The organism is Pinisolibacter sp., from assembly GCF_036782435.1.
In the GTDB taxonomy this organism is placed as follows: domain Bacteria; phylum Pseudomonadota; class Alphaproteobacteria; order Rhizobiales; family Ancalomicrobiaceae; genus CALBKH01.
In genome coordinates, this window is record NZ_DAIPZB010000044.1 from 1 (window position 1) to 40,847 (window position 40,847).

The following is a 40,847-nucleotide window of genomic DNA, read 5'->3' on the forward strand; positions in this document are numbered from 1 at the left end:
GGCAATCTCCTCAGGCGAAACGCTCATCCGTGATTTTCAAAACGGACTCTCAGAGCGCGAGCAGCCGATAGGTCGTCTCGTGGCCGTAGGCCTCGCCCGGGCGCAGGATCACCGAGGGGAAGTTGCGGTGGTTGGGGGCGTCGACGAAGCCCTGTGCCTCCAGGCAGAAGCCGGCATGGGGTCCGTGCGCCAATCCGTACGCGGCGAAGGGCGAGTGCGACAGGAAGCCGGCGGTGTAGAGCTGCAGCGACGGCTGATCGGTCACCACTTCGAGCGCCAGCCGCCCGTCCGGTGCCGTCGCCCGCGCCGCCACCATTCGTTCGCCCGGCACGCCGGCGAGGGCAAAGGCGATGTCGTAGTCGCCGCCGATCCGCCGCGCGGTGCGGAAGTCGAAGACCGTTCCGGCCACCGGCAGCATCGCCCCGGTCGGGATCAGCGCCGCGTCGACGGGCGTGTAGAGATCGGCGGCGATCTCCAGCATGTGCTCGCGGCAGTCGCCGGCCTCGTTCAGCGTCAGATAGGCGTGATTGGCGAGATTGACCGGCGTCGGGGCATCGCAGGTCGCCGTCGCCGAGATGTCGAGCGTGCCGGCTCCGCTCAGCCGGTAGGTGAGCCGCACCACCACCCGGCCCGGAAAGCCCTGATCGCCGTCGGCGGACTCGAGCTCCAGGGTGACCCGATCCGCGCTCGCCTCGACGACCGACCAGACCCGCCGGGTGAAGCCCATCGGCCCGCCGTGCAGCGTGTTGCGTCCGCTCTCGTTGACCAGCACCCGGTGCTCGACGCCGTCGAGGCGGAACCGGCCGCCGGCGATGCGGTTGGCGCAGCGTCCGACCATGACGCCGACATGCGCGCCGTTGTCGCGATAGCCCTCGACCGAGTCGAAGCCGAGCGCCACCTGCCGCCGCCCGCCGCGGATCGGCACTTCGAGGCCGCGGATCGCCGCGCCGATGGTCAGGATCGACGCCGTCGCACCGCCGTTCGAGGTGAGTACGATCTCCTCGACGCCTACGCCGTCGATCTCGCCGAAGCTCCGGATCCGCGCCATCGTTCTCTCCTCTCGGCCCGCGGCGGGGCGTCGTCGCAATATGCGCCCCGAGGTCCCCACCTCATCCTTCATAGCGCGCCGTCGTCGCGGCGGGGAGGGGAGGCCGGCGCGTCGTCGCTCCGATGCGATCGAGGCGATTCGGCGCAGGCCGCCACGCGCCCGGGAAACCAACCCCTCCGCCGCGCATCGATCGGCGACGGGCTCGCATGTCGCGACGGGCCTTGTGTCGACGGCGCGATCCGCTATCTCGAGGTACGCAAGGCAATTCGACCGCCGTCTCGTTTCGATCGACGGCGGAATATTGGAGACGAGAACGATGAAGACCCGCCGTTTCGGCCGCACCGGCCGGCAAGTATCCGAGATCGGTTTCGGCGCCTGGCAGATCGGCGGCTCGTGGGGCGATGTCGACGAGGCCGACGGCCGTGCCGCCCTCCATGCCGCCCTCGACGCCGGCATGACCTTCGTCGATACCGCCGACGTCTACGGCGACGGGCGCTCCGAGCGGATCATCGCCGAGGTGCTGAAGGAGCGGGGCGGGGATCGCCCCTTCGTCGCCACCAAGGCCGGCCGCCGCCTGTCGCCCCATGTCGACGCCGGCTATACCGCCGAGAACCTCGAGGCCTTCGTCGATCGCTCGCTGAAGAACATCGCCGTCGATCGCCTCGACCTCGTCCAGCTCCACTGCCCGCCGACCGAGACGCTCTATCGTCCCGAGGTCGCCGAGGCGATGGAGGGCCTGAAGCGCAAGGGCAAGGTGCGCGACTGGGGCGTCAGCGTCGAGAAGGTCGAAGAAGGCCTGAAGGCGATCGAATACCCCGGGGTCGTCTCGGTGCAGATCATCTACAACCTGTTCCGCCAGCGCCCGGCCGAACTGTTCTTCCGTGAGGCGGCGAGGCGTGATGTGGCGATCATCGCCCGCGTGCCGCTGGCGAGCGGCCTTCTCTCCGGCAAGATCACCGCCGCGACCACCTTCGCCGCCGACGACCACCGCGCCTTCAACCGCCACGGCGAGGCCTTCGACGTCGGCGAGACCTTCGCCGGCGTGCCCTTCGAGGTCGGTCTCGCGGCGGTCGAGGAGATCCGCCGTCTGGTCCCCGCGGGCGTGCCGATGGCCGCCTTCGCCCTGCGCTGGATCCTCATGGCCGATGCGGTCGGCGTCGTCATCCCCGGTGCCCGCAACGCCGACCAGGCCCGCGCCAACGCCGCCGCTGCAGATCTGCCGCCGCTGTCGACCGAGATCATGGCGGCGGCGCGCGACATCTATACCCGGCTGGTCGCCCCGCACGTCCATCAGCGCTGGTGAGCGTGCCCCGCCGTCCCGGGTCGCTCGAAGCATCTCGGCATCGGGCGACACGGGCCGACGGCGAATCTGTCACCATCGGCGGATCACTCGGAGGCGCCCCATGTCCGCATCCGTCGTCCCCGCCGCCCGCCCGATACTCGTCGTCCTCGCCGCCCTCGTCGGCGGCCTCGGGCCGATCACGGCTGCGCCGGCCTGCGCCGAAGGCCCGCCGATCGGCCACACCTACGTGGTGATGATGACCCGGTCGCAGATCGCCGCCGGCCTGCCGCGTCATCTCCTGCCGCCGCTCACCGATGCCCTCGATCGCGCCGGCCTGAAGAACGCCAGGGGCCCGACCGCCGAATGGGTGGTGACGGTCGAGACCTCCGCCGACCGGGGCGACTGGCTCGGGGTGGGGGAATCACGCCGCTGGCGCCACAATTCGACGGTGTCGGTCGGTTTCGCCCGCAACGAGGGCTTCCCGCGCAAGCCGGGCACCCCGACCTTCACCGTCGACGCCCGCGTCGTCACGGCGAACCCCGATCGCCACGACGAATACCGCTGCCTCGTCGACCTCGCGGTGAAGACGGCGATGAAACGTTGGCAGCCGCAGGGCCGGATCGCGGTGCACGGCATCGAGTGCGAACACGGCGAGTGAGGTCTCGACGAGAATTCGTCGGCGACCGGCATTTTTTCGTGAACCGAAAGGAGAGGACGAACGACGGACCGGTGGTGGCCGAGTTCATCGCCGCCCGAGATTGCCTGGAGGCGATGATGTTCTCGTCCGTTCGTGCAGCCGCCGTGATCGCCGCTCTCACCTTTCTGACCGTCACCGTCCTCACCTCTCTCGCCGACGACCGCCCCGCCCGTCCGGACGAGACGCTGCGCCCGCGCACCCAGTCCGGCGAGACCCGGGCCGGGTCGCCGATGTCGGCGGTGTTCCGGTGAGTGACGATCTCCGCCAGGTCCTCCCCGGCCGGGGGACGACCAACGTGTCGGCTGCGGTCCGATCCCGCAGAGCGTCCACAATCGCCGATCTCGGCTCGGGCGCGAGGATGAACTCGGCCCGAACGATCTCCTCGTTCTCGAACAGACCCTGAAACTGTCGAGGGCGTCACGAGGGGCGCCGAACCACTGCGGACGGAAAAGCTCCCGGTGGTCGCCGCGATGGATCCCGCCCCTCCCTCGACGCCGCGCAGTATGGATCGTCTCATACCGAGTTCACGAAATTCGGACTCGTCCGAATTTCGTGAGTTGCGGCCTGACCGGCCGACGCCCGTTCGGGCTTGCCTTCGCGGATGACGTTCCGAACAGGTCAGAACTTCATCCGCTCGGTATCACCCACTCCGCCAGCGCGGATGCGACCCGAAGGCGACCACCTCATGATGCCGGCATTCGCCTTCCGGGTTCTGGTCGGGTGTGCGTTGGCACTTTCGACCTGCGACGGTGCCGCTCACGCGGACCGGGCATGACCACACCGGTCTGTCATACCGGTGTCGACGGCATTCGCCGCGTGACGCGGATCAGAATGGCATCGACGAACCCGGCCCGGTTCATTTCGACGCCAAGCTCGCCATGGTCGCTGCATTCGGGCAGATCTCGGCGAGTTGATCGACCGGCGCTCCCTCGTCCATCAGGTGGCGACAGCGCTTCACCTCCCGGCAGTTGTTGCAGACCCGTTCGAGGTCGCGGAACAGCAGGCCGAGTTCGCGCCGCACCTCCTCGGCCTCGATACCGTTGAGCGCCAACATCGCCGGCAACAACCGCGCGACGTGTTCGCCGCCGTCGGCCGCGGCGGCGAGATCGTGATGGGTCATCCCGACCTCGCTCAACATACGGTCGAGTTCTTCCGGCACGGTCCGGTCGAGTTCCCAGCGGTCGCGCCAGCGACGGATGACGTCGAGGATTCCGGTCATGGTCCGCTCTCCATTCAGATCCGATGCGACTCGAGCGTGGTGGGATGGAAAAGCTCCTCCGGCGCGAGGCGTCGGATCGAAAGACCCTGGGCGTGGTGAGCCGTCAGGAACGCGTCGAGTGTACGGCGATTGGCCTCGAAACCATAGGACCAGTAATCCTCTCCGAGGAGAGCCCGGGCCTCTTGCAGCCGTTCTTCGACAAAGGGCAGCGTCACCTTGGTCGCCGAGGTGTCGCCGAGGCGGGCGAGGCCGACCGCCTTGGCCCGGCCGAAGGCTTTGGCGACCGCCGCCGGCAGCCAGCCGTGACGCTCGACGAGATCGCGGCGGACACCGACCAGATGCATGATCGGGAAATGGCGGTGACGGCGGTACCAGTCGGACGCCGCGGCGACCGGGTCGGCCCACAGCCGCCCGACGTGCGGGTGGCCGGCCTCGAAACACGACGGCGCCCGCGGGCCGATCACCGCGTCGATCTCGCCGGCGGCGAGGAGGCCCGAGAGCGTCGTCCCTTCCGGGATCGACTCCAGCCGCACGTCCGGCGGCAGGTCGAGAGCGATCTTCTCCACCCGGCCCGGTTCGTCGTAGCCGCCGCGCAGCCAGTGCACGTCCCGGGGCTCGACACCGTGATCCGCGAGAATCATGCGGGCCCAGACGTTGGCGGTGAGCTGGTACTCCGGCACGCCGACGCGGCGGCCCTTCAGATCGGCCGGTTCGCGGATACCGCGGTCCGTCCGGACGTAGATCGACGTGTGGCGGAAGGCCCGCGACGGGAACACCGGCACGCCGACATAGGGGCTGTCGCCGCGTGCGGTCTTCACCGTGTAGCTCGACAGCGACAGTTCGCAGATGTCGAACTCGGCGTGGCGGAAGGCGCGGAAGAAGATCTCCTCCGGCTCCAACAGCATGAACACCGGATCGACGCCGTCGATACGGACGGTGCCGTCGACGAGCGGTCGGGTGCGGTCGTAGTCGCCGACCGCGACGGAGAGGGAGAGGTTCGCATACATTCGATCAGGTTCCGGCGGCATCAGAGGAGTTGGCGAAGGCGCTCGGTCGTGGCGCGTTCCGCGGCGGAGGAACCGGCGACGGCGGCGCCGGCTCCGAGGTAGCGTTCGGCGATCTCCGACGAGCCGAGGAGATCCGCCGCCGATCCCGACAGCGCGACCCGTCCGTTCTCGAGAACGTAGCCGCGGTCGGCGACGGCGAGAGCGGAGCGGGCGTTCTGCTCGGCGAGCAGGATCGACAGGCCGCGATCGCGCAAGCTGCAGATCAGCCGGAAGATCTCCGAGACCAGCAACGGCGAGAGGCCCAGCGACGGTTCGTCGAGCATCAGCAGACGAGGTCCCGACATCAGGCCGCGACCGATCGCCAGCATCTGCTGCTGGCCGCCCGAGAAGTTGCCGGCCGGGCTGTCGAGCCGTTGCGCCAGGACGGGGAAGAGGTCGAGCACCTCGTCGAGCCGACGCCGGCGCTCGGCCGCGTCGATCGAGCCGTGGACGGCATGGGTCCCGAGCGCCAGGTTCTCGCGCACCGTGAGGCCGGCGAAGACCTGCCGCCCCTCGGGGACCAGCGCGAGGCCGAGGCGCAGACGCTCGGCCGGGCTCGACCTGACGATCGAACGCCCCTCGTAGACGACGTCGCCGGCGGTCGGTCGCATCAGCCCGGCGATGGTGCGGACCATGGTCGATTTGCCGGCGCCGTTGGCGCCGACCAGGGTGACGATCTCCCCCTGCGCGACGTCGAGATCGATGCCGGTCAACACGGGGTTCGAGTCGTAGCCGACGGTGAGGCCGGAGAGAGACAGGATCACGACCGTCCTCCATGTGTGTCGGTTTCGGCGCCGAGGTAGGCGCGGATCACCCGCGGATCGGCTCGAACCTCGTCCGGGCCGCCGCAGGCGATCACCGCTCCGGCCTCCAGCACCACCACCTGCTGGGCGACCGACATGACCAGCGCCATGTTGTGTTCGACGACGAGGACGGTGACCCCGCAGTCGCGGATCGCCCGCAGCAGTGCGGCGAGATCGGCGGTCTCGCTGTCGTTGAGGCCGGCGGCCGGCTCGTCGAGCAGCAGCATGCGCGGCGCCGCCATCAACGCCCTGACCACCTCGAGCAGCTTCTGCGACCCCATCGGCAGCTCCACCGCATGGGTGTCGCGGACCCGGCTCAGGCCGACGATGTCGAGCATCGCTTCGGCCCGCTCCCTGAGCGCCCGTTCTTCGCGGCGCGCCGAGGGGAGGGAGATCATGTGGGCGAAGGGCGACGTCCGCACCCGGCGATGGCCGCCGACCATGGCGTTCTCCAGCACCGTCAGTCCGGGAAAGACGCGGGCGGTCTGGAAGGTGCGGATCAGTCCGAGCGACGCGATCTTCCCGGCCGAGACGCCGGTGATCCTTTCGCCGTCGAAGAACACCTCGCCGCTCTGCGGGCGGACGATGCCGGTGACGAGGTTGAAGAGCGTGGTCTTGCCCGCTCCGTTGGGGCCGACGAGCGCCGTCACCGTGCCGAAGGGCACCGAGAAGGAGACATCGGCGGTGGCCTGGAGGCCGCCGAAGGATCGGCAGAGGTTGCGCACCTCGAGGCCCGGGCGCGACGCGGCATGGGGGAGGGGAGCCGTCATCGCGCGCCCTCCTCGCTCGGCGCGCCGGAACGGGCGGCCCCGCCGATCCGGCGGAAGATCCGGTTGAGGCCGTCGACCAGCAGGCCGTAGAGACCGTGCGGCAACCACAGGAAGCAGCCGACCAGCAACAGGCCGGAGACCAGCGTCTTGGCCGAGGCGAGCGGCGCGAAGACGGTCGGCAGGAGGGTGAGCAGGAGGCCGCCGAGCAGCGGACCGATCAGGGTCCCCTCGCCACCGATCACCAGCATGGCGACCAACTCCAGCGACCGCGTCGCATCGACCATGTCGGGCGACAGGAAGTGGAAGTTGAAGGCATAGAGGCTGCCGGAGAGCGAGGCCAGCATGGCGCTGACGGCGAACACCACCAGCTTGGTGCGCAGCACGTTCACCCCGAGCGCCGCCGCCGCCATCTGATCGGTGCGGATCGCCTGGATCGCCCGGCCGAAGGAGGAGCGCATCACACCCTGGGAGATCACGATCAGCGCCACGTCGAGGACGAGCACGAGGTGATACATCGACTCGGTCGTGTCGAAGGCGTAGCCGGCGATCTCGAGCGACGGGATGCCGACCATACCGGAGGGACCACCGGTGAGTTCGGTCAGGCCGACCGCGAAGGACGTGACCAGGAGACCGAAGGACAGGGTGGCGAGCGCCAGATAGAGACCGCGCAGCCGTAGCGTCACCACCGAGAGGATCAGCGCGCAGACGAGCGACAGCATCATGCCGGCGAGGATGCCGACGACCGGCGACACCTGGTATTCGATCGCCAGCCCCGCCGCGGTATAGCCGCCGATCGCCATGAAGCCGGCCTGCCCGAGCGCCACCTGTCCGCACCAGCCCATCAGCAGATCGAGCCCGATCAGCGCGATGAACAGGATGCCGACGATCACCAGACTGCTCAGGATCGCCTCGGACGCCATCCCGTGGGGCAGCGCGATCGCGCCGATCAGTGCGGCGACGGCGGCGAAGCGCCGGGCCTCCGGCGTCAGCCGGTGTACCCGCTTCCACACCCGCGCCTCGTCGCGCACGTCCTGGCGCCGAGCGGGACCGCCGGCCATCAGGCCGCTCGGTCGCCACACCAGCACCATGAGCAACAGCCCGAGGGCGATGGCGCTGGAATAGAGCGAGGAGAGATAGGCGGTCGCCAGCGAATTGACGACACCGAGCACCAGCCCGCCGACGATCGCGCCGGGCAGCGAGGCGATGCCGCCGATCACCGCGGCGATGAAGCCGGAGACGGTGAAGAGCCGGCCGCTGTCGAACTGCAGCGACGTCGCCGGAGCGATCACCACGCCGGCGATCGCCGCGATCAGAGCCGAGAGGCAGAAGCTGAAGAGCGTCATCCGCGGGACGCTGACGCCCATCAGGCGCGCCGCCGTGGGGTTCTCGGAACAGGCGCGCAGGGCCTGTCCGAGCCGGGTGCGGGTGAGCAGAGCCCAGAGCGCGAGGACCAGCACGCCGGTGATCCCGAGCATCCACAGCCCCTGGGTGGGAATGGTGATGCCGGCGAAGGCGAGCGGCTCCTGCCCCGAGAAGGGCTCCAACGCATAGGGCTGGCTGCCCCAGACGAGTTGCATGGCGCCTTCGAAGACGGTGAGGAGACCCGCCGTCAACATCAGCATGTTGGCGTTCGACAGCCGGGTCAGGCCGGGGACGAAGCTGGTCGCGCCGACCACCGCCCCGACCGTCACCGCCACCGCCACCGCGCCGATGCAGGAGGCGAGGATCGACCAGCCGAACTGTGTCTCGAAGCTGGCGCAGGCGAGTGCCGCGAGGATGCAGAATGCCCCCTGCGCCAGATTGACCACGCCGGTCACCCTGAAGATGAGCGAGAAGCCCAGGGCGATCAGCGCGTAGATGCATCCGGTGAGGACGCCGCCGATCAGAAGTTGGATGAAATTCGTCATGCTCCGCGTTCCTCCCGATCGGCGGACATTCGGCGAACCGAGGATCGATCAGTCGAGCGGCAGGCCGCGCGGTCGGCTGATCACGTCCCAGCTCTGCTTCGTCGGCTCCCAACGGGTCACGACGACGGAGGTGTCGTCGAGACCGCGCTGCGGCACCTTGCGGAAGTCGTAGATGCCGCTGGTGAGCGCATGGCCCTGAAGGTCGGCGAGGAAGGCGCGGATCTGCTCGGCGCCGGCACCGTCGGGCAGCGAGCGCAGGGCGTGGACGACCAGCATCGCCGGATCCCAGGAGAGGGCGGCCGCGATGTCGGGTTTGATCCCGGCGGCGTCGAAGGCCGCGAAGAAGGTCTTCTGCGCCTCTTCGACGCCTTCGGGCAGCTTCACCCCGGCATGACGCGGCCAAAGGGGCGAGGGGATGTAGAGTTGCTTCGGCAGGATCGAGGCATATTGCGTCATCTGCTCGTAGGTCATGTTGCCGTCGGTCGTCGCCACCGGCAGATCGAGCCCGGCGTCGACGATACCCTTGAACACCGTGCCGATCGCCGCGCCGGTCGACCAGGCGATGACCGCCTGCGGCTCGGCCGCGGCGATGCGCTGGATCTGCGCCGAGACGCTGACGTCTCCGGGGTTGAAGGTCACTTCCGCCGCCAATTTGACGTCGGCGTTCTCGGCCTGCGCCAGCACCTCGCGGATGTTGCGCACCGCGTCCTGGCCGGAGGCGTCGGTCGAGGTGATCAGCGCCAACTTGGTGATACCGCGGGACCGCCAGTAGCGGATCAGGACGGCGGCGAGATCGGCGGTCGACGAGCTCGAGGTGAACATGAAATCGCCGGGGGCGGGCCGGACGCCCGGCGACAGGCAGTACATCACCGTGGCACGCCGCATCGTCGGCGCCATGGCGTTGCAGGTGGCGACCAACGCGGAGCCGATGATCACCGTCGGCTTGGTGGCGAGGATCTCGTTCGCCGTCTGAACCGCGACCTGCGGCTTGGTCTGATCGTCGTGGAAGACGAACTTCAACTTGCGTCCGTGGATTCCGCCGCTGTCGGCGACGGTCTTCTCGACGACTTCGAGCGCCTTCTGCTCGGCCTTGCCGAGGAACGATGCACCGCCGGTCAGCGGGAGCACCACGTGGATCGCCGTCGTCTCTTCGGCCGCGGCGGGCGCGGCGAGGGCGAGCGCCGCCGCCGCCAGGAATCCGGCCACCGTTTCACGGATGTGTCGCATGTGTCTTCCCTCCCTGTGTTGTTCTTCGGCGGGCGGCCCGTCCGCCGCCCGCTTCTTCTTTTCATTCCGCGGCGGGTTGAGCCGTCGCGGCCAGTTCCTCGGCGGAAACGCCGAGCGTGCGCCAGTCGGTGCCCTTCGGCACGACGCCTTCGAACGACTTGAGGTGGATCTGGGGGACCACGTCGCTACCACGGCCGACCACCGCGCCCGTAGCGGCGAAGGCCTGCGCCGCATCGAGCATGCGGCGACGGAACTCGACGATCGCCAGATCGGAGGCGCCGAGGCGATCACGCGAACGATCGGCGATCGGACCCATGGTCTCCCACATGGCGATGTCCTGGTTGGGGATGCCCTTGATGCCGGTGAAGTTGCCGAGCTTCATCAGGGTGCGGTCCTGAAGGTAGTTGTTGTCCCGATTGCGGATCTTGCGGAAGTGCCGATCCACGTCGGTGCCGACCTCGGCGCCGAGGAACTTGCGCCACGTGGCCACTTCCGGAACCTCGTCGTCGCCGTGACCCCAGCCGATGAAGTGGAAAGCGGTGTGGGTGTCGTCGATCGGGATATGCAGGATCGCCACGTTGTAGCGGTCGTTGCGCGGGATCTGCACGGTATAGGGCGCGATGAACAGCGTCGTGCGCACGTAGTCGTGGGTGTCGCCGTTGAAGGTCGGGCGACGGATCGCGGCGTAGCGGAAGCCGAAGGGCGTGCGCTGAACGACGAGGCGCGGCGACTTGTCGGTCGACGGCCGCAGCCAGTTCGTGTCGGTCGCCATGGCGCGGGAGACCCGCGACGGCACCATGTCGGAGGAATGCAGGCTCGACGAATGGGCCGAGTCGATCGCGCCCTCCAGAATCTGCGCCCAGTTGCAGTCGATGATGATCTTGGCGATCGAGAACTGAGTGTCTTCGGTCGGCACGTAGACCGGCATCCGGAACTCGGGCTTCTCCGCCGCCGGCCCCATGTAGACCCAGACGAAGCCGGCGGCCTCGTGGGTCGGATAGGCCTTGTGCTTCACTTTCTCGACCAGCCCCGACTCCTTCGGCTCCGACGACATCTCGACGGCGTTGCCGTCCACGTCGAATTTCCAACCGTGATAGAGGCAGCGCAGGCCGCATTCCTCGTTGCGCCCGAAGGCCAGCGAGGCCCGCCGGTGGGGGCAGTATTCGTCCAGCACACCGAGGCGTCCGTCGGTATCGCGGAAGACGACGAGGTCCTCACCGAGCAATCGGATCTTGAGCGGCGCACAATCCGGCTCGGGCACTTCCTCGGAAAGACAGGCGGGAATCCAGTGGCGGCGGAAGATCTGCCCCATCGGGGCATCGCCCTCGACGCGGCAGAGCAGATCGTTTTCGTCATTCGTGAGCATGTACGGCTCCTCCCTCGATCACGAGCCATAGCCGGTCCACTCCGAGGACTAACTTAGCTCTCTAATTTGCATACGTGAAGCGTCCATGAGCTGTCCAGAGACAAAATGGAACTCTACGTTTTTTGATTTTCGCAATGCACAAATTGAATAGCCCCCGCGCGCGCTTCTACTGAATTATATTCGCTCCATCGAATGAACGGCATAGATCGACTTTCCTGTTGCATTCTCGGAAAAGCGTCTTAGATATCTAATATAACTTGCACCCGAGGCCTTGCACATGAACGCCGCCCCCGACTCCGACTTCACCCCGCTGCGCCTCGTCTCGCGTCGTCGCCTCGCCGACGACATCCACGAGTTCGTGCTCGCTCGCGACGACGGCGGTGACCTGCCGCCCTTCACGGCCGGCTCGCATCTGCGGCTGCGCGTCCCGAACGGGGAGGTCCGCTGCTATTCGCTGTGCAACGCGCCGTCGGAGCGGGACCGCTACGTGGTGGCGGTCAAGCGCGATCCCGGCGGTCGCGGCGGCTCGATGAGCCTCGTCGACGACGCGAAGGCCGGCGACGAGATCGCCGTCTCCGAACCGCACAACGCCTTTCCTTTCGAAGCGCGGCCCGGCGGCGTGCTGTTCATCGCCGGCGGCATCGGCGTCACGCCGCTCCTGTCGATGGCGCGCCATCTCATCGAGACCGACGGTGGCCCCTTCCGCTTCGTCTATCTGACGCGTTCGCCGGAAACGACAGCCTATCGCGAGGAGCTTTCGGGCGACGGCTTCCGCGGCCGGGTGACCATCCATCACGACGGCGGCGACCCGGCGCGCGCCTTCGATCTCTGGCCGTTGCTCGAGCGCCCCAAGGGTCAGGTCTATTGCTGCGGCCCGCGCTTCCTGATGGACGCGGTGCGCGACATGACCGGTCACTGGTCGACCTCCGCCGTCCACTTCGAGGACTTCGGCGGCGTCTCCGCCGCGCCGCGCCCCGACGACGTCGCCTTCGACGTCCGCCTCGCCCGCAGCGGTCGCGTCGTCCCGGTCGCCGCCGACGTCACCATCCTCGATGCGCTGCGTGCCGCCGGAATCAAAGTCTCGAGCTCCTGCGAAAGCGGCACCTGCGGCTCGTGCCGCGTCGGCGTCCTCTCCGGCGAGGTCGATCATCGCGACTTGGCGCTGAGCGACGAGGAGAAGTCGTCGGCGATCATGATCTGCGTCTCGCGCTCGCGCGGCGGCGAACTGGTGCTCGACCTATGACGAAGGGAGCCGCCAGCGTGCCTCGCCGGCCGCTCCGCCTCGGGGTGATCGGCCTCGGCCGCGCCTTCGTATTGATGCTGCCGACGTTGCGCGCCCATCCGCTGGTGCGTCTGGTCGCCGCCATGGACCCCCGTCCCGAGGCGCGTGACCACTTCGTCGCCGAGTTCGGCGGTCGCGCCCACGAGACGGTGGAGGCGCTCTGCGCCGATCCCGAGGTCGAGGCGATCTACGTCGCGTCGCCGCACGGTTTCCACCGTGAGCAGGTGATCGCGGCGCTCGAGGCGGGCCGGCATGTGCTGGTGGAGAAGCCGATGGCGCTCGATCTCGCATCCTGCGAGACGATGACCGCCGCGGCGCGAAAGGCCGGCGTCCATCTCGTGGTCGGACACAGCCACAGCTTCGACGCTCCCGTGCTCCAGGCTCGCCGCGCCATCGAAGCAGGGGAACATGGTCGCCTGCGGATGATCACCGCCATGAACTTCACCGACTTCCTCTACCGGCCGCGCCGTCCGGAGGAACTCGACACCGCGCTCGGCGGCGGCGTGGTGTGGAGCCAGGCGGCGCACCAGGTGGACATCGTTCGCCTGCTCGGCGGCGGGCTGGTGAAGAGCGTCCGCGCCACCGCCGCGGTCTGGGATCCGTCGCGACGCAGCGAGAGCGCCTACAACGCCCTCCTCACCTTCGCCGACGGCGCTTCGGCGACGATGACCTACAGCGGCGCCGGTCACTTCGACACCGACGAACTCTGTGGCTGGATCGGCGAACTCGGCCAGCGCCGCGATGCGGCCGACTACGGCGGCGCCCGGGCGCGGCTGGCCGGCCGAAGCGAGGCCGACGAGATCGCCCTCAAGGCGGCACGGACCTATGGCGCCGGCGCCGGTGGCCGCGAGATCCCGCCTGTGGCCCACAACCACTTCGGCTTCGTCGTCGCATCCTGCGACCATGCCGATCTGCGTCCGACGGCCGAAGGGGTGCTCGTCTACGCCGACCACGAACGGCGCTTCGAAGCCCTCCCGGCGCCCGAAGTGCCGCGAGCCGAGGTGATCGACGAACTCTGGGCGGCGGTGATCGAGGGCGTGCCCCCGATCCACGACGGCGCCTGGGGCATGGCGACGCTTGAAGTCTGCGGAGCGATCCTCCAGTCTGCCGCCGAAGATCGCGAGGTCGTCCTCCACCACCAGGTCGTTCCAGGGGATCGGCGATGACCGAGAAAACCTCCGACACCCGGGGAAAATCGTCCGCCGGCAAGGGGCCGGCGAAAACCAAGCCGGCGAACGAGGCGGCGACCGCCGAGGCGACGCTCAAGCACTGGCTCGAGGACGTCCCCAATGATCGCCTCGCCCATCTGATCAAGGACGCGACCCGCGGTCTGACCCGCAGCCTGCAACGACGGCTGGCCGAGCATTCGGTCTCCTTCGGTCACTGGACCTTCCTGCGCATCCTGTGGAACCGCGACGGCCTGACCCAGCGCGAGCTGGCCGAGCGCGCCGGACTGATGGAGCCGACCGCCTTCACCGCGCTCGTCGCGATGGAGAAGCTCGGTTACGTCGACCGCATCCACGCCCCCGAGGGCAGTGGCCGCAAGGTCTTCGTGCACCTGACCGACGCCGGGCGGGCCCTGAAGGACGTGCTGGTGCCGATGGCGGTCGAGGTCAACGAACTCGCCGTCGCCGGGGTCAGCGAAGACGACATCGCCACCACCCGACGCACCCTGCTCGCCATGGTGCGAAATCTCTCCGTCGACGAGATCGAAGCCGCCAAGCAGGATCGCCGCATCCTGTCGACGCGGGAGTTCGCCCGCCTCATCGATCGTGCCGAAGCCGACCGCTGATCGAAGGCGACCGCACGAGCTTTCCGCCGTCACTGCGCGTCGCCCGGTCGCCATCGCTCCGCGATCGACCCGCTCCGTACCATCATCGTTCGAACCGCTCGCACCCGAGGATCGCACCGTGATCGATCACCACGTACCGCCCCACCTTCTCGCCGCCGAACTGGCTCGCACCATCGAGGCGGCGCTCGCCGAGGACGTCGGCTCGGGCGACATCACCTCCGAGACGGTCATTCCGGCCGACCTCCGCTTCACCGGTGCGATGGTCGCCCGTCAGGACCTGGTGGTCGCGGGGCTCGCCTTCGTCGAGGACATCGTCCACCGCCTCGCGCCGACGGCCCGCGTGGTGACCGAGGCCGCCGACGGTGATCACGTCACGGCCGGCCGGGTCCTCTGCACCATCGACGGCCCGGCGCGCGGCCTGCTCACCGCCGAGCGCACCGCCCTCAACCTGTTGCAGCATCTCTCCGGTATCGCCACGGCGACCCGCACCTACGCCGATCTGATCGCCGGCACCGGCTGCGTCCTGCTCGACACCCGCAAGACCATCCCCGGGTTGCGCCACCTCGCCAAGTACGCTTCGCGGCTCGGCGGCGCGGTGAACCATCGCATCGGCCTCTATGACGCGGTGCTGATCAAGGACAACCACGTCGCGATCTGCGGCGGGGTCGGCGAGGCGGTGCGCCGCTGCCGCGCCGCCGGTCTGCCGGCGATCGAGGTCGAATGTGATCGGCTGGAGCAGGTCGCCGAGGCGGTCGAAGCGGGCCCCGACGCCATCCTCCTCGACAACATGTCCGTTCCGATCATGCGTGAGGCCGTCCGTCTGGTCGCCGGCCGCTGCGAACTCGAAGCGTCCGGCGGCGTGACGCGCGAGACGATCCGCGCCATCGCCGAGACCGGGGTCGACTACGTCTCGGTCGGCCGCATCACCCAATCGGCCCCGGCCGTCGACATCGGTCTCGACTGGCGCTGACGCGAGCAGCGCGACGCAGCCCCGGATTCGGCGGGTCCCCCTTCGAGCGCGTCTCCCTGCGCTCGCCTCGGGCGGCCGAAGCGACGACCGCTTCGGCCGCCCTTTTTCTCGCGGGATCGCGCCCTCGACGAGGAAGGTCGAGGCGCCGGGTGACCGCGAGGCGTTCGACGTCACTTCACCGGGCACGTCCTCGATGAGTTTCGTCCCCACGCGAGCCTATGCGTCGGAGAGGGGCGGCGGGGCGCACCCCGTCAGTCCGTCGCGCGTTCGATGATGACGGGAACCGGACCGGGTCGGCCGATGATCTCCAGACCGGAGGTGATCCGACCGAGCTCGACCAGCCCCGCCGAATGGCTGAAATCCTTGACGAAGATCGCCAGATTGCCCCAGGGCGCATAATAGGTGACGGCTCCCGCTTTCGGCGCGAAGCCGGGCGGGCTGCCCGCCGTGGTGAGCTTGCCCGGCAGATCGGCGATCTTTTCGGTCGCGGCATAGTCGGTGAGGACGAGCCGGAGCGGCAGCAGAGCGACGAAGGCCCGAGCGGTGGCATTGTCGTCGAGCTCGGCGACGGCGAACCGATCCCCGGTGACGATCCTGATCTTCATGTCGGGTGCCTTCTGTTGGGCATGGGCCACGGCGAGGGCGGTGATCGTCGCGACGGCGATGATCGCCGATCGGAAAGTGAGGCGGGTCGCCATCGATCGTTCCTCCGTGTTCGTACCGCGAGGAGAGCGAAGGACCCGCGGCGGGGCTCGCTCCGCCGGCCGCGTCGCCGCTCCGGGTCACTTCGGGTCGTACCGAGCGTCCGAGACGTGTTCGTTCCAGGTCACGGCCGACCCGTCGACCACTTCCTGGATGGCGATGTGGGTCATGGCGACGTCCGGTGCTGCGCCGTGCCAGTGCTTCTCACCGGCCGAGATCCACACCACGTCGCCGGGGCGGATCTCCTCGATCGGTCCGCCCTCGCGCTGCACGCGGCCGAAGCCCGCCGTGACGATCAGCGTCTGGCCCGCCGGATGCATGTGCCATGCGGTTCGAGCACCCGGCTCGAAGGTGACGGACGCCCCGGTCGCACGGCCGGGATCTTCCGCCGCGAACAGCGGATCGATCCGCACCGTTCCGGTGAACCAGTCCGCGGGGCCTTTCGCGGACGGTGCCGACCCTACGCGAGAGATCTTCATGTCGGTTCCTTTCGTCATCGCCGCCGATGGTCGGGCGACCGAGGTCCGACGCGATCGGTCGGACGTGTTTCTCGGGAATGGGCGAACCGGAATGTCCACGGTCTCACCATCCCGGAGTTCGTCGATCGCGACGGAGCCGGCGCGCGGGGAGAGAGGAGGCCCGCGCGCGACCGATCCGGCGCCGAGGTCCGGCCCTCACCAGGGTTGCTTGGCGGGGCCGACGGTGAACTCGTTGACGGTCGTGTCCTCCGGCATGTCGAGCGCGAAGGCGACGACGTCGGCGACCCGCGCCGGCGAGATGCCGAAGGCCGCATAGAGACCGGCCATGCCCTGTGCCGCGCCCTCGTCGGTGATGGTGTTCAACAGCTCGGTGTTGATGGCGGCCGGATAGAGCGTCGCGGTGCGGATGTTCGTGCCCTCCATGGCCGATTCCATGCGCAGGCATTCCATGAAGTCGCGGACGAACCACTTGGTGCCGCCGTAGACGGCGGTGCCGGGATAGGCCTTGATGCCGGCGACCGACGAGACCGCCAGAATATGACCGGACTTCTGCGCGGTGAAGATCGGCATGACGGCGGCGACCCCGTTGAGGACGCCGTTGATGTTGACGTCGACCATCTGCTTCCACTCCGCCGTCTTGAGAGCGGAGATGGGCGACACCGGCATGATGCCGGCGTTGAGCAGAATGGCGTCGACCCGGCCGAACGTGTCCTGGGCGAGCTTGACGATCGCGTCGTTGGCTTCCGGCTTGGTGACGTCGAGAACGGCGTGGGCCGCTTCGCCGCCGGCGGCTCGGATGGCGTCGGCGATCGCCTTCAGCTTGTCTTCGCGGCGGGCGCCGAGAACGACCTTCGCACCCTTGGCGGCGAGTAGGGTCGCCGTCGCCTCACCGATACCGGAGGAAGCTCCGGTGATGATCACGACCTTGTCTTCGAGCATGTCGGGCCTCTGTCTGTCTGCGGATCGACCGGAGCGTCCACGTCGGGCGTCCCGGGATCCGTCGCGTTTGATCGACCTCTGCACCATTCCATGGCTCGGTCGGGAGGCGATAGAATGATCCGATCGATTTCTTGCCCGATCCTCCATGGTCCGTGATTTTCGGCGACAGGCGCGCCGCAGCGGAGTACCCCTGCAATCGGGGAATAATCCGAGCTGTTTCGGCTCGGCCGCTCCTGCCGACCGCCGCCCGCCGGACGTTCCGACCGCATCCCGACGCGTACGGGGATTGCGAGATCGGGGACCGCGCCGCATGCACCCGAGGAGGGGGCCGATGACCGACCAGACCGAGATCGAGCCGAGGAGGGCGGCGCTTCGCGCAAGGCAAGCCGAGCTTTCGAAGCTCATCGCCGATCGGACGGTCGGAACCGAAGACCGTCGGACGGCGGTACCGAACCTCATGCTGTTTCGACGCGAGGCGGTCACCGGGCCCTGCCGGTGCCGTTTGGAGCCCAGTATCGTTCTCGTCACCCAGGGTGCGAAACAGTTGCTGATCGGCGAGAGCGCTCTGGTCTACGACAACGAGCGATTTCTTCTCGCGTCGCTCGACCTTCCGGGCAGTTCGCAGGTGCTCGAGGCGAGCCCGGAGGTCCCCTGCCTCGGCTTGGCGCTCAAACTCGACCTCCGCGTCATCGCCGAACTGATCGCGCAGATGCGCCTGCCGCGGAAGGGGAGGGCCGATGGGGCGAGCGCCGCGATCGGCACACTCACCTCGGACCTGTTGGAGCCGATCGGTCGTCTGCTGGCGCTGCTGCGCGAACCCGAGGCGATCGCGTTTCTCGCCCCCGCGATCGAGCGGGAGATCCACTATCGGCTGTTGCAGAGCGATTTGGCGCCGCGACTGTTGCAGATCGTCTCGGTGGGTAGCCCGAGCCAACGGATCGCGCGGGCGATCGACTGGCTGAAGGCCAATTACGGCCGTCGACTGCGTGTCGACGAACTCGCCGACCATGTGCAGATGAGCCCGTCGAGCCTCCATCAGCACTTTCGTCAGCTGACCGCGATGAGCCCGCTGCAATATCAGAAATGGCTGCGGCTCAACGAAGCGCGCAGGCTGATGTTGAACGAGAGCTGCGATGCCGCGAGCGCGGCCTATCGCGTCGGATACGACAGTCCTTCACAATTCAGTCGCGAATACGGCCGGCTTTTCGGCCTTCCACCCAAACGCGACGTCGACAACATGCGAAAGAACGCGCTCGGGGAGGGCCCGCGACCCGCCGACGGGCCCGCGGGATGGGACGACGCCGCGGGATCGGCGGCACTGCGAACCACCGGGGCCGGCTCGATCCATCTCGGCTGAGCGTTCGATCCGACCGGGTAGCGGCGATCGGGCGATCTGGCTCACGAAGGTCTGCGCCGTCCGGCCTCGAGCAGCACCGGGCCCGTCCCCTCGTTCGCCAGCCGGTCCGCGGGATTGCGCAGCGGGCAGACGTCCTTCGACAGACAACCGCAACCGATGCAGCCGTCGAGTTTGTCGCGCAATTCGCTCAGCCCATCGATGCGCGCCTGGATCGCCGCCTTCCAACCCGCGACCATGTCGCGCACCGCGCGCGCATCCGGAGCCGAACCGGGCGGAAACGGGGTCAGCAGCGCCGCGATCTCGGCGAGAGAAAAGCCGAGGTCCTGCGCCACGCGGATGATCGCGACGCGGCGAAGCACGTCACGCGGATATCGGCGTTGGTTTCCGGCACTCCTCGAGGAGGCGATCAATCCCTTCTCCTCGTAGAAGTGCAGCGTCGAAACGGCCACACCGGCCCGCCGCGCCACTTGCCCGACGCTCAGAAACTTCGGCGGGACTCGGGGCGCATTCGTCGTCGCGGGCATGGTCGATTCCCCATTGACCTCAACCTTACTCGAGGTTTTATAAGTACCGTCGGCTTGTTCGAGCAAGCCCCCCGGGTCCGATCGGCGGTCGGGGTGGAGGCGGCGCGACGGGCCCGATCCCGGCGCCGCGCGAGATGGAGCGGACGCGAGAATGACGGGAACCGAACAGAAGATCGCGCTGGTCAGCGGCGCCAATCGCGGCATCGGCGCCGCGGTCGCGGCAGGGCTCGCGCAAGCGGGCGTTCACGTGTTGTTGGGCAGCCGCGACCCGGCCGCGGGCGAAGCGGTCGCCGCGCCCCTGCGCGACGCGGGTGGATCGGTGACCGCGATGCAGCTCGACGTGACCGATCCGGCGAGCGTCGCCGCCCTGGCTGAAAAGCTGGAGCGCGACCTCGGCCGCATCGATATCCTGGTGAACAATGCCGGGGTCGGGCTCGACTACGTGCCCGGTCTGAGCGCGGTCGACAAGATCGAGCAGACGCTGGCGATCAACGTGGTCGGTGGCCTGCGCCTGACCGAAGCGATGTTGCCGCTGTTGGAGCAGAGCGCCGCACCGCGGATCGTCAACGTCTCCTCGGAGCTGGCCTCCTTCGGGTTGCGCCACGACCCGACTTGGGAACATGCCGACAAGGTGACACCGACCTATTCCGCCTCGAAGGCGGCGGTGAACGCTCTCACCGTGAGTTATGCCGCGGCGCTCGCCGACAAGGGCTTCAAGGTCAACGCGATCTGCCCCGGCTACACGGCGACGGCCGCGACCAATTACCTGCCGTCGCGGACCACCGAAGAAGCCGCCGTCGTGATTCTTCGGATGGCGCTGTTGGACGACGACGGTCCCAACGGTGGCTTCTTCAACGATCAGGGAACGTTGCCCTGGTGACGCCCTTGCGAGGGGGCGGCCGGTCCTACGACTGGTCGCCTCTCGCACTGCGCCTCGCGCGGCGAAAGACGGCCGTCTCGGCCGCGTCGCCGGCGTTGCGTACCCGAAGCATGCGATTTCGACGCGTTTCGACTTCTGGGGTCGGGCTTTCAAGGATCGCCGAAGCCGCGGACGATCGATCGCAACCATCGAAGGCTCGGAGAAAACTCCCGGTTCTTCGCCCAGATCATCGCCGACTCGAGCGGCGGTATTTCGAAGGGCGGTCGAAAGACGTCGATATGGAACGCCTTGGAATAGTGTTCGGCCAGTGTCTGCGGGATGAGGGCGATCAGATCGCTTCCCACGACGATCTGCGGCAACAAGGTGAAATAGGGGACTAGGATGGAATTCTTCTGGACGGCCCCGATGTTCACCAGGGCATCCTGCTCGATCGTGTTGCGTCCGTCGGTACGGCAATAGATCGCGTGCGGACGTGCGAAGTACTCCTCGAAATCGAGATCGCGTCCGGCGGACGGGTGCGCGGCGCATTGGATCGCCGACCACCGCTCTCGCTTGAACACCTCCAACTCGAAGTCGCCGTCGTCCTCGGAAATGCCGCAGGCCTGAAGGTTCGAACGCCGGTTCGGACAGATGATGAGATCGAGCGTGCCCTGGATCAGTGACTTCGCCGAGGACCCGGGTGTCGGCAGCAGCGTCAGCGAGACGTTCGGTGCGCTGGCCTGCAGCAGACGGCCGACCTGCGAGGCGATCAGCGCCGAGAGGTAATCCGCGGTTGCGATCTGAAAATTCGTGCGGGCCGTCGCGGGGTCGAAATCCTCTGCTCGCAGGAGGCGACTGGCGAGTTCGACCAGATGCTCGACTTCGGGGATCATGTCGCGAGCCCGCTCCGTCAGCTGCATCTCGCGGCCGCGCTGCACCAGAATCGGATCGCCGAGAATCTCCCTCAACTGCCGGAGCGCTCCGCTCACGGTCGATTGGGTGAGATTGAGGATCGACGCGGCATGCGTGACGTTCCGGCAGCGGAGAAGTTCGGCCAGAACCGGCAGGAGATTGAGGTTGACGGTGCGAAGGGATCGGATCGGATCGGTCATGTGCGTCGACGACCTCGCGGCATTCTTCGTCCCGAGCTCCGGAGGCCTGGAGTACCGCCTTCGGAACCGCTCACGAAGGCTGGGCCGCCACGATATGCGAGGACTCCGAGCCGCGCCACGTCGCTACGATGGAAGCGACGCCGCGCGGAGGTCTGCTCGGGTTGGCGGACCTTCCACCTCGGTGTGAGGAATTCGGCCGCCCGCCCCGGAATTGCCGCGGCTCAGGTCGCGGCCAGATATTCCCGAAGGAAGTCGATCCGATCGTTCCCCCACCACATCTGATCGTCGACGATCATCGTCGGTACGCCGAAGACACCGCGGGCCGCCGCCGCTTCGGTTTCGCGTTCATAGCGCTCGGTCGCCTCGGCACTGTCCGTGTAATCGAGAAAATCGGCCCGCGACCAACCCATCTGCGCCGCGATGGCGCCGAACAGGGACTCGTCGCCCATGTCGCGCCCTTCACCCCACACCATCCGCCAGGCGGTCGACACGAAATCCGCGCCGGCATCGCGATCGACGGCGAAGAAGAAGCCACGGTTGAGGCGGGCCGAGGCGAGCGAGGGCGGAAAGACGAGCGGCACGCCGTAGCGTTTCGCCCATCGCTGCAGATCCGCCTTCAGGTAGCGGATCTTGGGCGGGATATCGACGTTGCGTGGCCCGGTGTTGCCGGCGAGCCGTTTGAGCGTGGGAAGATCGACGACCCGGAGCCGGAGCTCCAGATCGTGGGATCTCGCCAGGGCCGGGATCTCATGATGCGCCAGATAGGCGAAGGGGCTCATGAAATCGAAGTAGAAGTCGAGAGTCTTCATGACGTCGTCCGTTCGTCTTCGGTTGCACTCTCACGCGGCGTTCGCGCCGCCCCCGGTCCCGCTCATCTCGCGATGGAGCGCCGCCCAGCGACGGCCCGATTCGCGCGCGCCTTCGAGATGGGGCTCCGGAACCAGATGATAGGGGCGCCGGCAGGGTCCCGCGACCATCCAACCGGCCGCGTCCATCCGCGCTTTTTCCAGGCCGATGTTGTAGGTCGAGAAGTCCTTGAACGATCCGTTGGGGAACAAGGTGCGGTAGGTCGAGGCGATCCGATCGGTGATCGACTTGGCGCCCGACCAGTCGCCCGAGACCCGGGCGCGTGCCACCTCGTCGCGCAGCGCCATCGCCGGCACCGGACCGCAGACGGCGCCACTGGTCCAGAACGCCGTGCAGAACTCCGGATCGAGACGGGCCGCGGCATAGTAGTCGACGTCGAGGGGGAGGAAGCGGATGCGCCGGCGGCTGAGTTCGAGATCGGCGTGAAGGGCGCCGACGCCGAGGTACTTCGCCGTCACCACCTGCGGAATCTCGGCGACCTGCGCCCAGAAGGGGCGTGGGAAGTCGAATTTGAAAGCCTCGTTGTTGGCGTAGACGCAGATCGCCGTCTGCGGCGCGGCCTCCGCCACGTCGCGATAGAATTGTACGACGGTGGCGAGATCCGGCGCACACCACATCGGCGGTCCCAACATGACGCCGTCGAGGCCGACGGCGGCCGCTTCGCGGGTCTGTCGGATCGTCTCGCGGGTGTTGAGGCTGGTCGTGCCGCCGAAGATCGGAACGCGGCCGCGACCGGCCTCCGCCGCCGTCGCCATGAAGGCCCGCTTCTCCTCCCAGGTGAGGGTGGCGCATTCGCCGAGCGTGCCGAGGGTGAGGATGCCGTTCACGCCGGCTTCGATCAGAGCGTCGACGGTTCGTGCCGTCTCGTCGAGATCGACGGTGTCGGTCGCGTCGACGTCGGATCCGTTCGGTTTCGCCGGCGTGGGCATGATCGCCCAACACCCCTGGATTTCGTCGACGGTGAGGAGAGGTCTGGCCATGGATCGAGTCTCGTTGAAGAAGAGGTCCTGTGCCCCCGCGTTTCGACGCTGTCGTCGACGTCGGGAAACGCGGGGGCGGGGTGCGTGGCCGGGACGGGGCTCACGCGGGACGTCGCGTGGTCAGGACCGAGGGGTGGCGGCAGCCCGCGTCGCCCGGACGGCGGCGGAGCGATGGACTTGCGTGGCGATCAACGCGGCGAGGACCTGGGTGGCGGCGATCGCATAGAGCGCGGTCGAGAAGTCGGGTGTCACGTTGCGGACCAGGCCGACGAGATAGGGACCGACGAAGCCACCGAGGATGCCGATGCTGTTGATCAGCGCGAGGCCGCCGGTCGCACCGCTTCCCGACAGGAACCCGGTCGGCAGCGGCCAGAACACACCCGTGGCGCTCCACAGGCCGACGGCGGCGACGGCGATCGCCACGAAGCTCGCCATCGGGTTCGTGAACCATGCGCTGGCGGCGAGGCCGACGGCGCCGACCACATAGGCGAGGACGAGATGCCACTGGCGCTCGCCGGTGCGGTCCGAATGCCGGCCGTAGAGCATCATCGCCGCCGAGGCGAAGATGAAGGGAACGGCGCTGACGAAACTCACCTGGACGGCGCTCAGACCCGACAACTGCTTCACCACCTGAGGCAGCCAGATCATCACCGAGAAGAATCCGATGCCGAGCAGGAAATAGAGGAACCCGAACACCCAGACGATCGGCGCGCGCAGCGCGGCGGCGAAGGTCGTGTAGGACTTGTCGGCCTGTGCCGCATCACCCTCGGCGAGGGCGGCGACGAGTTGATCGCGCTCGTTCGCGGGCAACCAGGTCGCATCCGCCGGACCTTCGGGGAGCGCCTTCAGTGCATAGAGTCCGAGCAGGATCGGCGGCACGCCCTCGAGGATCAGGATCCATTTCCAGCCGGAGAGACCGGCGACGCCGTCCATCTGCATGATCGCCCCGGAGAGCGGTCCGGCGACGATCACCGAGACGGCGGTCGCCATGTAGAGGGTCGAGACCACCTTGGCGCGCTCGCTCTGGGGATACCAGTTGGTCAGATACAGCAGCATCCCGGGGACGAAGCCGGATTCGGCGAGGCCCAACAGGAAGCGCATGCCGTAGAACGTCGCCTCGTTCGAGATGAGGGCGTTGCCGACCGCCACCACGCCCCAGGCGATCGCCAGAAGCGACAGCCAGACGCGACTGCCGACCTTCTTCATCACGAAGTTGCTGGGGATACCGAAGAGCACATAGCCGAGGAACAACAGTCCGGCACCGAGCCCGAACACGGCCGGGCTGAAGCCCAGTTCCTTGTTCATCTGCAGGGCCGCATAACCGATGTTGACCCGATCGATGTAGCTGAACAGGTAGAGGAGGAAGAGAAGGGGCACCAGGTGTCTGGATACGCGCCGAAGCGCGGCGGTGGCGGCGTCGTTCATGGGGATTTCCTCGGAGTTGTGAAGGTGTCGGGCGCGAATGCCCATCCGTCGTCCGCGGTCTCTAGGCCGCGGCCGGCGCGGAGGCGTCACAGCGGATAGGGCTGGCCCGCGGGCTCGATCGTGATCCACTTCAACTCGGTGAATTCGTCGATCACGGCGCGGCCGTCGAAGCGACCGTAACCGCTGTCCTTGGTGCCGCCGTAGGGCGCCTGCGCTTCGTTCTGCACCGTCGACCCGTTGACGTGGCAACTGCCCGTCGAGATCTTCAGCGCCACATCGAGGGCTCGGGTCACATCTCGACCGAAGACCCCGGCCGACAAGCCGTAGGCGGTGTCGTTGGCGATGCGGATCGCGTCCTCGGTGTCGGCGGCGCGGACCACGGTGGTGCAGGGACCGAAGGTCTCCTCGTCGTAGATGCGCATCGCCGGCGTGACCCGATCGACGATCGTCGGCGTCATCATCGCACCGTCCGCTTTGCCGCCGGTCGCGACGACGGCGCCCTTCGCCAGGGCATCGTCGATCAGGGCGTTGATGCGCGATCCGGACTCCCGCGACACCATGGGGCCGATGAAGCACGGCGCCCCGCGCGCCGGGTCGCCGCAGGGGAGTTCGGTGGCGAAACGAGAGAGCCGGGCGACGAACTCGTCGCCGACCTTGTCGTCGACGACGATGCGGCCGGTCGTCATGCAGATCTGCCCCTGATAGAGGAAGGCACCGAAGGCGGCGGCGCGAACCGCTCCGTCGAGATCGGCGTCGTCGAGAACCACCAGTGGCGACTTGCCGCCGAGTTCGAGAAGGCAGCGCTTCAAACGCCGGGCCGCCTTCTCCGCGATGATCCGGCCGACCCGGGTCGATCCGGTGAAGTTGATGCGCCGCACCGCCGGGTGGTCGATCAACGCATCGACGACCGCTTCGGCATCGGCGGGCGCATTGGTGACCATGTTGAGCACGCCCGCCGGCAGACCCGCCTCGCGCAGGGCCTCGGCGACCAGCATGTGGGTCTTCGGGCTGGTCTCGGAGGCGCGGAACACGACGGTGTTGCCGCAGACCAGCGGATAGGCGATGGCGCGCGCGGCCAGAACCACCGGACCGTTCCAGGGCACGATCGAGAGGATCACACCGACCGGCTGGCGCACCGTCATCGACAGCGTTCCCGGCTTGTCGGTGGGGATGGTTTCGCCCTGGATCTGGGTCGCCAGACCCGCGGCTTCACGGAAGAGATTGGCCGCGAGCATGACGTTGAAACCCGACCAGAGCTCCTGTGCGCCGATCTCACGCGCCATGACCTCGATGAATTCCGAAGTCTTGGCTTCGAGCCGGTCGGCGGCGGCGAGGAGAATCCGTCGCCGTTCGGTCGGGCCGGTCGTCGACCAACTCACGAACGCCCGTGCGGCGGCATCGGCGGCGGCGACCGCATCGGCGGCGGTGGCGGCGGCGGCACGAGTGACGAGACTGCCGTCCACCGGGTTGCGCCGCTCGAAGACTTCACCGTTGCTCGCGTCACGTGAAGTATTGTCGATGAACAGACCAACATCCATCGATGAGTCCTCCCTTTTCACATCGTCTGTTGTTTCGGGAGGCTTTAGCAGGAAAAGCGGAGGGCGAATGAATCGAGAATGCAGATCTCAGGCATCGATACGGCCGATGTCAGCCGCGACGAAGTCGGGGCACGACCGTGCATTCGGACCGTGTCGACGAGGGACCCGCGGTCATTGTGCCAGCGGATCGGCGACATCGGAGAGCCGGGTCGGCACGACACGGCAGATCATGTCACGCAACCATTGATTGCCGGCGTCGCGATGAAACTTCGAATGCCAGTAGAGACCGATGGAAATCTCGGGCAACGCCACGGGGTGGACCTGGAAGGCCAGATCGAACGGTTCGGAAATTCGTCGGGCGAGAACCTCGGGTACCGTGGCGATCAGGTCCGTGCTGCACAGGATGTGCCCGACCGAAACGAAATGTGGGACGCGCAGGCGAATCTTGCGCATCACACCGAGGCGATCGAACATTTCATCGACGATGCCGTGGCCGGTTCCGGCGGCGACGATGCCGATGTGGTCCGCCGCGCCGAAATCGGCCGGAGTGATCTCTCGGCCGTCGAAGGCGTGCCCCTTTCGGTAGAGGCAGACGTAACGCTGCATGAGCAGGCGGCGCTGGAAGAATCCGGCCTGGAGATGAGGCAACAGGCCGATCGCGAGATGGACGTTGCCGGCCTCCATTTCTCTCGCGAGGTCGATCGACTGATTTCGTACGGTTCCGATCGATACGCCGGGAGCGGCGATCGCCAGACGTTCCACCAGTTCGGGTAGGAAATGGATTTCGCCGATGTCCGTCATGGCGATGGTGAAGGTCTGGCGGCTCTTGGCCGGATCGAAGACGGCGGACTGATTGAGGGCGCCGTGGATGGCCCCGAGCGCATAGGCGACGGGTTCGGCCAGAGCTTCGGCGAACGGGGTCGGCCGCATCCCGGTGGCCGTGCGCACGAAGAGGTCGTCTCCCAGAGTTCGGCGCAGACGAGCGAGGGCGTTGCTGACGGCCGGTTGCGTCAGGGCGAGCCGATCGGCGACGACGTGTACGCGGCCGCTCTTGAGGAGTTCGTTGAAGACGAGGAGCAGATTGAGGTCGATGTCCCGCAGATCCATCGGTCACCATCATTCACATTGGTGATTTATATCCTTCCAAACATAAACTACCAAAAGCTTCATGGCGATGCGATCGTCCGTTCGAGAAAGCCGATACGGCTCGAAGGGAAACGCCTTGGAACTGAACGTCCGGCCGCTCGGTCGCACGCTCTCGGTCGAGCCGGGAGCCAATCTGCTCGAAGCGCTCCGGGGCGCGGACATTCCGATTTCCTACAGCTGCATGGCCGGCCGCTGCGGTGTCTGCCGATGCAAGGTGGTCCAGGGGCATGTCCTGGCCGGCAATGGCGAGTTGCGCCAACCCTTGATCGGCGAGGGGGAACAGGTGCTGGCCTGCCAGAGCACGCTCACCGGGCCGGTCTCCATCGAGATTCCGGAACCCGACGAAATCGTCGTCCATCCCGCCAAGACCCTGAAGGCGACCGTCGCGGCGATCACCGACGAGACCCACGACATCCGCCGCGTGCTCCTGAAGTGCGCCAAACCGCTCGACTTCTCGCCCGGTCAATATGCGACGTTGCAGTTCGGCCCGGACCTCGTGCGCCCCTATTCGATGGCCGGCCTGCCGGGTGACGAATTCCTCGAGTTCCATGTCCGCCTCGTCCCCGGTGGCCGTGTCAGCCCCTACGTCTTCGACACGTTGAAGGTCGGAGACACCGTGAAGGTCTCCGGTCCGCTCGGCGCGTCCTATCTCCGGCGGAAACACAGCGGGCCGATCCTCCTGGTGGCGGGCGGAACCGGGCTGGCACCGGTTCTGTCGATCCTTCGCGGTGCCCTCGCCGAGGGGATGACGAACCCGGTCCATCTCTATTTCGGCGTGCGTACCGAGCGCGATCTCTACAGCGTCGAGCGGCTGCGGGCTATCGCCGAGGCACATCCTTGGATTTCCGTCCATCTCGTCGTCTCGCACGGTCCCGTTCCCCCGGGCCTGCGCGGGGGGCTCGTGACCGATGCGATCGCCGAGGACTGGTCGAGCCTCGAAGGCTTCCGCACGTGGCTCTGCGGAGCTCCGGCGATGGTGGAGGCCGCCACGATCTCGGTGAAGCGGCTCGGCATTCCGCTCGAACACGTCTACGCCGACGCCTTCTATTCGACGGGCTACTGAGCCCGGTACGAACCTGACCGACCGATCTCGCGATCCGGTCGGCAAGATCCGAAACTACAGGGAGGAAGACATGGAAAACACGAGTGAAGTGTTTCCCTCGGATCCGACGTGGTCCGAAGAGGGATCCAGTCGCGTTCCGTTCTGGGCCTATACGCGCGAAGATCTCTACAAGCGGGAACTCGAACGGCTCTTCTACAAGGGGCACTGGTGCTACGTCGGTCTCGAGGTGGAAGTTCCAGAACCGGGCGACTTCAAGCGCACGGTGGTGGGCGAGCGCTCGGTCATCATGACCCGCTCGACCGATGGCGAGATCCACGTGGTGGAGAATGTCTGCAAGCATCGCGGTATGCGCTTCTGCCGTGAAAAGCACGGCAAGGCCAAGGAGTTGCTCTGCCCCTATCATCAGTGGAGCTACGCCCTGAACGGCGATCTCCAGGGCGTTCCCTTCCGTCGCGGCGTCAAGCGCGAGGGTAAGGTCAACGGCGGCATGCCGGCCGACTTCAACCCCGCCGATCACGGGCTGACCAAGTTGAAGGTGGCGCGGCGCAACGGCGTCGTCTTCGCCTCCTTCGATCACGACGTCGAGCCCTTCGAAGAGTTTCTCGGCCCGACGATCCTCTCCTATTTCGATCGCGTCTTCGACGGCCGCAAGCTCGTGCTGCTCGGCTATCGCCGCCAGCGCATTCCGGGCAACTGGAAGCTGATGCAGGAGAACATCAAGGATCCCTACCACCCGGGGCTCCTGCACACCTGGTTCTCGACCTTCGGTCTGTGGCGCGCCGACAATCAGTCCGAACTGAAGATGGATGCCCACAAGCGCCATGCGGCGATGATCTCGACACGCGGCCAGGGCGGCAAGGTCGAGGAGGTCGTCACCGGCCTCGACAGCTTCAAGGAGACCATGACGGTCAACGACAAGCGTCTCCTCGACATCGTCCACGAGGACTGGTGGGGCAAGCCGACCGCCGTGATGACCACGATCTTCCCGAGCGTGATCATCCAGCAGCAGGTCAACTCGGTCTCGACCCGCCACATCCAGCCCAACGGACACGGCAGTTTCGACTTCGTCTGGACCCATTTCGGCTTCGCCGACGACACGCCGGAGATGCATCAGCGTCGCCTGATCCAGGCCAATCTGTTCGGCCCGGCCGGCTTCGTCTCGGCCGACGACGGTGAAGTGATCGAGTGGTCACAGGAGGGCTTCGAGCAGAATCCGTCTCAGAAGACGCTGGTCGAGATGGGCGGTCGCGATACCGAGGACTCGCCGCACATGGTCACCGAGACGCTGATCCGCGGCATGTACGCCTATTGGCGCCGGGTGATGGGAGAGTGAGATGATGGATTTCGGTTCCTACCACGACCTGCTCGATCTCTACGCCTCCTACGCGGCCACCGTGGACTCGGCGGATTGGGAAAACTGGCCCGAATTCTTCCTGGACGACGGGACCTATCGTCTTCAGCCGCGTGAGAACCACGACCGAGGCTTGCCGCTCTGCCTGCTCGCGCTGGAGAGCAAGGCGATGATCCGTGATCGGGTCTACGGCGTGAAGGAGACGATGTACCACGACCCCTACTACCAGCGACACATCGTCGGGACGCCGCGCGTGCTGTCGGTGCGGCTCGAAGGGCGTCGGGAGATCTTCGAGGCGGAGGCCAACTATCTCGTCGTGCGCACCAAGCGCGACGGCGTGACCGAGGTCTTCAACGCCGGCTACTACCGCGACGTGATCGTGCGCACCGGCGAAGGCTTGAAGTTCAAGTCACGGCTCTGTGTCTACGACACCGAGATGATCCCCAACTCGCTGATCTATCCCATCTGAGGCACGCGCCGGCATGAGTTCGGAAAATTGGGTCGACGTGGCGTCGGTGGACGCCGTGCCCGAGGGCGACACGATCGGCGTGTCGCTGAACGGCCAGGGTATCGCTCTCTACAAGGTGGACGGCGAGGTCTTCGCGACGGCGGGTCTGTGCACGCACGGTGCCGCCCATATGTGCGACGGCTTCCTCGAAGGCCACGAGATCGAGTGCCCGCTCCATCAGGGTCGGTTCGACATCCGGACCGGCAAGGCCCTCAACGAGCCGCTGACCGAGGACATCAGGACCTTCGCGGTCCGCCTCGACGCCGGCCGCGTGATGGTTCTGGCCGATTGACGACGGAGGGGGGCGGTGACCGCCCCTCTCCATCCATTCGAAATCAACGGAAAACAGGCGGGACGCGCTTCGGACGGGGAGCGCGAACGGGAGAACCGTCTCCGAGCCGCCGCATCCGAGGGAGGACATCATGCAATCCGATCAATCGTCTCCGCCGCGCGGCGGGGTGGACGTCGTCGCGCTCATGGACAGCATGTCCGTGGGGGCGTTCCACTTACGAGTTCTGGCGATCTGTGTCGTCATCGCCATGCTCGACGGCTTCGACACTCAGGCCATCGCCTTCATCGCCCCGGTCGTCTCGGCCGCCTGGAAGGTTCCGATGTCGCAGTTCAGCGCGGCCTTCGGGGTGGGTCTCCTCGGCCTGACCGTCGGTGCGCTGGTGCTCGGCCCCGTCGCCGATCGGGTCGGGCGCAAGCTGGTGCTGATCGCCTGTACCGCCGCCTTCGGTCTCTTCGCCCTCGCCACGGCCTGGGCTCAGGATTTTCAGAGCCTGCTCTGGCTGCGCTTCCTGACCGGCGTCGGACTCGGCGGCGCCATGCCGAACATCATCGCGATGACGGCGGAATATGCCCCGCAGCGCCTTCGCGCCACCGCCGTGACGGTGATGTTCTGCGGTTTTCCTCTCGGCTCGGTTCTGGGTGGCTTCCTCGCCGCCAAGATGATTCCGGCCTGGGGGTGGGAGTCCGTGTTCATCCTCGGCGGCATCCTGCCGCTGGTGACGGTTCCCTTCCTCTTTGCGCTCCTGCCCGAGTCGGTCCGCTTCCTCGTCTCCCATCACCGCCATCCGGAACGGGTCGCGGCGATCATGGCGCATCTCACCGGCGACGCGGCCACCCATCGCGCCGACACACCCTATTTCGTGCCCGAGCAGAAGATCACCGGCTTCACCGGCCGCCAACTCTTCACCGAGCACCGCGCCGGCCTGACGCTCCTGCTGTGGGTGGCGTTCTTCTGCAATCTCCTGGTGATGTACTTCCTGGTGAACTGGCTGCCGGCGTTGCTCAAGCAGACCGGCTATCCGCTCGATGCGGCGATCTATGCGACCTCGACCCTCAACTTCGGTGGAGTCGTCGGTGGTGTGGTGTTGGGACGGCTGATCGATCGCATGGGGCCCTTCGCCATCTTGGGTGCCTGCTACGCCGCGGCTGCCGGCTTCATCGTCGTCACGGCTCATGCGGCCGGCAGTTCGGCGATCCTCTACGGCTCGCTCTTCATCGTCGGTATCGGGGTCGTCGGGGCACAGATCGGCATGAATGCCGTCGCCTCGAGCCTCTATCCCACGGGATTGCGCGCCACCGGCATCGGCTGGGCGCTCGGGATCGGTCGTCTCGGATCGATCCTCGGCCCGACCGTCGGCGGCATCCTGTTGGCCGGAGGCTGGGCGCCGAACGCCATCCTCCAGGTTTCGGCATGGCCGGCCCTGATCGCCGCGATCGCGGTCTTCATCCTCGGACGTGTCGTCGCTCGCCGGGATCGCAAGCTCGCCGAAGGAGCGACCGTCGTCGCGGGGGTGTGATCTTCACCGAGGGGCGGCGGCGACCGCCCCTCGCATCCCGCTGCCGACCGACCGCTGGAGTCTCGATATGAACACGACGCCCGAACTTTTCTTCCCCGCAGCTCCCGTCCCATCGCTCGCGATCCGGGGAACGCACGCGCGCTTTCCGGTGAACCGCATCTTCTGTGTCGGACGCAATTACGCCGAACATGCCAAGGAGATGGGGGTCGAAGTCGATCGCGAGGCACCCTTCTATTTCCTCAAGCACGCCGGTGCCATCGTGCATTCGGGAGCGACCGTCGCTTATCCGCCGGGCACCGACAACTATCACTACGAGATGGAATTCGTGGTCGCCATCGGCGCGCCCGCCTTCCGCATCTCGGTCGAGAGGGCGATGGACGCGGTGTTGGGCTATGCGTCCGGCCTCGACATGACTCGTCGCGATCTCCAATTGGCGGCGCGCGCCAAGCAGCGGCCATGGGATCTCGGCAAGGACTTCGAGGACTCCGCCGTCGTCACGGACATCGTTCCGAAGGATGCCTTCGGCGCGGTCGGACCCCAGCGCATCTCGCTGTCGGTCGACGGTGCGGTGAAACAGGATGCCCGTCTCTCCGACCTCGTGTGGAGCGTCGAGGAACTGGTTTCGCACCTCTCGCACTATTACCACCTCGCGCCGGGCGACCTCATCTACACCGGCACACCGGCAGGTGTGGGGCCGGTGGTGGCGGGCGACCACATCACCGGCACCATCGACGGACTGCCGTCGGTCACGCTGAGCATCGCTCCGGCGGAGGCCGCATGATCTTTCACGGTTACTTCCGCTCCTCGGCGGCTTGGCGCTGCCGCATCGCCTTCGCCCTCAAGGGGGTGATGCCCGAGTTCGTGGCCGTCCATCTGCGCAGGGGCGACCAGCGGTCCGAGAGCTACGTCGCCAAGAACCCTCAGGCGCTGGTTCCGGCACTGGAGGTCGAGGGGCGCGTGCTCGCCCAGTCGCTCGCCATCATCGAGTGGCTCGACGAGACGGTGCCCGAGCCGCCCCTGCTCCCCGCCCATCCGCTCGATCGAGCCGAAGTGCGGGCCTTTTCCCAGGCCATCGCCTGCGACATTCACCCGATCAACAATCTGCGGGTCCTGAACTACCTCAAGAACCCGCTCGGCCATTCGCAGGACGAGGTGGATATCTGGGTCCGGCACTGGTGCGAGACCGGGCTCTCCGGCCTCGAGGAAGTGGCGCGGCGCAACGCTCATCGCGGCCGCTACGCCTTCGGCGACACGCCGTCGCTCGCCGACATCTGCCTCGCGCCGCAGATGGGCGGCGCCCGGCGCTTCGGTACGGATACGACGAAATTCGCTCGCCTCAGCGAGATCGAGGCGGCGCTCGACGCGCTTCCCGCCTTCGCGAACGCCGTGCCGGGCAGGCAGCCCGACGCGGAAATCTAGGTCTCGACGCATTCGAAGAATGGAGGAAACGATGTCCCAACTCGGCAAGCTCGAAGACCTGCCGCTCGATTACCGCGAGGGCCTGACGGCCCGAAATCTGGTGCCCCTGTGGCCCAATCTGCGCGCGGCCTTGCCCTATGGCATCCCGTCGCGGCGCACCAGACCGATCCTGTGGCGCTATGCCGACGTTCGCCCGCAACTGCTCGAGGCGGGCCGTCTGACGCCGATCGAGAAGGCGGAACGCCGCGTTCTGGTGCTCGCCAACCCGGGCCTCGGGCTCGAAAACATGCAGGCGACGCCGTCGATCTACATCGGCATGCAGCTGATCCTGCCCGGTGAAACGGCGCCGAACCACAAGCACAGTCCTTCGGCCGTGCGTTTCGTCGTCGAAGGCGACGGTGGCTTCACCGTCGTCGAGGGCGAGAAATGCCCGATGGAGCCGGGCGATCTCATCCTCACGCCGTCGGGTCTGTGGCACGAACACGGCCATGCCGGCACCGGTCCCGTCGTGTGGATGGACGCGCTCGATCTGCCTCTGGTCTATTCGCTCGAGGCCTCCTACTGCACCGAAGGTGCGTCGCAGACGGCGCGCAACGAAGCCGATGGTTCGCAGACCCGCTATCGTCGCTCCGGTCTGGTGCCGTGGTCGGTGATCAACCGGCCGCGGGCGAATTATCCGCTGGTGCGCTTCCCCTGGCGTGAAGTGAAGGCGGCGCTGGCGGATCTCGCCTCGGTGACGCCACGTGGGGAGGCGGTGCGGCTCGCCTACGTCAATCCGGAGACGGGCATGGAGTGCATGCCGATCCTCGGCTTCTCGGCGATCCATCTCCGCCCGGGCGAAAGCCTGACGCTACCGCGTCATTCCGCGTCGAGCGTGATCAACGTGGTCGACGGCTCCGGCACGGTGGAGATCGACGGCACCGCCTTCGGCTTCGAACAATTCGATACGGCCGCGGTGCCGACGCACGCCACCGTCAGGCTCGAAAACGCCTCCTCGTCGAAACCGGCTCATCTCTTCGTCGTCGACGACGCTCCGATGCAGAAGAAGCTCGGCTTCTATGAACACTTCGGTTGACTCCGGTCGGCCGACACGAAGCGAAACCTCCAGGCGATCGGTCGGGATCGGACCAGGATCCGACCGCCGGGAATGCCATGATGGTCCGATCGTCCGTGTATCGGCTCTCTCATGGCCGTCATCTCGGCGCCGACCGTGAAGGCGGCGTCGAAGCACAATCTCGGGCTCCCGGGTCGACGGAGCCCGAGACTGGTCCGATCCCCGGAAGCTCTCCCTTCCTGCTCGAACAGATCGGGTCTATCCATCTCCTCGGCGATCGGGTAGGCGGCCGAGACCGTCTGCCCGTTGTCGGCGGTCTTGCCTTCGGTGATGCCATCGGGTGTGGACAATGACCGATGGTATCGAGACCGAGGATCTGTCGGTCGGCCACCGACGACCTCGACCGGAAGACGATCGTGGCTCTACCGGCGGCGAGAAGAGCCATCCGGCGATACCAGCCTGCGGAATCTCTGATCTTCGGCGCCGACGCCGGCTCATTGCAGGTAGGCCCGGAATCGCTTCAGCGCCAGGACGAACAGCACCGTGCCGATCACCGCCAGAGCGGCGAACTGAGGCCAGACGATGTCGAAGCCGGCGCCGCGATAGAGGATCGCCTGCGCGAGCTTGACGAAGTGGGTGTTCGGGGCGGTGAGCATCAGGTACTGGATGAACTCCGGCATGCTCTCGCGTGGCGTCGTCGCGCCCGAGAGAACCTGCAGCGGGAGCAGGACCAGCATCAGCATCAGCCCGAACTGCGGCATCGACCCCGACACGGTGGCGAGGAAGATGCCCGCCGAGGTGGTGGCGAAGAGATGGACCACCACCCCGGCGAGGAAGAGCATGACCGACCCCTCGATCGGCACCGCCAACGCGCCACGAACGACGACGGTGAGCGAGAAGGCCGCCGCCGCCAGAACCACCGCACCCATCGACCAGACCTTGGCGACCATGATCTCGCCCGGCGTCACCGGCATCACCAGGAGATGCTCGATCGTGCCGTGTTCGCGCTCGCGGATGAGCGCCGTTCCGGTGAGGATGATCGACAGCATGGTGACGGCGTTGATCACTTCCATCACCGCGGAGAAACGCCCCGGATCGAGGTTCGGATTGAAGCGCGCCCTGAGGACGAGTTCGACCGGCATCGACGTCGCCGATCGGCGATGGGCGAGAAACTCCGACACCTCCGAGGCGACGATCGCCTGGACATAGCCCGAGCCGGTGAAGGCCTGAGACATACGGGTGGCGTCGACGTCGAGACGCAGTGCCGGAGTCCGGCCGGCGAGGACGTCGCGCTGGAAGTCCGGGGGGATCCACAGGGTGAAGGTGTCGAGGCCGAGGTCCATGCGCCGATCGGCCTCGCCGGCGCCGATCGCCACCGGGCGGGCGAAGTAGGGCGGGGTGAAGGCGCCGACGATGCGCTCCGACAACGGCGAGCGATCTTGGTCGACGGTGGCGATCGCCGCGTTCGAGATCATCTCCGGCATCGCCGTCGCCGCCGCATAGATCGACACCGAGAAGGCGAAGACGATCAGCACCAGAAGGATCGGATCGCGGGCGAGACCGCGCAGCTCCTTGATGCCCAGTTCGAAGACCTTCGACACCTTCATGGCTCAGGTCTCCTGCTTCTTCGACAGCGCCGCGGCGAGCAGGACCAACACCGGTCCGGCGAGCGCCAGTGGCAGGAAGGCCTGCCACAGATCGGCGAATTCCAGTCCCTTGGAGAAGGTGCCGCGGGAGATGGTGATGAAATGGGCGGTCGGGTAGATCCGTCCGATGATCGCCCCGACCCCGCGCAGCGACGAAACCGGGTCGATCATGCCGGAGAACTGCACCGCCGGCAGCAGCGTCAGGATCGCGGTGCCGAAGAGGGCGGCGATCTGACTGCGCATGAAGGTGGCGATGAGGAGCCCGAGCGCCGTGGCGGCGACGACGTAGAGGAGTGCTCCGAGCGCGAAGGCGAACGGGCCGCCGGTGAAGGGAACGCGGAAGACGACGACGGCGAGAGCGGTGAGCAGGACGAAGTTGACCATGCCCAGCGCGACGTAGGGCAGTTGCTTGCCGATCAGGAATTCGAGGCGCCCGAGCGGTGTGACATAGAGATTGACGATCGAACCGAGTTCCTTCTCGCGCACCACGCTCATCGCCGCCAGCATCGCCGGGATCATCAGCAACAGCAGCGGCACCATGGCCGGCACCATCGCCGTCAGGCTCTCGACACGCGGATTGTAACGGAAGCGAGTCTCGATCGAATGGCTCGACGGACGGGCACTCTTACCGAGGACGAGGCGTGCAGCCTCCGTCGACCAGTGCAGATGCATACCCTGGACGTAGCCGGAGATGGTCATCGCCCGCATCGGCATGGCGCCGTCGATCCAGGCGGCGATCCCGGTCGGGCGGCCGCGATCGAGGTCGCGGCCGAAGCCGGGCGGGATTTCGAGCGCCAGCCCGAGTTCGCCGGTGCGCATGCGACGATCGAGATCGGCGTGATCGACGATCTCGGGCCGCTCGATGAAATACCGCGACCCGGCGAGCTCCTGGACGTAGGAGCGGCTCGCGGTGGTGCGATCGAGATCGAGCACGGCGAAGGTCAGTCCCTCGACATCCATGTTGATGCCGTAGCCGATCACCACCATGAGAATGAGACTGCCGACCAGCGCCAAGGTGGCGCGGATCGGATCGCGGCGGATCTCCAGCGCCTCGCGCCGCGCACAGGCGAGCATCCGCCGGAAATCGAAGCCGCTTCGCGCCACGACCGGCTCGCTCGTCGCTTCGGTCGCCGCGGCGGAGGTGATCGATCCGCCGCTTTCCACCGCTCGCGCCGGGCGCAGGAGATCGATGAAGGCCTCCTCGAGCGTCGCGACGCCGCGGGCTTCGACGATGCGGCGCGGTTCGTCGCACATCAGCACCCGCCCGGCATGCATCAGCGAGATGCGATCGCAGCGCTCGGCCTCGTTCATGAAATGGGTCGAGACGAAGATGGTGACGCCGTCGCCGCGGGCGAGGTCGATCAGGATCTGCCACAGCGCGTCGCGGGCGATCGGGTCGACGCCGGAGGTCGGTTCGTCGAGGATGAGGATGTCGGGTCCGTGGACCAGCGCCACGGCGAGCGACAGGCGCTGACGGATGCCGAGAGGCAGCGCATCGGGCAGGGCGTCGACGACGTCGGCGAGATCGAGCCGGCCGACCAACTCGTCGATGCGGCCGGCGATGGTCTCGGTCGGCAGTTCGAACAGACGGGCGTGGAGGTCGAGGTTCTGGCGGACGCTGAGTTCGCCGTAGAGCGAGAAGCTCTGCGACATGTAGCCGACCCGCCGTCGCGTCTCCATATCCGCCGGATCGAAAGCATGGCCGAAGAGCCGCGCCGTGCCGCCGCTCGCCGGCAGGAGCCCGGTCAGCATCTTCATCGTCGTCGTCTTGCCGCAGCCGTTGGAGCCGAGGAAGCCGAAGATCTCGCCGCGCCGGATGCTGAAGCCGACATCGTCGACGGCGACGAAGTCGCCGAAGCGCTTGGTCAGATTTTCCGCCTCGACCACCACATCCCCGTCGTCACCGACCCGCGGCGGCACCACCACGGCGCGGTGGCCCATCCGATCCGCCTCGGGCAGCAGGGCGATGAAGGCGGCGTCGAGATCGGCGGTCGCGGTGCGGGCGAGGAGATCGGCCGGGGTGCCGGTGGCGAGCACGCGGCCGGCGTTCATCGCCACCAGATGGTCGAAGCGTGCCGCCTCCTCCATGTAGGCGGTGGCGACGATGACGCTCATGCCCGGATGGCCGGCGCGGATGCCGTCGACGAGATCCCAGAATTGCCGTCGCGACAAGGGATCGACGCCGGTGGTCGGCTCGTCGAGGACGAGCAGGTCGGGATCGTGGATGAGGGCGCAGCACAGACCGAGCTTCTGCTTCATGCCGCCGGAAAGGTCGCCGGCGGGGCGATCGGCGAAGGGAGCGAGGCCGGTGGCGTCGAGCAGCTCGGCGATGCGCCGACGGCGTTCGGCGGCATCATGGCCGAACAGGCGGCCGAAATAGTCGACGTTCTCCTCGACCGAAAGGGTGGCGTAGAGATTCCGACCGAGGCCCTGCGGCATGTAGGCGATGCGCGGGCAGACCGCGTCGCGATGGGCGGCGCGCGCCATGTCGCCGCCGAGCACCTCGACGGTGCCGATCGGCACCCGACGCGCCCCGGCGACGAGGGCGAGGAGGCTCGACTTGCCGACCCCGTCGGGGCCGATCAGTCCGACCATCCGGCCCGCCGGCAGATCGAGATCGATGCCGTCCAAGGCGCACGTCCGACCGAACCGGAGCGTGACGCCGCGAAGGCGCGCGACGATCTCGGACGAGGGCGCCGGATCGGTCATTTCAGCAATCCGCGCTCGAGGTCCGCCGGCCATGGAAGTTTCGGGTCGAGACGCAGATGGGCGACACCCGGCAGCCCGGTCTTCACCTGATCGATATGGGCGGCGAGGAGTTCGGGCGAGATGCGCGCCTTGATGCGGAACATCAGCTTCTGGCGTTCCTTGGCGGTCTCCACCGTCTTCGGCGTGAACTGGGCGACGTCGGCGACGAAGGCCACCTCCGCCGGTATGACGTAGAGGGGGGCGGCATCGAGGACGATGCGGACCTCCGAACCGACCTCGATCCGGCCGGCCTGCACGGTCGGCAGGAAGACGGTCATGAAGACGTTGCCGAGGTCGACGACGTTCAGGATGCGTCCGCCGCCGGCGACGATCTCGCCGGGTTGGGCGACGCGGTACTGGACGCGGCCGTCTCGTGGGGTGCGCAGTTCGCTGTCCGCCAGTTCGACGTCGATGCGGGCGAGCGTCGCCTTGGCCGCCTCGACCGCCGCCTCGGCATTGACCACCTGCGACCGCGCGGCGCCGATCGCCGCCTCGCCCGCCGCCACCTGAGCCTCGGCGGCGGCGAAGGCGGCGCGCATCCCGAGGGCGCGCGCCCGGTCGTCGTCGAGGGTCTGCAGCGACACGCTGTTGGTGCGCACCAGTTGCTCGGTGCGGCCGAGTTTCTGGTCGGCCGCGTCGCGCTCCGCCCGCCGCTGCTCGACCACCGCCAGCGTCGCCTGGCTCTCCGCCCGCCGCTGAGCCACCTGGGCTTCGGCGGTCTCGACACCGATCTCGGCGCGTTTCAGTTGGGCTTCCGCTTCGCGGCGCTGCGCCATGAGCGGGTCGGTGTCCATGCGGACGAGGATCTGTCCGGCGGAAACTCGATCACCCTCGTCGACCAGGATCTCGCGGATGCGGCCGGGCGAGCGTGCCGCGATGTCGATCTCGACCGCTTCGATCCGGCCGTTACCGGAGGCGAAGCCGTCGCCGTAGCCGTCGCCGGCGAGGCGATCACGCAGCAGATATCCACCGATCGCCAATGCCACGACCGCGGCCGCGAGCCAAACGTAACGAGGGACCGACGGCATCACCTCACCTCTCTCGTCGATATCCCGGCGGCCTCGCTTCCGATGTGACGACTGCGATCGCCATGACGGAGCCCTCGCCGAATGCGTTTCAGAATGCTCGCCGAACGCCGCGTCATCCATGATGTAAGTCAACGACTGATGACCCCCCCAGCGGTCCACTTTGGCGGCGTCGGACAGGAAAACAGGGAGACGCGGCATGGATGCCGACCAGAGGCGCCCCCGTGACGGCCGTGCGACCCGGGAGCTCATCGTCACGGCCGCGGCACGCCGTTTCGCCGCCCATGCCTACGAGGCGACCGGTCTGCGCGACATCGCGCACGACGTCGGGGTCGACGTCGCGCTCGTCCATCGTGCCTTCGGTTCGAAGGAGCGGCTGTTCGTCGAAGCGCTCGCCCATGCGATGCGGCCGGCCTCGGCGATCGAGACGCTGAGCACCGGCACCGGCGCCGCCCTGGCGCGCCGGGCCTTCGAGGACGATCCGGAGTGCGGCGCGGTCGCCGACCCCCTCGCTCTCCTCGTCCGATCGGTCGCCAGCCCCGGTGCGCTGCCGTTGATTCGAGACTTCACGGCGACGGAGCTCATCGCCCCTTTGGCGGAACGCCTGAAGGAGCCGGGCGCCGCTCGCGCCGCGCTGATCGCCGCCTGCCTCGTCGGCATCCGTCTCTTCCGCGACGTGCTCGAAGTCGAGGCACTCGGCGACGGCGCCCGCCCACGTCTCGAGCCGCTGATCGCCGAGCTGTTCGACGATCTACTGACCAGATCGATCGCCGACGTTTGAGCGGGATCGGTCTGTCGAATTCGACGGAGGCCGTCCATCGAGCACATCGGAACCTGACCTTGCCCCCGGTTTGTCCCCGTTCATAACCAGAATCCGTTCCTGCTCTG

Annotated in this window: 39 protein-coding genes; 18 read left to right on the forward strand and 21 right to left on the reverse strand. The window is 67.4% G+C overall.

Annotated features, from left to right (window positions below):
• Nucleotides 1–49: 49 nt before the first annotated feature.
• Nucleotides 50–1,048 (reverse strand): aldose epimerase family protein, encoded by a 999-nt coding sequence (locus V7Q42_RS16845; protein ID WP_333825269.1) that lies wholly within the window; start codon nucleotides 1,046–1,048, stop codon nucleotides 50–52.
• A 316-nt stretch (nucleotides 1,049–1,364) separates the two neighbouring features.
• Between V7Q42_RS16845 and V7Q42_RS16850 the strand changes: the two genes are divergently transcribed.
• The 3 genes from V7Q42_RS16850 to V7Q42_RS16860 all read left to right on the forward strand — a co-directional run bounded on the left by V7Q42_RS16850 (nucleotide 1,365) and on the right by V7Q42_RS16860 (nucleotide 3,278).
• A complete protein-coding gene (locus V7Q42_RS16850; RefSeq protein WP_333825270.1) occupies nucleotides 1,365–2,351 on the forward strand; it encodes an aldo/keto reductase in 987 nt (328 codons plus the stop codon).
• A 100-nt stretch (nucleotides 2,352–2,451) separates the two neighbouring features.
• A complete protein-coding gene (locus tag V7Q42_RS16855) occupies nucleotides 2,452–2,988 on the forward strand; it encodes a hypothetical protein (protein ID WP_333825271.1) in 537 nt (178 codons plus the stop codon).
• Between the two features lie 74 nt (nucleotides 2,989–3,062).
• Entirely contained in the window at nucleotides 3,063–3,278 is a 216-nt protein-coding gene (locus tag V7Q42_RS16860) for a hypothetical protein (RefSeq protein WP_333825272.1), read from the forward strand.
• A gap of 605 nt (nucleotides 3,279–3,883) precedes the next feature.
• On the opposite strand, the gene V7Q42_RS16865 is transcribed toward V7Q42_RS16860, so the two are convergent.
• The 7 genes from V7Q42_RS16865 to V7Q42_RS16895 all read right to left on the reverse strand — a co-directional run bounded on the left by V7Q42_RS16865 (nucleotide 3,884) and on the right by V7Q42_RS16895 (nucleotide 11,365).
• On the reverse strand, nucleotides 3,884–4,246 hold the full coding sequence (locus tag V7Q42_RS16865; protein WP_333825273.1) for a hypothetical protein: 363 nt from the start codon (nucleotides 4,244–4,246) through the stop codon (nucleotides 3,884–3,886).
• 14 nt (nucleotides 4,247–4,260) lie between these two features.
• A complete protein-coding gene (locus V7Q42_RS16870; protein WP_333825274.1) occupies nucleotides 4,261–5,253 on the reverse strand; it encodes an ABC transporter substrate-binding protein in 993 nt (330 codons plus the stop codon).
• Between the two features lie 20 nt (nucleotides 5,254–5,273).
• Complete coding sequence (locus V7Q42_RS16875; RefSeq protein ID WP_333825275.1) at nucleotides 5,274–6,056, reverse strand: ABC transporter ATP-binding protein; 783 nt, start codon at nucleotides 6,054–6,056, stop codon at nucleotides 5,274–5,276.
• A complete protein-coding gene (locus V7Q42_RS16880; protein ID WP_333825276.1) occupies nucleotides 6,053–6,865 on the reverse strand; it encodes an ABC transporter ATP-binding protein in 813 nt (270 codons plus the stop codon). The genes V7Q42_RS16875 and V7Q42_RS16880 overlap by 4 nt, the downstream gene beginning before the upstream one ends.
• Nucleotides 6,862–8,772: an ABC transporter permease gene (locus V7Q42_RS16885; protein ID WP_333825277.1), complete on the reverse strand. Its 1,911-nt coding sequence runs from the start codon at nucleotides 8,770–8,772 to the stop codon at nucleotides 6,862–6,864. Before V7Q42_RS16885 ends, V7Q42_RS16880 begins: the two co-directional genes overlap by 4 nt.
• A gap of 48 nt (nucleotides 8,773–8,820) precedes the next feature.
• Nucleotides 8,821–9,999, reverse strand: coding sequence for an ABC transporter substrate-binding protein (locus V7Q42_RS16890; protein ID WP_333825278.1), 1,179 nt, complete (start codon nucleotides 9,997–9,999; stop codon nucleotides 8,821–8,823).
• A 61-nt stretch (nucleotides 10,000–10,060) separates the two neighbouring features.
• Entirely contained in the window at nucleotides 10,061–11,365 is a 1,305-nt protein-coding gene (locus V7Q42_RS16895) for a Rieske 2Fe-2S domain-containing protein (protein WP_333825279.1), read from the reverse strand.
• A gap of 277 nt (nucleotides 11,366–11,642) precedes the next feature.
• Here V7Q42_RS16895 and V7Q42_RS16900 point away from each other — a divergent pair, with 277 nt between their 5' ends.
• The 4 genes from V7Q42_RS16900 to nadC all read left to right on the forward strand — a co-directional run bounded on the left by V7Q42_RS16900 (nucleotide 11,643) and on the right by nadC (nucleotide 15,409).
• Nucleotides 11,643–12,608, forward strand: a complete 966-nt coding sequence (locus tag V7Q42_RS16900; protein ID WP_333825280.1) for a PDR/VanB family oxidoreductase — start codon at nucleotides 11,643–11,645, stop codon at nucleotides 12,606–12,608.
• Complete coding sequence (locus V7Q42_RS16905) at nucleotides 12,605–13,813, forward strand: Gfo/Idh/MocA family protein (protein ID WP_333825281.1); 1,209 nt, start codon at nucleotides 12,605–12,607, stop codon at nucleotides 13,811–13,813. The genes V7Q42_RS16900 and V7Q42_RS16905 overlap by 4 nt, the downstream gene beginning before the upstream one ends.
• Entirely contained in the window at nucleotides 13,810–14,439 is a 630-nt protein-coding gene (locus tag V7Q42_RS16910) for a MarR family winged helix-turn-helix transcriptional regulator (protein ID WP_333825282.1), read from the forward strand. The genes V7Q42_RS16905 and V7Q42_RS16910 overlap by 4 nt, the downstream gene beginning before the upstream one ends.
• Nucleotides 14,440–14,557: 118 nt before the next feature.
• Nucleotides 14,558–15,409 carry a carboxylating nicotinate-nucleotide diphosphorylase gene (gene nadC, locus V7Q42_RS16915; protein ID WP_442958222.1) on the forward strand — a complete coding sequence of 284 codons (852 nt, stop codon included), beginning with the start codon at nucleotides 14,558–14,560 and terminating at the stop codon, nucleotides 15,407–15,409.
• Between the two features lie 251 nt (nucleotides 15,410–15,660).
• Here nadC and V7Q42_RS16920 read toward each other — a convergent pair whose 3' ends face one another.
• The 3 genes from V7Q42_RS16920 to V7Q42_RS16930 form a co-directional block, all read right to left on the reverse strand.
• Nucleotides 15,661–16,107: a cyclophilin-like fold protein gene (locus V7Q42_RS16920; protein WP_333825283.1), complete on the reverse strand. Its 447-nt coding sequence runs from the start codon at nucleotides 16,105–16,107 to the stop codon at nucleotides 15,661–15,663.
• 84 nt (nucleotides 16,108–16,191) lie between these two features.
• Nucleotides 16,192–16,590, reverse strand: coding sequence for a (R)-mandelonitrile lyase (locus tag V7Q42_RS16925; RefSeq protein ID WP_333825284.1), 399 nt, complete (start codon nucleotides 16,588–16,590; stop codon nucleotides 16,192–16,194).
• A gap of 195 nt (nucleotides 16,591–16,785) precedes the next feature.
• The gene (locus V7Q42_RS16930) at nucleotides 16,786–17,529 is read right to left on the reverse strand and encodes an SDR family oxidoreductase (protein ID WP_333825285.1); all 744 of its coding nucleotides are present in this window, start codon (nucleotides 17,527–17,529) and stop codon (nucleotides 16,786–16,788) included.
• 331 nt (nucleotides 17,530–17,860) lie between these two features.
• On the opposite strand from V7Q42_RS16930, the gene V7Q42_RS16935 reads away from it, so the two are divergent.
• Nucleotides 17,861–18,886 (forward strand): AraC family transcriptional regulator, encoded by a 1,026-nt coding sequence (locus tag V7Q42_RS16935; RefSeq protein ID WP_333825286.1) that lies wholly within the window; start codon nucleotides 17,861–17,863, stop codon nucleotides 18,884–18,886.
• A 41-nt stretch (nucleotides 18,887–18,927) separates the two neighbouring features.
• Here V7Q42_RS16935 and soxR read toward each other — a convergent pair whose 3' ends face one another.
• Complete coding sequence (soxR, locus tag V7Q42_RS16940) at nucleotides 18,928–19,410, reverse strand: redox-sensitive transcriptional activator SoxR (RefSeq protein WP_333825287.1); 483 nt, start codon at nucleotides 19,408–19,410, stop codon at nucleotides 18,928–18,930.
• Nucleotides 19,411–19,561: 151 nt separating this feature from the next.
• Here soxR and V7Q42_RS16945 point away from each other — a divergent pair, with 151 nt between their 5' ends.
• Nucleotides 19,562–20,290: an SDR family NAD(P)-dependent oxidoreductase gene (locus tag V7Q42_RS16945; RefSeq protein ID WP_333825288.1), complete on the forward strand. Its 729-nt coding sequence runs from the start codon at nucleotides 19,562–19,564 to the stop codon at nucleotides 20,288–20,290.
• A 149-nt stretch (nucleotides 20,291–20,439) separates the two neighbouring features.
• On the opposite strand, the gene V7Q42_RS16950 is transcribed toward V7Q42_RS16945, so the two are convergent.
• The 6 genes from V7Q42_RS16950 to V7Q42_RS16975 form a co-directional block, all read right to left on the reverse strand.
• Nucleotides 20,440–21,381: a LysR family transcriptional regulator gene (locus tag V7Q42_RS16950; RefSeq protein ID WP_333825289.1), complete on the reverse strand. Its 942-nt coding sequence runs from the start codon at nucleotides 21,379–21,381 to the stop codon at nucleotides 20,440–20,442.
• A 221-nt stretch (nucleotides 21,382–21,602) separates the two neighbouring features.
• Entirely contained in the window at nucleotides 21,603–22,190 is a 588-nt protein-coding gene (locus tag V7Q42_RS16955; protein ID WP_333825290.1) for a 2-hydroxychromene-2-carboxylate isomerase, read from the reverse strand.
• A gap of 30 nt (nucleotides 22,191–22,220) precedes the next feature.
• Nucleotides 22,221–23,228: a dihydrodipicolinate synthase family protein gene (locus tag V7Q42_RS16960; protein ID WP_333825291.1), complete on the reverse strand. Its 1,008-nt coding sequence runs from the start codon at nucleotides 23,226–23,228 to the stop codon at nucleotides 22,221–22,223.
• A 120-nt stretch (nucleotides 23,229–23,348) separates the two neighbouring features.
• The gene (locus tag V7Q42_RS16965; protein WP_333825292.1) at nucleotides 23,349–24,653 is read right to left on the reverse strand and encodes an MFS transporter; all 1,305 of its coding nucleotides are present in this window, start codon (nucleotides 24,651–24,653) and stop codon (nucleotides 23,349–23,351) included.
• Between the two features lie 86 nt (nucleotides 24,654–24,739).
• On the reverse strand, nucleotides 24,740–26,191 hold the full coding sequence (locus tag V7Q42_RS16970) for an aldehyde dehydrogenase (RefSeq protein ID WP_333825293.1): 1,452 nt from the start codon (nucleotides 26,189–26,191) through the stop codon (nucleotides 24,740–24,742).
• Between the two features lie 171 nt (nucleotides 26,192–26,362).
• Nucleotides 26,363–27,298: a LysR family transcriptional regulator gene (locus tag V7Q42_RS16975; protein WP_333825294.1), complete on the reverse strand. Its 936-nt coding sequence runs from the start codon at nucleotides 27,296–27,298 to the stop codon at nucleotides 26,363–26,365.
• 115 nt (nucleotides 27,299–27,413) lie between these two features.
• On the opposite strand from V7Q42_RS16975, the gene V7Q42_RS16980 reads away from it, so the two are divergent.
• The 8 genes from V7Q42_RS16980 to V7Q42_RS17015 all read left to right on the forward strand — a co-directional run bounded on the left by V7Q42_RS16980 (nucleotide 27,414) and on the right by V7Q42_RS17015 (nucleotide 34,561).
• Entirely contained in the window at nucleotides 27,414–28,400 is a 987-nt protein-coding gene (locus tag V7Q42_RS16980) for a 2Fe-2S iron-sulfur cluster-binding protein (RefSeq protein ID WP_333825295.1), read from the forward strand.
• 70 nt (nucleotides 28,401–28,470) lie between these two features.
• Nucleotides 28,471–29,733: an aromatic ring-hydroxylating dioxygenase subunit alpha gene (locus V7Q42_RS16985; RefSeq protein ID WP_333825296.1), complete on the forward strand. Its 1,263-nt coding sequence runs from the start codon at nucleotides 28,471–28,473 to the stop codon at nucleotides 29,731–29,733.
• Nucleotide 29,734: 1 nt separating this feature from the next.
• Nucleotides 29,735–30,220, forward strand: a complete 486-nt coding sequence (locus tag V7Q42_RS16990) for an aromatic-ring-hydroxylating dioxygenase subunit beta (protein WP_333825297.1) — start codon at nucleotides 29,735–29,737, stop codon at nucleotides 30,218–30,220.
• Nucleotides 30,221–30,233: 13 nt separating this feature from the next.
• Complete coding sequence (locus V7Q42_RS16995) at nucleotides 30,234–30,551, forward strand: non-heme iron oxygenase ferredoxin subunit (protein WP_333825298.1); 318 nt, start codon at nucleotides 30,234–30,236, stop codon at nucleotides 30,549–30,551.
• A 184-nt stretch (nucleotides 30,552–30,735) separates the two neighbouring features.
• Nucleotides 30,736–32,067: an MFS transporter gene (locus tag V7Q42_RS17000; RefSeq protein ID WP_333825299.1), complete on the forward strand. Its 1,332-nt coding sequence runs from the start codon at nucleotides 30,736–30,738 to the stop codon at nucleotides 32,065–32,067.
• Nucleotides 32,006–32,848, forward strand: a complete 843-nt coding sequence (locus tag V7Q42_RS17005; RefSeq protein ID WP_333825300.1) for a fumarylacetoacetate hydrolase family protein — start codon at nucleotides 32,006–32,008, stop codon at nucleotides 32,846–32,848. The genes V7Q42_RS17000 and V7Q42_RS17005 overlap by 62 nt, the downstream gene beginning before the upstream one ends.
• The gene (maiA, locus tag V7Q42_RS17010; RefSeq protein WP_333825301.1) at nucleotides 32,845–33,486 is read left to right on the forward strand and encodes a maleylacetoacetate isomerase; all 642 of its coding nucleotides are present in this window, start codon (nucleotides 32,845–32,847) and stop codon (nucleotides 33,484–33,486) included. The genes V7Q42_RS17005 and maiA overlap by 4 nt, the downstream gene beginning before the upstream one ends.
• A 31-nt stretch (nucleotides 33,487–33,517) precedes the next feature.
• The gene (locus V7Q42_RS17015) at nucleotides 33,518–34,561 is read left to right on the forward strand and encodes a cupin domain-containing protein (RefSeq protein ID WP_333825302.1); all 1,044 of its coding nucleotides are present in this window, start codon (nucleotides 33,518–33,520) and stop codon (nucleotides 34,559–34,561) included.
• Between the two features lie 473 nt (nucleotides 34,562–35,034).
• Here V7Q42_RS17015 and V7Q42_RS17020 read toward each other — a convergent pair whose 3' ends face one another.
• The 3 genes from V7Q42_RS17020 to V7Q42_RS17030 are packed head-to-tail and all read right to left on the reverse strand — an operon-like array spanning nucleotide 35,035 to nucleotide 39,962.
• Nucleotides 35,035–36,147, reverse strand: a complete 1,113-nt coding sequence (locus tag V7Q42_RS17020) for an ABC transporter permease (RefSeq protein ID WP_333825303.1) — start codon at nucleotides 36,145–36,147, stop codon at nucleotides 35,035–35,037.
• 3 nt (nucleotides 36,148–36,150) lie between these two features.
• On the reverse strand, nucleotides 36,151–38,895 hold the full coding sequence (gene rbbA, locus V7Q42_RS17025; RefSeq protein WP_333825304.1) for a ribosome-associated ATPase/putative transporter RbbA: 2,745 nt from the start codon (nucleotides 38,893–38,895) through the stop codon (nucleotides 36,151–36,153).
• Entirely contained in the window at nucleotides 38,892–39,962 is a 1,071-nt protein-coding gene (locus V7Q42_RS17030) for an HlyD family secretion protein (RefSeq protein ID WP_333825305.1), read from the reverse strand. The genes rbbA and V7Q42_RS17030 overlap by 4 nt, the downstream gene beginning before the upstream one ends.
• 196 nt (nucleotides 39,963–40,158) lie before the next feature.
• On the opposite strand from V7Q42_RS17030, the gene V7Q42_RS17035 reads away from it, so the two are divergent.
• Entirely contained in the window at nucleotides 40,159–40,740 is a 582-nt protein-coding gene (locus V7Q42_RS17035) for a TetR/AcrR family transcriptional regulator (RefSeq protein WP_333825306.1), read from the forward strand.
• Nucleotides 40,741–40,847 lie beyond the last annotated feature (107 nt).

Bases quoted from the DNA above. Each gene is read 5' to 3' on its own strand.
- V7Q42_RS16845 (WP_333825269.1), bottom strand. From the start codon at position 1,048: ATGGCGCGGATCCGGAGCTTCGGCGAGATCGACGGCGTAGGCGTCGAG.
- V7Q42_RS16850 (WP_333825270.1), top strand. From the start codon at position 1,365: ATGAAGACCCGCCGTTTCGGCCGCACCGGCCGGCAAGTATCCGAGATC.
- V7Q42_RS16855 (WP_333825271.1), top strand. From the start codon at position 2,452: ATGTCCGCATCCGTCGTCCCCGCCGCCCGCCCGATACTCGTCGTCCTC.
- V7Q42_RS16865 (WP_333825273.1), bottom strand. From the start codon at position 4,246: ATGACCGGAATCCTCGACGTCATCCGTCGCTGGCGCGACCGCTGGGAA.
- V7Q42_RS16870 (WP_333825274.1), bottom strand. From the start codon at position 5,253: ATGTATGCGAACCTCTCCCTCTCCGTCGCGGTCGGCGACTACGACCGC.
- V7Q42_RS16880 (WP_333825276.1), bottom strand. From the start codon at position 6,865: ATGACGGCTCCCCTCCCCCATGCCGCGTCGCGCCCGGGCCTCGAGGTG.
- V7Q42_RS16885 (WP_333825277.1), bottom strand. From the start codon at position 8,772: ATGACGAATTTCATCCAACTTCTGATCGGCGGCGTCCTCACCGGATGC.
- V7Q42_RS16890 (WP_333825278.1), bottom strand. From the start codon at position 9,999: ATGCGACACATCCGTGAAACGGTGGCCGGATTCCTGGCGGCGGCGGCG.
- V7Q42_RS16895 (WP_333825279.1), bottom strand. From the start codon at position 11,365: ATGCTCACGAATGACGAAAACGATCTGCTCTGCCGCGTCGAGGGCGAT.
- V7Q42_RS16900 (WP_333825280.1), top strand. From the start codon at position 11,643: ATGAACGCCGCCCCCGACTCCGACTTCACCCCGCTGCGCCTCGTCTCG.
- V7Q42_RS16905 (WP_333825281.1), top strand. From the start codon at position 12,605: ATGACGAAGGGAGCCGCCAGCGTGCCTCGCCGGCCGCTCCGCCTCGGG.
- V7Q42_RS16910 (WP_333825282.1), top strand. From the start codon at position 13,810: ATGACCGAGAAAACCTCCGACACCCGGGGAAAATCGTCCGCCGGCAAG.
- V7Q42_RS16920 (WP_333825283.1), bottom strand. From the start codon at position 16,107: ATGGCGACCCGCCTCACTTTCCGATCGGCGATCATCGCCGTCGCGACG.
- V7Q42_RS16925 (WP_333825284.1), bottom strand. From the start codon at position 16,590: ATGAAGATCTCTCGCGTAGGGTCGGCACCGTCCGCGAAAGGCCCCGCG.
- V7Q42_RS16930 (WP_333825285.1), bottom strand. From the start codon at position 17,529: ATGCTCGAAGACAAGGTCGTGATCATCACCGGAGCTTCCTCCGGTATC.
- V7Q42_RS16935 (WP_333825286.1), top strand. From the start codon at position 17,861: ATGACCGACCAGACCGAGATCGAGCCGAGGAGGGCGGCGCTTCGCGCA.
- soxR (WP_333825287.1), bottom strand. From the start codon at position 19,410: ATGCCCGCGACGACGAATGCGCCCCGAGTCCCGCCGAAGTTTCTGAGC.
- V7Q42_RS16945 (WP_333825288.1), top strand. From the start codon at position 19,562: ATGACGGGAACCGAACAGAAGATCGCGCTGGTCAGCGGCGCCAATCGC.
- V7Q42_RS16950 (WP_333825289.1), bottom strand. From the start codon at position 21,381: ATGACCGATCCGATCCGATCCCTTCGCACCGTCAACCTCAATCTCCTG.
- V7Q42_RS16955 (WP_333825290.1), bottom strand. From the start codon at position 22,190: ATGAAGACTCTCGACTTCTACTTCGATTTCATGAGCCCCTTCGCCTAT.
- V7Q42_RS16960 (WP_333825291.1), bottom strand. From the start codon at position 23,228: ATGGCCAGACCTCTCCTCACCGTCGACGAAATCCAGGGGTGTTGGGCG.
- V7Q42_RS16965 (WP_333825292.1), bottom strand. From the start codon at position 24,653: ATGAACGACGCCGCCACCGCCGCGCTTCGGCGCGTATCCAGACACCTG.
- V7Q42_RS16970 (WP_333825293.1), bottom strand. From the start codon at position 26,191: ATGGATGTTGGTCTGTTCATCGACAATACTTCACGTGACGCGAGCAAC.
- V7Q42_RS16975 (WP_333825294.1), bottom strand. From the start codon at position 27,298: ATGGATCTGCGGGACATCGACCTCAATCTGCTCCTCGTCTTCAACGAA.
- V7Q42_RS16985 (WP_333825296.1), top strand. From the start codon at position 28,471: ATGGAAAACACGAGTGAAGTGTTTCCCTCGGATCCGACGTGGTCCGAA.
- V7Q42_RS16990 (WP_333825297.1), top strand. From the start codon at position 29,735: ATGATGGATTTCGGTTCCTACCACGACCTGCTCGATCTCTACGCCTCC.
- V7Q42_RS16995 (WP_333825298.1), top strand. From the start codon at position 30,234: ATGAGTTCGGAAAATTGGGTCGACGTGGCGTCGGTGGACGCCGTGCCC.
- V7Q42_RS17000 (WP_333825299.1), top strand. From the start codon at position 30,736: ATGGACAGCATGTCCGTGGGGGCGTTCCACTTACGAGTTCTGGCGATC.
- maiA (WP_333825301.1), top strand. From the start codon at position 32,845: ATGATCTTTCACGGTTACTTCCGCTCCTCGGCGGCTTGGCGCTGCCGC.
- V7Q42_RS17015 (WP_333825302.1), top strand. From the start codon at position 33,518: ATGTCCCAACTCGGCAAGCTCGAAGACCTGCCGCTCGATTACCGCGAG.
- V7Q42_RS17020 (WP_333825303.1), bottom strand. From the start codon at position 36,147: ATGAAGGTGTCGAAGGTCTTCGAACTGGGCATCAAGGAGCTGCGCGGT.
- rbbA (WP_333825304.1), bottom strand. From the start codon at position 38,895: ATGACCGATCCGGCGCCCTCGTCCGAGATCGTCGCGCGCCTTCGCGGC.
- V7Q42_RS17030 (WP_333825305.1), bottom strand. From the start codon at position 39,962: ATGCCGTCGGTCCCTCGTTACGTTTGGCTCGCGGCCGCGGTCGTGGCA.
- V7Q42_RS17035 (WP_333825306.1), top strand. From the start codon at position 40,159: ATGGATGCCGACCAGAGGCGCCCCCGTGACGGCCGTGCGACCCGGGAG.